This window comes from Faecalicatena contorta, from assembly GCF_001404335.1.
GTDB classification, from domain to species: domain Bacteria; phylum Bacillota; class Clostridia; order Lachnospirales; family Lachnospiraceae; genus Faecalicatena; species Faecalicatena contortus_B.
The window spans coordinates 1-53,595 of the sequence record NZ_CYZU01000038.1 but is presented as its reverse complement, the minus strand read 5'-3'; the positions used below and the strand labels follow the sequence as shown (position 1 = coordinate 53,595).

The following is a 53,595-nucleotide window of genomic DNA, read 5'->3' as shown; positions in this document are numbered from 1 at the left end:
CGCCCATCTTCGGCGCTGGCGCATCAGGGCGGCAGGATTTTTTCCTTTGTGGGGAACTGTGGCGGGAGAGGCGGATTGGGGATGGCTTCGCGGATTTTGGTGAGGCAATTAACTGATAGGAATGTTAGGCTTGTGTTTTGGTGGATGGTTTTTATGAGATGCCGACGGGGATTTTATCTTTAGGAATTCATTTGTTCTCTTGGTAATTAAAATTTACGGGAACGGGGTATACTGATGTATAAATTAGGATTTGGGGTGTGAATATATGGATGAATTGGAACGGGAACGGAAGAGTGAGGAAATTTTGGCTTATTATGGGGGGATGGATAATCGAGGGGGGCAGGAGTTAATTGTGGCTTTGTTGCGGGAGCTGCAGGATATTTATGGGTGTATTACGGCTGGGGTTATTGAGCGGGCGGCTGCGGTGACTGGGGTGAAGCCTTCTTTTATAAGGGCTTTGGTTCGGATGTATCCTACTTTGAAGGAGGCGGCTTTTCTGCATGATATTGTTGTCTGTATGGGGAAGGCCTGTGCGGATCAGGGGGGACGGGATATTCTTTCGTTTCTGCAGAAAGTTTTGAAGGTGCGGCGGAATGGGATTTCCAGGGATGGGAAGGTGCGGGTTCGCACACAGAGCTGTTTGAAACACTGCGGAACGGCTCCTAATCTGCTGATTGATGGAAAATTGTATACAGGGGTGGATGAGGAGATGCTGACGGGAGTATTGAAAAATCAATTTCATCTGGGATTATAGGGCTTTTGTAGAGATTTATCCGGTATAATAAAATGTTATTATGTTGTAATGGAGAGGTTTAAGGCTTATGAGTAAAAAAATTTTAGTTGCGGACGATGAACCGGGGATTGTGCAGCTGTTAAAAGATTATTTTGAAATTCAGGGGTATGAGGTCGCCAGTGCCTTCAATGGTGTGGAGGCGCTGGAGCAGTCCTCACGCAGGCCTGATTTGATTCTGCTGGATGTGAATATGCCTGGGCTTGACGGGTTTGAAGTCTGTAGGATGATCCGTGACCATGTATCCTGCCCCATCTTGTTTCTGACGGCTAAGGTGGAAGAACAGGATCGGATCAGAGGGCTTATGCTGGGCGGGGATGATTACATATTGAAGCCTTTCAGTATTGACGAGCTGGGAGCCAGGGTTGAGGCACATCTGCGCAGAGAAGAACGCAGGACAAAAGTACAGGCGGTTAAGATGCAGGGAGGCCTTGCCATACATTATACAGAACGTTGTGTATATTATGACGGGAAGGCATTGAATCTGACGAAGACAGAGTTTAATATTGTGGAACTGTTGTCCATGCACGTCGGCCAGGTATTCACAAGAGGACAGGTTTACGACAGAGTCCGCGGCTATGACGGGGAAGGGGACAGCAGTATTGTAACGGAACATATACGCCGAATCCGGTCGAAGCTGTCAGCAGTCACCGATATTCAGTATATTGAAACTGTATGGGGAGTTGGTTATAAATGGATTGGTTAGAAGAAAAGATAGAACACACGAGAATGAGAATAAGAAACACACGTTTCTGCACTGCTATAACTGCTTATATACTAGTGGCGGCCGCAGCCGCTATGTTTCTTTCTTATGTCACAATTATCTTCTGTTTTCAGTGGGAGAGCAGGATCTTGCAAAGCTATAACAGCGGTGAGGATATATGGATATACAGTGTGAAGCTGTCGGGCTGGCCATTCTGGACACAGACCTTTTCCAGTTTATCGTCCCGTGACAGCGTGCTAGTGAAGCTGCTGGATTTTGTTCGTACCTGGTGTCCGTTTCTATATACCCTTGTGGGCTCCATTCTGGCCTGCAGGATATTTTATAGAAGGAGGCTTTCGGCCCCCCTTCGGATTCTACAGGAGGGGACGGAGGCCGTCAGGAACAATAATCTGGATTTTGACCTGACGTATGACAGCCGGGACGAAATGGGTGAACTCTGCCGCTCCTTTGATGATATGAAGCAGGAACTCATACATAATAAGCAGATGATGTGGGAACTTGTGGAAAACCAGAAGCAGCTCAATGCGGCTTTCGCCCACGACCTGCGGACGCCCTTAACCGTTCTGAAGGGATATTCCGACTTTCTTGCCCGCTATATTCCGCAGGGCAAAGTAAATGAAGAAAAGATGCTGGACACGCTGCATCTGATGTCCTCACATCTGAACCGCCTGGAACAGTACAGCCGGACAATGAAAGGTATCCGCAGCATAGATGAGCTCCCGGTGCACAGAGAAAAAAGTGATTTATCCAGAATAGAAAATGAGATCTGCGAAGTCATTTTTTCTCTGAACCAGATTGGAGATATACAGATTACCTTATCAGTACCCGCTAAGAAAAGTGAGGATGAAATACTTTTCGCAGACACCGGCCTGATCCTGGAAGTATTGGAGAATCTGCTTTCAAATGCAATCCGCTATGCGGAAAACAGAATCTGGGTTCGGCTGGATTTTGAGTATAAAAAGGCGGTTCTTGTTCTTACCGTGCATGACGACGGCCCAGGTTTCACCCAGGGGGATCTTCAGAATGCATTGAATCCCTATTATAAAGAACACAGGGCTTCCGATGCCGCAGACGGGGAGGAAGATCCACATTTTGGCATTGGGCTCCATATCTGCAGCCATATCTGTGCGAAACATGAAGGAACGCTGAGCATTGCTAACAGTATCGATCAAGGCGCCGTTGTGACGGCTTCATTTTCCTGTAAGAATGAATGAAGAGATTCTTAAGTTTTTGTAGAGAAAGTGTAGACATTTTCGGGCTAATATATATGCATACCCAAAGGGCACCCCGTAATCCGTGCCCTGCGGGCGGGTCTGCAGCTTTGCTGCAGTACAATGTATACCCAAAGGGCACCCCGTAATCCGTGCCCCCCGGGAGCAGAGAATGACAATAAGAGAGGATGAGAAAAATGTCTGCAGAAATTAAAATTGAACATTTAAATCAATATTACGGACGAAAATGTGCCTTAAAAGATGTGAACCTTACAATTCACAAGGGGATGTTCGGCCTGCTTGGCAGAAACGGCGCAGGCAAGACCACACTGATGAAAGTACTTGCAACGCTCCTGCCTAAGACAGAGGGAAGCGTCTCTGTCTGCGGCATTCCGGTGGAGGATGCGGCAAGAGTGCGCAGGATCACAGGATATCTGCCCCAGGAATTTTCCATGTACCCGAATATGACCGTTTACGAGGCAATGGATTATCTGGGCGTACTGTCCGGGCTTGGAAGCCGGAAACGCAGAGAATTGATACCAAAGCTTCTGTCCCAGGTGAATCTCCTGGAGGATCAAAAGAAAAAGGTAAAGGCATTGTCCGGCGGAATGAAGCGCCGGCTGGGGATCGCACAGGCTATTCTCCACAATCCGAAGGTGCTGATCGTAGATGAGCCTACTGCAGGCCTGGATCCCGAGGAGAGAGTCCGGTTCCGCAATCTGCTGAGCGAAATTGCCCAGGAGAGAATCGTTATTCTGTCCACACACATTGTCGGAGATATCGAAGCTACGTGCGAACAGATTGCGGTATTAAATGAGGGTGAGATCCTGTATCAGGGGACGGTCTCTGATCTGATTGATATGGCGGACGGAAGAGTCTACACGGCCCAGATCAGCAAATCCGAGCTTCCTCGGCTGAAGGAACGCTATGTCGTCACCAGCATGCTGACGCTTGGGAATAACGTAATGGTCCGTTTTATTGCCGAAAAGAAACCATTTGCACATGCTGAGTGCTGTGAGGCGGGAGTGGAAGATGCCTACATGTATCTTATGCACGGAGAGCGGGGTGATCTCTGATGTTCCTGAGTTTACTAGCAAAAAAATGCCGGCAGACAATGAAAAGTATGATCTACTGGCTGATCGTGGTGATTCTTGTGGTCTTTTATTTTTCCCAGCTGGGAGGAATGACGATAGATGAAAAGCCTGAGCCGGGACAGGAAAATTACGGATGGACATATGGAGGAAATGAGACGGATATCATGGAATCTGTACTTGGACGGCTTGTTTCGGAATACCTGGCAGGAACATATACCACCTATCCAATCGGATTTTATAAGTCTGTCACTCCAAGCGAAGAGGAGCAGAAGCGGATTGGCGAGATTGTGGAGGAGACTACAGGGCTTTCGGGGGAAGGCGACATTGCGGATGCAATACAGGAGGCAGAAGGCGGCGCCCAGGTGATATACGGCAGCAGCCCAACACAGGTAAAAAAAGGCCTGACGTATGAACGGTTTAAAGCGTTCATGCAGGAAGTCGACGATATTCTGGGCGGAGGCTCTTACTATGCGCCGGACAGCCTGGAGACAAGCGTCTCCCAGCCTAAGTCATATGAGGAGGCTCTGGAAGACTATAATAGCCTGATAGAAAACGACCATCTCACGGGTGGTTATGCGAGACTGTTCTGTGACTATATGGGAATTCTGCTCGGTATTCTGCCGGTCTTTCTGGCAGTGACCCGCGGGCTGCGTGACAGACGCTCAAAGATGCAGGAACTGATTGCCAGCAGGAAGGCATCCTCTGCCTGTATCATCACAAGCCGGTATGCTGCCATGCTGATTATGATCATGGTTCCGGTTCTCCTGTTATCCTGTATCCCGCTGGTTCAGTGCTTACAGTCTGCATCCGGTACAGGGATTCAGACGGATGTTCTGGCATTTGTTAAATACAGCTTCGGCTGGCTTCTTCCAACGGTAATGGCTTCCGCAGGAGTCGGGCTGGTACTGACCGAACTGACGGATACTGCACTCGGGGTCCTGGTTCAGATAGCCTGGTGGTTCCTGACAATCTTCGGATCCATGAACAGTATGCACGGGGGTGCATATGGATGGAGCCTCGTACCAAGGCACAATACGGTCTATAATTATTCGGGCTTTCATGAAAACTTTGGTCAGCTAGCGGCAAACAGGGGGCTTTACGCGGCATTTTCGCTTCTCCTGTTAGCAATATCCATTTTTATTTACACACAAAAAAGAAAAGGGAGGCTGGATATCCGTGGTAAAATATTTGGAAATCTTAAAAGAAAACACAAGGCATAATATTCCCGTTCATGCCATGATTGCCATCCTTCTGCTCTGTTTTTCTCCGCTTGTACTGGGCGTGGAGAATCTGCCCTATGAGGATGCTGCAAAAGTACTGGAACGCTACGTGGCGCTGCTGGGCATCATTATGCTGACGCCGGTGTTTCTGCCGGAGCAGAATCCGGACCTCCGCGACCTGATCCGTTCAAAATATACGAAAATTACAGCGATATACGGCATCCGTGTGCTGGAAGCAGTCGTTCTGCTCGCAATCCTGCTGGGCGTTTACATGGCGGTGCTTTCATACAACAGCTGTCAGCTCCACATACTCCCATACTACGGAGGCACCCTGGCCGAAATGCTGTTTGTAGGGGGGCTGGGGATCTTTGGCTTCGCTCTGTTCGACAATCTGATTGCAGGTTATATGATTCCTGTCTTTTACTATATCGTCGCATTTGGAAGCGGTGCAAAATATTTGAAAGTATTTTACCCGTTTTCCATGTCCCAAGGCAGCTATGCGGAAAAATTCTGGCTGTTAGCGGGCGGTCTGATACTCATTGCAGCGGGGATATTGATAAGGGGACGAAAGTGATTCATTCAAGTACGCCTTGGCGTACTTGCGGCGAGACACGCGTCATGCTCCGCATGACATCATACATTTGCGCGTCGCTGCCATCCGCCGCCGGCTGCCGCGGGATAAAACATAACTGTTAACCGAATAGGACAAAAATGCCGCACATATACTACAAATAAAGGGCGTATGTGTGGCATTTCTATATGGGAAGAGAAATAGAAAATGAAAAAATAAAGGAAAAGCTGGCCTCTGCAGCCAGCATGCCAAAAGACGTAGTCCTCGGGGCGGCTGTTGTGACCATCATAGGGGCAGGAGAAGTCTGCATTGAGAATTACCGGGGCATTATAGAGTACACGGATGTCCTGATCCGTGTACAGACCAAGGGATATCAGATCAGGCTGCAGGGAAAGAATCTGCAGATCGAATATTATACGAATGATGAGATGAAAATAACAGGCAGGATTTTATCACTAGAATATTGTAAGTGAGGTAAGGAAACAGTGATTCAGTCAATCATTCGCTATATTCACGGGTATGTAAAAATCCGGGTGGAAGGCTATTCCCCGGAACGTTTCCTGAACCTGTGCCGCCATCACCAGATCTATATTTGGGGGCTGAATCCCTGCGGGAATGCATACGAGATGTATATGAGCCTGAAGGGATTCCGCAGACTCAGGCCGATTGTCAGGAAGACTCATACAAAAGTTTTACTTGTCCAGAGAAACGGTCTTCCTTTCTTTCTGCACAGATACAGAAAGCGAAAGCTTTTTTTTATCAGCTTTATTCTTTGTCTTGGCCTCTTATATTTCTATTCGAGTTTTATATGGGATATCCATTTTGAGGGCAATGAAAAATGGACAAACGAGACGTTGCTGGAATTTCTTGAGACGAAAGATGTGTCCCCGCATATGGCAAAAAAGAAAGTAGACTGCGCGCAGATTGTAAAAGATATCCGAAAAGAGTATGACGATATTGTCTGGGTATCCGCCTCCATAGATGGAAGCCGGCTGCGCATTCAGATTAAGGAGAATGAGGACACTTTCCGGGAAGAATCAGAAAGTGCCGATGGTGCGGGAGCAGAAGGCCAGGGGGATGCATCTCCGGATGCGGGAAAGGAAACGGAGACGCCCAGCGATCTGATAGCTACAAAGGATGGCGTCATTACCAGCATTATTACTAGATCCGGTATTCCACAGGTTCATGTGGGCGACACCGTGGCGAAAGGGGATGTACTTGTAACCGGCAGGATAGAGGTGCTTAATGACGCGGGGGAAGTGACCGGTTACCAGTATCAGAAGTCCGACGCCGATATATTTGCAGATACGCAGTTGAATTACGAGGACTCGATCAGCACAACGTATAAAAAGAAATATTATGAAAAGTCACAGCGGCGGCTGTATTATATCAAGGCAGGTTCCTGGTACATCTCCGCGGGAACCGTGAAAAATGATTACAAAGAGTGGGAGATGTATACCAATGAGCATCAACTCAAACTGGGCGAGAACTTTTATCTTCCGCTATCCTATGGCAACAAAATCGTAAGATCCTATACGTCCAAAGAGAAACCATACACAAAAGAAGAGCTTCAAAAACAGTTGAGCAGCAACTTTAAGCAGTTTTCCAAGGAATTGGAGGAAAATGACGTCCAGATCCGGGAAAACAGAGTCAAAATACATATAAGCAAAAATACGGCTACGGCAAAAGGAATTTTGTATCTCAATGAAAGAATCACACAGGAGGCGGATACGGAAATTATTGAGATTGAAAATGAGGGGCAGGAGGAGGCCGGCGGGCCGCAAGAATAATCATTGTACGTAACAGCTCAGTCCTGCCTGAACTGTTCGCATTGTTCCCTGTTATTTATTCTTGTGTTAAAAATACTGCTTCTCCTTCTATTTCTGTATCCATAGTCCAGTTATTAGAGATAATCAGCACGGCGATTCCCTTTGAAGAGAGAAGCCGCAGCATGTCCAGCGTAATCTGGTTTAAGGAAGTATCTATAATGGAAAAAGGGTTCATGCAGACCAGTAATTCGGGAACATATAAAAGCCAGCGGCAGTAGATGACTTTCTGTACAATTTCCATTGGCACCTGATCGATATTCATCTGGAGATATCCTGGAGGAATTATATCCTTAAGCGTGTATTCAACCCCCTTTTGATTGCCTGGATTGGTCCAGAAATTATGGATTTTGCTGTCAAGCGGTACACAGAGGTTATAGAGCACGGTCATGTTGTGGAAAAGTACGGTCCGGCGCGGATTAGATTCAATGATTCCGCAGCTTTTCAGATACTGATTCAGAGAGACTGACTGTAAAGGCTGTCCCCTGAAAAGTATACTGCCGCTGCCGGCTGATGCTCTCCGTCTCAAGATCGATAAAAGATAATCTGTTTCGCGGTTACTGGAACAGATGATTTTCAAGATCTGCCCCTTTTTCAGCGTAAACGACAGCGGGGCAGGCAATATATCCTGCACATTATCGAAGGCCAGAACGGATTCTTTGATATCCTTGTCCTGATGATGGCTTTTCTGATGACGAAGAACAGAATATGAGCCAAGTGACCTCTGAATCTCTTCCTGGCAGATCTGAGAGCGCGGCAGGATTCGGAGGGTCTGTCCGTTCTTTATCAGATGAAGCGTACACGTGAGCCGAAAGAGACGGATATCAAAAGTCTCTCCGATAAGGAACGTGATACCGTGCTTTTCTAATACCTTGAGAATAGATAAAAGCTGTTCGAATTCACCGGCATCTAAAAGAGAGGCGGCATTCGATAAAAAAATTAGTTTCTTTCCCTGCAGAAATGCTTTGACCAGCTCAACTGCAATTCGTTCAAAATTGGTCAGCGACTTCACTTTTTGATTAACATCTAAAGACAGGTGAAAGAATTCGAACAGGTTTTCTGCCATTTTCTTATACTTTTTAGCCGTAATCCATAAAAATGAAAGCTGTTCATAAAATAAATTTTCATATACGGAAAGGCTGTTCATCAGACGGCTGGACTCATAGATAATCGCCGTTTCCTTTTTATATGAACGGATATAATCCTGATATGTAACAGCAGTCTCTTCGAAATAAATGATTCCTTCTACTTCAGAAATTTTACCATCAATAAAATCTAAGAAAGCTGTTCTCTCATAAAAACTATTAAAAAGAATTCCAGTATGCTCCCCTTCAAAAACCTGCAGATAGAGGTTCGAAAGGACTGCACTTTGATTTTGGCGAATCGACAGATTGAAGATACGAAATAATTCCTTTTTCATAGAGTCAGGTTCCTTTTCTGTATTTTGGGCAGGATGATACGGACATCGGTTCCGATTCCCTGAGTACTGTAGACATGGAGGCCGTATTCATTGCCGAACAGAAGTTTTATCCTGCGTGCTACATTCTGAAGCGCAATGCTTTGGCGTTCCTGTTTCCCTGTGGGGGCTGGCGGTTTGGCAGGATTCTCGAGAGATGCATTGATCCGATGCAGAATATCGTGCGTCATGCCAATGCCTGTGTCTGAAATATTGATAAACAGGAACCGTTCTGTGGTTTCAATCGAAATCGTAATTTTCCCATTCCCGCTCTTTTTTTCAAGTCCGTGGAAGATTGAATTTTCAATGATTGGCTGGAGCGTCAGTTTAGGAATGAGCAGGGTAAGAACCTCGTTTTTGTCATCCGGCCAGATAACGTTCATATTAATTTTATCCCCAAACCGGTATTTCTGTATGATAAAGTAATTTTCTGTATGGTCCAATTCATTCTCCATCGTAGTCAGATTGCCGGTATCGGTAATTGTATAACGGAAAAAGGTAGCCAGTGCCTCAATGACCGATGAAACGGTCTTCAATCCCTCGTAAAGTGTATCCCCCCGCAGGGCTTCCAGTGTATTATACAAAAAATGCGGATTAATCTGGTTCTGCAGCGCAAGATATTCCGCCTGTTTTTGAGACTTTGCAAAATCTATTTTTTGATGTTTAAAATCATACATCATATGCAGCAGATCTTCGGACAGAAAGGGAGAAGCAGATGCCAGAAAGGCATCAAAATCCTGCATGGAATTATAATCCCTGCAAGCTTCTTTTAGGATTTTCTGCGGCCTGCGGAGAAAATACCAAATATAAACGAACAATGCTATATGGACTGCTGCCAGTAAAAAGAACAGTGCTGTATAAGAGATCTTCCCGGGGATCACTGTCAGACAGACGGCAATGTCGGATAACACAACCAGAATGACAGAGAATGTACAAAGTATATGATAATAAGTTTTTTTCATGTTCTCACCCGTATGTCAGGAAAAAAGTTTTCGGTAAGCTGCAGGAGTCATTCCGGTAGTCTTGCGGAAGCACCTTATAAAATACTTCAAGTCATGGAAGCCGGTACGTTCGGCTATCTCAATGATTTCCAGATCTGTCTCTGTGAGCAGGTCTTTGGCGTTCTGAATGCGGACATCTGTCAGGTATTCAATAAAGCTGATCCCGGTCTCCTTCTTAAAGATATTCGAAAAATAAGAGGCGTTAAGACCGACTACCTGCCCAATCTGTTCCAGTGTCAGGCTTTGCTCATAATTCTCGTTGATATATTGTTTCGCTGTAAGTACAGCTTTGGACTGCGCTTTCTTCTTATGGGATTTCCAGTCCTGAAGCAAAGCACATTGTTCTTCGGCGAGATAAGAAAAAACATCATAAACAGAAGTAAAGGAAAGAAAACAAGTATTCCATTTATCAGTCAGCTCGTCCGAAGATACATTGATTTTATGCTGATTCAGGCAGAATAAAAAGAGTGTAACAATTTCATTGTATACCCGTCGGATGAACGCGCCCGTAACAGAGTCCAGATGGACAAGCTGATGCGCAAGACCAGAAAGAAATTCCCGCAGCTTTTCGTACTGGAATGTCTCTGCATAACTAAGATACTGGCTTCTGAAAGAGGGGGTGATAAAGTCCGATACTTGATTTTTACATATCGGTATCCGGGAATAGGAATAAATGGCATCGCTCCCTGAGAGGACTTTTTCACACAGTGCAGATTCTATCTCTCCAAAGCAATCGGTGATTTCTGCAAAAGTGTTCTTAATACCGCTTTGAAGCAGTATCACATGAAGTTCAGGAAAGATTTCTTTTAATGACAGCAGGGCGCCCCGGATGCTTTTGGAAGTCTGGTAAATGTGTGAAAGCTGTTCTTCATTGTCATTGACAAGGCAATATATGTATTTGCCGGAAACGGTCATGGAACAGTCATGATATTGCCCTGTTTCAGAATCAATGATCCCGGCTGCTTTATTCACCAGAAAATCACTGACAATTGTCCGTCCATTCTCATCAGGGGTGTCAAGATAAATGCAAAGCAGAGTAAAAGCAGATTCCTTAAAATCGGTGTAATAAGTCCGGTTGATATCTTCAATCGAATGGAAGGCCTGTATGATCTGCGGGTTTAAAATCAGATCGTTGATGAAATTGGATTTGATGCGTTCCTGAGTCGAATTTAACTCTTTTCGGATTGCTTCATCCTGCTGCTTATGCGATTCCATTGACTGTTGCTTTTCTACGATTGAGACTAGTGTTGCCTTTAGGTCTTTTTCTTTGATTGGCTTTAAAATATAATCAGAAACACCGTATTGAATGGCACGCTGTGCGTAGTCAAACTGCCCATAACCGCTGATAATAATAAAATGAATTCCGGGATTGAATTCTTTTGCAGCCCGTATCAGGGTAAGTCCATCACATCCTGGCATTCGGATATCGGTAATGATAATGTCCGGAGAAGTTTCTTTTACCATATCCAGGGCCAGCAGTCCGTCATGGCATATACCTGCGATATGCAGACCGAGTGACTCCCAGTCAATCAGGCACTGGATCAGTCTGCAGACCTTCTCTTCATCATCTATAATCAAAACTTTTAACATATAATCCTCCCCCTTAAATATGATGTACCAGATTGGAATCAGTATAATGGATTGTACCGGAGATTTCAATAGATGTAGTGAAAAAATACAATGAATAAAAGAAAAAGATATCAAAACCATACAAAACACACAAAAAACTAAAGAAAATCCTCTTTTTACCAAAGATAATGAGTTGAAGCAGAATATAATAACAAATATAATAATTGCAGGAAGACCGATATATCGTGAAACCATAGATGTACATGAAATAGTAGGAGGGAATATATGGAAGAGAACCTTTCGTATCAAATCAGTACGAAGCCAGTGAGATCAAAGCGTATTGATGAATTATACAGGTATATTACTTCTTTTGAAAGCGGTATCTGCATAGAGAGAGGAAAATATCTGACGGAATTTTATGAAACAGAACCGGATCTGCCGAATGTACTAAAACGGGCGCGCGCGATTGAGCATGTATTAAAGAATATGAGTATCTACATGATGCCGGGGAGCCTGTTTGCAGGCAACCAATCCTCAAAACCGCGTTGGGCGCCCATTTTTCCAGAGTTTGAAGTGGAGTGGATGGAGGAGGAATTTATCAAAGGGAATCCATATTTCCCAGATACAAGACCGGCAGACAGATACGTTCTGCGCAAGGAGGACTTGGATGACATTCGCCATATATGTGATTGGTGGAAGGGCAAAACGCATGTGGACAGGCTTCGGAGCAGGCTGCCGAAAGAGGCGCTCCTGACCCACTATGAGATAAAAGCCGCGGATATAGGGGCATATTTTCAGGGCGGTGACGGTCACTTTGCTACAGCACACGAATGGCTGATTAACCACGGCCTGGAAGAAATTATGAATCTTGCAGAGCAGGGGCTTGATCATCTGGACTGGAAAAATGATCCCGAAGCGGTAAAGAAAAAGGATTTTTATGAAGCTGCTATTGTAACGGCCAAGTCGGTCATTCATTATGCGGCAAGATATGCAGAGCTTGCCGCCGGGATGGCAGTAAAAGAAGCTGACCCGGCCAGAAAAAAGGAATTGGAAGAAATCGCAGAAATGTGCACCCATGTTCCCGCAAAACCGGCCAGGACCTTCAAAGAGGCGCTTCAGTTTATCATCATCACCCATATCTGTCTGCATATAGAAGATAATGGTGTGGGAATTTCCTTTGGGCGGTTTGACCAATTTATGTATCCATTTTATAAAAAAGATATTGCCGAAGGACTTTTAGACCGGGAACATGCGGTTGAGATGGTAGAAAACTTTTTCCTGCAGATTTATACAAGCAACAAAGTAAGAAGCTGGCAGGATACAGATTATTTCCGGGGAGTACCGATGTTCCAGAATCTTACGATCGGCGGACAGGACCCGGTGAGAAAATGCGATGCAACGAATGAACTCAGTTACATCTGTTTAGATGCCATCTACCATACAAGAATACCGCAGCCTTCGCTGACCGTGCGTTTCCATAAAAACACACCATTTGAATTCAAAATGAAGACAGCGGAAGTGGTGAGGCTTGGAACAGGACTTCCGTCTATCTTTAATGATGAGACATATATCCCGGCACTCCTGAATCGGGGGTATGAGCTGAACGATGCTTATAATTACTGCATCATCGGATGTGTGGAACCGGGACCGGCAGGGCTCTTGGGAGGCAGAACCGGCGGAGCATGGCTGAACTGTACAAAAGCCCTGGAGATGTCACTGTATAATGGAACGGATCCGAGAACCGGTATCTGCCTCCACCCGAATAAAAACGGGAAAAACCTGGCGTCCTTTGAAAACTTCGAGGAAGTGAAGGAGGCATATAAGGATCAGCTTCGGTATTATATCAAGATGGAGGCGATTCTGGAAAATACGATTGACCAGCTCTGGGAAGAGCATATGAATGAGCCGATGACCTCTGTATTTGGCTGTCCTACGACGACGCTGGAGCGTGGGAAGACTTTTAAACAGGGCGGTGCAAAGTATGATTTCACAGGGCAGCAGACCATTGGGACTGCCAATATTGCCAACAGTCTTTACGCGGTTAAGAAACTGGTATTTGACGATAAGAAACTGACAGGGGCGCAGCTTAAGCATGCTTTGGAAACAAATTTCCAGGATATGGAGAGCAGGCCGACGGGCCCGCAGATACAAGCTCTGTGCAAAGGCGTTGAAAAATATGGGAATGACATTGATGAAGTAGATGAACTGGCGAGGGAGATGCTTGCGTTTACAGCAAATGAATTATGTTCCTATAAAAACACAAGATATGGCCGTGGTCCAATCGGAGGCACGCTTCACTGCTCTACGAGCACCGTGTCAAGCAACACTCCGTTCGGCAAGGTATGCGGCGCGACACCGGACGGACGGGAAGCTTACACTGCGGTGGCAGATGGTCAGTCCCCGATGAAAGGAACTGATACGAGTGGTCCAACTGCAGCAATCCGTTCTGTGTCAAAGATTAACAATATACTGCTTTCCTGCGGTTCATTGTATAATTTGAAATTTAACCCGTCTGACCTGTATTAACATTCCAAAAGGCCGGATAGAGGCCTTGCTGAATTTAAATGCAGGTTGGAAAATGCGAGGAGGTGCGTTATGGAAAGGGTAGTGAAAAATGACGGACTTAAAAGATTTGTAAGTCTGATAGATGAATATTTTGCTTCCGGCGGTGCACAGATGCAGTTTAATATCGTGAGCAGGGATACCTTGCTTGCTGCCCAGAAAAATCCGCAGGAATATGCAGACCTGCTTGTACGTGTGGCAGGATACAGCGCGTATTTTACACAGCTGTCAAGGGATGTCCAGCAGGATATTATCGAAAGAACGGAAGAAAAACTATAGGTAAGTTTGTTCAGAAGAATGGGAGGAAAAAGAGATGAAAAAAAGGATAATGAGTATATTTCTGTGTATATGCGTGATGGGGACTTTAGCAGCCTGTCAGCCGGCAAGCCAGAAAAAGAGTACAGAGACAAAAAGTGCACAAGCAAGTAATGCAACGGGAGAAAGCTTCTCACCGACAAATGAAATGCTGAACACGCTGCCGGAAGAGCCGATTGGAGAAGAAAATGAATTCGAAGGATTGCAGATTGCGCTTTCTCAAAGAAACATTGCAGGCTCGGAATGGTATGAACAGCTTGTAAGGGTGGCACAGTTGGAGGCGGAGCACTTAGGCGTGAAACTGACCGTATACGATGGGGAAGATGATATTACAAAACAGATGGGTGATATTGAAACTGCGGTAAATATGAAAATGGACGCAATTATTGTAAACCCGAAGGATTCATCAGGGCTTCTTCCCGCAATCGAGAAAGTACATAATGCAGGAATACCACTGACAGTCGTAAACAGTGCAATGAGTGAAGAGGCGGCGCCTTTCACATTTGTCTCTGCTGATGTAGAGAACAGCGGCTATCAGGGCGGCTTTGAACTAGCAAAGGCATTTGACGAAAAATATGGATGGAAGGATTCTGTAAAAGCACTTGTACTCTCCGCGGCAGCACAGGAAAAAGAGTCCGATTTGAGAAGATGGGGGCAGATCAACGGCTACAATGACTATATGCTCGAAAAGTACGGAAAATCAAATCTGGATATTGTTGCATACCAGTACTATAACTGGCAGCCAGAGCCCGCAATGACAGTGACGACTGATGTTCTGCAGGCAAATCCGGATCTGGACATTATCTTCAGTGCATGTGACGGCGGATGCCAGGGAGTTGTTTCTGCAATTGAATCAGCCGGCAAGACCGGGAAGATTATGATTACATCGATTGATGGAAGAAAATCTGTCCTGAAATGGATTAAAGACGGTGACAAAGGTGTTGCGGCAACAGTATCCAACGACCCGAGAATTATGGGAAAATGGGCGGTATACCTTGCTGCACAGCAGGCATCCGGTGTCACTACGCCGGCGACGTTTAACGTACCGAATACATGTTATACGAAGAGTAATGTGGACGATGTTTACGATCCGGACTCCACATATTAAAAGGAAAAGGCCGCCAAAGGGCGGTCTTTTACCTTATCAAAGGATTTGCCTTTAAGAAAAGGGAAAGAGGTGGTTAGGTATGGGATTTGCAGTTGAAATGAGACATATAACAAAGGCATTCTCCGGAGTGAAAGCAATAGATGATGTTTCCCTTCAAATCGAGGAAGGGGAAATCCATGCACTGATCGGCGAGAACGGTGCAGGGAAATCTACGCTGATGAATGTATTAAGCGGGAGCTTTTCACATCATACATATGAGGGAGAGGTGCTTGTGGGAGGGAATCAGGTGAAGCTTTTAAGCCCGGATGATGCGAACAAGGCGGGAATTGTCATGGTGCATCAGGAATTGGCACTGATTCCTGAGATCAGTGTTGCTGAGAACGTATTTCTGGGGCATATGCCGGGAAATCATACGGGGATTGACTGGAAAACAGTCTTTAAAAAAGCGGAAGAGGCATTAAAGCGGCTGTCACTGGACATTGATGTGAAATCAAAGGTAAAGTATTTAAGCGTTGGCCAGCAGCAGCTAGTTGAAATTGCCAAGGCAATTATGATGGGCGGAAGGGTACTGATTTTGGATGAACCGACGGCCCCGCTTACAGACCGTGAGACAGAGACCCTGTTCAGAATCCTGAAGGAACTGAAAAATGAGGGAATTACGATCATCTATATCAGCCACAGGCTGGAGGAGATTTTTAAACTTACGGATTCTGTATCGGTCATGAGAGACGGAAAAATGATCGTGACGAAAAAGACAAGCGAACTGACAACGGATCAGCTTGTGTCTTATATGATTGGCCGGGAATTAAAGAATATGTATCCTGATATAGAGACAGAAAAGGGTGATATTATTCTGGAGATTCTGGACTACAGCGTACCCCATCCGGAATATGACGGGAAAAATATCGTAAACCATGTCAGCATGGAATTCAGAAGAGGGGAAATTGTAGGAATCTCGGGGCTTCTGGGGGCCGGACGGACGGAGCTTATGATGGCGGTGACAGGCGGCTACAGAATTCCAGGAAAAGGGAAGATTAAACTGAATGGCAGGGAGATACTCTTTAAGTGTCCAAAAGAGGCGATCCGCTCTGGCATAGGATTCGTAACAGAGGACCGGAAAGGGAACGGTTTGATTGTAGACAAGTCCCTGTGTTTTAATTTAACTCTTGCAGCGCTGGACAAGGTCCGCACAAGACGTATGCTGAACCCAAAGAAAGAGAGTTCCCTTACAGAGAAGTTTATCAAGGATCTGGGGATCAAGTCGGCAGGCATGCATAATCCGGTAAAAAGCTTAAGCGGAGGCAATCAGCAAAAGGTCGTATTGGCAAAATGGCTGGCGACAGACCCCAAGATCTTAATATTGGACGAGCCGACCCGTGGGGTTGATGTGGGTGCAAAATATGAGATCTACACAATTATGAAGGAACTGGCAAAAGCCGGAGTGGCTATTATTATGATCTCTTCCGACCTGCCTGAAGTAATTGGTATGAGCGACCGCGTCTATATCATGAGCGAGGGGAACCTGACAGGGGAACTGAATAAAGAAATGCTGACAGAAGAAAACATTATGAAATATGCAACCAATACTGTAAATGAGCAGAGATAGGTGAGGAGGAATCAAAATATGGAAAAGATTGTTGCCGGAAAAACAGGTCATTTCAAAGCAGGGAAATTTATTAAGAATAATTTTGTTATTATTGCCTTTATTCTTATATTTATATTCAGTTGTTTTGCGACCCCTGTATTTTTAACAGTAGGGAATATTACATCAGTCCTGATCACGAACTCTATTTCTGCAATCTGTGCGCTGGGAATGCTCATGATTATCATCACAGGCGGGATTGACCTTTCAGTTGGCTCGTATGTCTGTATTTGTGTCTGTCTGACAGCAGGTTTTATTCAGAATGGGATGGGGCCCATGGCAATTGCGGCAGTAGGAGGATTAGGGATTTTATTCGGCTGTGTGACCGGAGTTCTGGTCGCTTATGCAAAGGTAGCTCCGTTTATCGTGACGCTTGCTATGACATCCATTCTGAAAGGCCTTGCCTACATGTATCAGGTAGGAGAGAATCGGAGAATTGACGGGACATTCTGGCCGGATTTTATCCAGGGGTCTGTCTTATTCATTCCTACACCGATTTTTATCATGGTATTGGTATTTTTAATTGTACTTTTTGTACTAAATAAAACGAAATATGGAAGAGGGCTCTACGCCATCGGCGGTAATCAGGAGACCGCCAGGCTGGCAGGTATCAATGTAAAAGGATATCTTGTGGCAGTATATGCGATCGGTGGATTTCTGTTTGGATTGGCCGGAATGATTCTTGCGGGACGCCTGAGCATGGGTACAGCAACCGTAGGTGATGGATATGAGCTGGATGCCATCGCATCCGTTGTGATTGGAGGAGCATCCTTATCAGGAGGCACCGGAGGTGCGGTAAAGACTCTGATCGGCGCATTTCTGATGGGAATTCTGATGAATGTCATGAACCTTTTGGGAATTGCATCCTATCCGCAGATGGTCTTCAAGGGAATTATCATTGTAGCGGCTGTCCTTGCTAATCGGAATGACTAGATGCAGGGGGACAGGATCATGACAGGCTCAGTTTACGGAAGTACAGCAAAAAGAGGCGGCCTTGTAGCCAATATTGAGAGGTATGCCCTTAACGACGGACTTGGAGTGCGGACCACGGTCTTTCTGAAAGGCTGCCCCCTGAGGTGCAGATGGTGCTGCAACCCAGAAACACAAAGTAATAAGAAAGAATTCATGTTTTTTGCGGACAATTGTATTGCATGCGGCGCCTGCATGGAAAGTTGTCCTTATGGAGCGTTAAAGACATCACCTGCCGGGGACAGGAATATCTGCAGTGACTGCGCGGACCGGGAATCTCCATTTCCCTGTGTAGAGCAGTGCTTCACGGGATGCAGGAAAATCAGCGGAGAAGAGATGACTGCTGGAGAAGTGACAGCGCTGGTGAAACGGGACATGAACTTCTATCTGAAAAGCGGCGGCGGCGTTACGATTTCCGGAGGGGAACCACTTGCCCAGCCGGAATTCCTGGAAGAACTGCTGAAGTCTCTTAAGGAAAGCTGGATCAACACAGCAATCGAGACCTGCGGGGCGGGGAAGGCAGAGACGATCGAAAGGATTGCCCCTTATGCAGACATGGTATTTTTCGATATAAAGTGCATGGATGACATGAAACATAAGCAATGGACCGGCTCCGGAAACAAGCTGATACTGGATAGATTTCTTCTGATGGCGGAGATGGCGCGGAAGTATTCCTTTGACCTGATCGCCAGAACTCCAATTATTCCCGGCTTTAATGACTCGGAGGAGGAAATACGTGCAATCGGAGAGTTCATAAAAAGCGCCGGAGCTTCTGCCGTGGCCGGGTATGAGCTGCTCCCGTACCATAAGCTTGGGAGAGGCAAGTATAAGGCGCTGGGAAGGAGGTATGGTTTAGAAAACCTGACACCTCCCTCCGGCCCGCTGATGGAAAGGCTGAATGCAGCAGCGGGGAGCACAGGTGTGGAGATGTGTAAGTTCTAAAAATGCAGGTGCTTATCCGGTATATTTATTATCCGATGTGGATTTTCGGTGAAACAGAAATGAAAACGTGGGTCCTAATACTTGAAAAAACAGGTTGATTCCACTATAATACTTCTTGTGCTATATCCAAATCACGAAAGCGAGGTATTATCGTTTGCAGAAGGAACAACTGTCGTTTGACACCATAAATCAACAGCAGGCCGTTTTTGGGCCGGAGGATAAATATATTAAGCTAATTGAAAACAGCTTTCATGTGAGCATTGTAGGCCGCGATTCCATGCTGGAAGTCGCAGGGGAATCAGAGATTGATGTCAACTGTGTGAAAGAAGTTTTAGAATGCATGAAACAGCTCCACACCGGCGGCGCTGCGCTGACGGAAGATACCGTACACCGTCTGATCGAGGAATCCAGGGATGGAGGACTCGATGAAACTTATAAAGCCATGCAGGATGTCGTTACCCTGACTTATAAGCATGGCCCCGTGAAGTGTAAGACTCTTGGACAGAAGAATTATGTAAAAGCGTTAAAGGAAAATATTGTCACTTTCTGTATCGGCCCTGCCGGAACCGGAAAAACATACCTGGCCGTTGCCCAGGCAGCGGAAGAATTAAAACGGGGGGAAATCGATAAGATCATTATGAGCAGGCCGGCGATAGAAGCGGGGGAAGAGCGTCTGGGATTTCTGCCCGGAGACCTGGCGCAGAAGGTAGACCCCTATCTGAGACCGTTGTACGATGCCCTGGACGATATATTCGGACGCGAAAAATCAGAGAAACATCAGGAGCGCGGTGAGATCGAGATTGCTCCCCTGGCATATATGAGAGGCCGTACCTTAAGCCGGGCACGCGTGATAATCGACGAAAGTCAGAATGCGTCATTTTCCACGCTGAAGATGGCGCTGACGCGCCTTGGCGAAGGCTCAAAGATGGTACTGACCGGTGATGTGACTCAGATCGACCTTCCGAGGAATACAGATTCCGGTCTGGAAAGATGCGCACGGATTCTGGGCGGTATCGATGATATCGCCGTTACGAAGTTATCAAACCGTGACGTAGTCCGCAATAAGATTGTGAAAGATATTGTAAAGGCATTTGAAAAGGAAGAAGAACGTACACAGGCAAGACGTGACAAGAAACGGATCGGATCCGGTCCGAAGACGAGATAGTTTGAAATGGAATGAAAAAGATACATCCGGGGAAAAGATATCCCGGCTGTATCTTTTTCATTTAGTACAGGTGCAAAAGCCTCAAAGTAGCCCCTCTACGCCTACGTTTTTGCGTCTGCACTCTCGAAAAAACATTCTCACCGAACCAGCAAGGTATTTGGATTGTCCTATACTAGGAAGCTTTGTAAAAAAAGCAACTTTACAAGGGAGTGAAATGAGGTGTATAATAGGCTGGAGTTTGTATGTAAAGAATTGGAAATAAAACAATTATAATTCGAACCGGCAAACAGTTAGTAAAGGAGTAACTCATGAGTTTATACATGGAAGAAGAAGGCGGACTGAAGCTGCCTTTCAATACAGAAGATACAGCAAATCTTGTGATTGAGGCGGCGCTGGAATACGAAGGCTGTCCGTATGAGGCTGAGATTAATCTGCTGCTGACCACAGACGAGGATATCCGGGACATGAATCAGATGTTCCGCCAGATAGACAAAGCGACGGACGTGCTGTCTTTTCCTATGCTGGAATATGAGACGCCCGGGGATTTTTCAGAGATGGAAGCGCATTCCCAGGACTGCTTTAACCCAGAATCCGGGGAACTGATGCTGGGGGATATCGTCATATCAAAAGATAAAGTCCTTGAACAGGCAGAGGCTTACGGACATTCTCCTCGCAGAGAATACGCTTTTCTGATTGCCCACAGCATGCTGCACTTATTTGGATATGACCATATGGAGGAGGAAGAACGTCTTCTTATGGAGCAGAAGCAGAGGGACATTCTTGAAAATATTCAGATATTGCGGTAGGGTGTGTTTTGCATTGGAGCAAGGATTATCAATCACACTCTTTGCTAAGTAAACGGAACAGTTGCACGGAGGGAACTTATGGCTGAGTCACATAAGCAAAAAAAGAGAAAAGATGATTTTCTAATGCAGGGTGCGATCCTGGCGATTGCCGGAGTCATCACGAAAATCATTGGTGTTGTATATAGAATTCCCCTGACAAATATTCTGGGGGATGAAGGGATGGGATTTTACGGGTATGCGTTCGAAGTCTATGCACTGGCGCTGCTTCTATCTTCCCTGAGCCTGCCGACCGTAGTCTCAAAGCTTGTCTCCGCGAGGATGGCTATGAGGCAGAGAAGGAACGCATTCCGCGTATTTGTATGCTCCCTGGTGTTTTCCCTTGTGATTGGGGCTGTATTCGCCCTCATCATTTTCTTTGGCGCGGATCTGATTTCCACTCACATCATGGAATCGCCGCTCAGCGCTTATGCCCTGAAGGTTCTGGCGCCCGGGCTTTTTATTGTATCCGTCTTAGGTGTTCTGAGGGGATATTTCCAGGGGCTTGGCACCATGGTACCCACGGCCGTGTCACAGGTAATTGAGCAGATTGTCAATGCGGTTATCAGCCTGGCTGGCGCAAGCATCCTCTTTGGTATCGGGATAAAAGCGGCGGAGAAGCAGAATAACGATCTGATGGGGCCTGCATACGGGGCCGCAGGAGGAACACTGGGAACAATTGCAGGAGCCCTGTCTGCCCTGTTCTTCCTGTTATTTGCCATTTTTGTATACCGCGGTGTCATACGCAGACAGCTCCGCACAGACAGAACCCGCCGTCAGGAGAGCTACGGCCGGATTCTGAAGATTCTTCTGATTACGCTCGTTCCTATTATATTCAGTACTGCGATTTACAACATTAACCAGTTACTGGATATGACAATATTTAATAAAATTATGGCTGCGCAGGGGTATTCGGAAGAAAAATACATGGCTCTGCTGGGAATTTATTCGGGAAAATATAATACACTGCTCAGTGTACCGCTCGCCATGGCCAACGGTCTGGCAGCATCTATTATCCCCAGTCTGACCGGAGCGGTTGCCAGAAATGACCGACCGCAGATTCATAATAAGATTAACCAGTCTGTCCGGTTCACCATGCTCATAGCAATCCCCTGTTTTGTGGGATTTGTGGTACTGGCATCACCGATTATGGTTCTGCTTTTCGGAGATTCCAGTCGTACACCGGCATTGCTCCTCGCGGTCGGATCCATTACACTTGTATTTTACTGTTTATCCACGGTTACAAATTCCGTGCTGCAGGGCCTGGACAAAATATCTGTGCCTGCTAAGAATGCGGGAATATCACTGGTTGTACATATCATTTCCCTGCTGATTATGCTGATTGTATTTAAATGGAATATTTACGCGCTTGTGGGCAGCAACATTGTATTTGCACTTTGCATGTGTATCCTGAATATCAGGGCCATTCACAAGGCGAACGGACACCGTCAGGAGATGGAAAAGACTTTTGTGAAGCCGCTTCTCGCAGCCGTCATCATGGGTGTTGTTACGTATGCCGTGCACCTGGTGCTTGATCTTCTGATCGGAGGCCGTATTCCGACGATCCTTTCGATTTTGGCTGCCGTTGCCGTATACGCCGTGAGTATCTTAAAATTGGGTGCTCTTTCACCGGAAGATATCCGTGATCTGCCCCAGGGACGGAAAATACTGAGGATATGCAGAAAACTGCATCTGCTTCCCCACGGCGGACGGTAGAAACAACAGCCGATAAACTGATAATTTTTTCGAAAAATTGTATAGAATAATAAAAAAAGCCAATACTGTATGAAAAAAGGAGTCGGTCCTTATGAAAATGAAATACTGTATTGGCTTTTTTGCAGGCGTTTTTCTGCTTGTTTCCATGCTGGGGATTGGCTACCAGCTCAGCTACCAGTATATGCTGGACAGGCAGGAAGCCAAGGCTGAAATTCCGGAACAGAAAACGGAAAGCATTACAACAAAAGGGAGTGCCACAAAGAATGAAGGCTATTATATTTGTGAGCTCCATGGATATATTGTAGTTTATCTCAATGACAAGACAACAATTTATGAAGTTACAAGTATTCCGCTTTCAAACCTGCCGGAAGATATGCAGGAGGAAGTCAAGGAAGGAAAACTGATCGAGACGGAACAGGCACTCTACGGATTTTTAGAAAATTATTCGAGCTGATAAGTAGACGAAATCTGTCAAATAGTGTAATATATACTTTGTTCTGCAGCTTTGCTAAAGAAAATGATCTGCAAATAGGAGAAACAAATGGACGAACAAAAGATTAAACGAATCAATGAATTATACAGAAAATCCAAAGCCGAAGGCCTTACCGAATCTGAAAAGAAGGAACAGAAAATCCTGCGCCAGGAATATGTGGATTCTTTCAGGCAGAATCTGCGCAGCCAGCTTGATCGAATTGATATTGAGGAAAAAGATGGGACTGTTGTGAATCTGGGTGAAAAGTTTGGAAACAAAAAAGGAAATTAGGGCAAGGCTAAAAAAAGACAGGGCCTCTCTTCCCGCAGAGATGAGACAGGCCTTCAGCGACAGGATTTTTAAGGCTGTTATCGGACATCCCCTGTATCAGAATGCAGAGGAGATCTATTGTTATGTCGCTTTCCGGGAAGAAGTGTCTACGTTGTCGCTGGTGGAATACTCCTGGAAAATGGGAAAAAAGGTTGCAGTTCCCAAGATCCATGTGGATAACTCCGGGCTTAGAATGGAGTTTTATTATATTGACAGTATGGATGAACTGTCAGAAGGGTATTATGGGATATCCGAGCCGCCGGCAGAGAAAATGGCCTCCGGCAGCCAGGTACTGGTTATTATGCCCGGCGTGGCTTTTGACAGGCGGGGCAGCCGCATTGGTTACGGAAAAGGCTTTTATGACTCTTATCTTGGAAAGCATCCCGAATACCGCCGCATAGCGCTTGCCTATGAGATGCAGTGCCTGGATCGGATTCCTTCTGAGGTACACGATATCCGGCCTGAATGTATCATAACAGAAAAGGAGATTTATACATGCTGACAGGACTTCCGGGCGATCCGGTCATTTTGCTGAGCGTCGTGAATACGAAGCTCAGGGATTATTATCAATCATTGGACGAACTTTGCGATGATTTGGCGATATCCGCAGAAGAATTGGCCGGGAAGCTGAAAATGATAGATTACGAATATGATGCCGCAAGGAACCAGTTTGTCTGACTGCTGTCCGGGGCATAAGTAAAGGGATATTACATATGAAAACAATTGATTTTTCAAAAATTGACTTATTAAAAGAACCGCCTGTCCGAGAGCCGGAAAGGCAGTATTATTTTATAGCAAAAGCAAGAGAATACGTCAGGGAGCAGGCCGAAAAAGCAGGCCATCCTCTGACTTTTTGCGTTGTCACCTTTGGCTGCCAGATGAATGCCAGGGACTCCGAGAAACTGGCTGGTATACTGGAACAGATCGGATACCGGGAGGAAACCGACGAGGAAAAAGCGGATTTTGTAATTTATAATACCTGTACCGTCAGGGAGAACGCCAATCAGAGGGTGTACGGAAGGCTCGGCCAGTTAAACCGTGTCAAAAAAAAGAATCCGCATATGCTGATCGGCCTTTGCGGTTGTATGATGCAGGAACCGGAAGTCGTAGAAAAGCTTAAGAAGAGTTATCGGTTTGTAGATTTGATTTTCGGCACCCACAATATCTATAAATTTGCTGAACTGATTGCTACCCGTCTGGAATCCGGGCGTATGGTCATCGATATATGGAAAGATACAGATAAGATCGTAGAGGATCTGCCTGCAGAAAGAAAGTATTCGTTTAAATCCGGTGTTAATATCATGTTCGGCTGCAATAATTTCTGCAGCTACTGCATTGTCCCCTATGTGAGGGGGCGGGAGAGAAGCCGTAATCCACGCGATATCATCCGTGAGATCGAGGAACTGGTGGCTGACGGAGTGGTTGAAGTGATGCTTCTGGGACAGAATGTAAACTCCTACGGAAAGAACCTGGACCAGCCCATGAGTTTTGCACAGCTGCTCCGGGAGATTGAAAAAATAGACGGACTGAAAAGGATTCGTTTTATGACATCCCATCCCAAGGATCTGTCCGACGAACTGATCGAAGTGATGGGCAGCTCCGAAAAGATCTGCCGTCATCTCCATCTGCCGGTACAGTCCGGAAGCAGCCGCATTCTGGAAAAGATGAACCGCCGCTATACAAAAGAGCATTATCTGGAGCTGGTTGAAAAAATAAGGTCTTCTGTGCCGGACATCTCTCTGACTACGGATATTATCGTTGGTTTTCCGGGGGAGACGGAAGAGGATTTTCAGGAGACTCTGGATGTGGTCAGGAAAGTACGATATGACAGCGCCTTTACCTTTATCTATTCCAAGAGAACCGGCACGCCTGCGGCGGTAATGGAAGACCAGGTTCCAGAGGGCGTGGTGAAGGACCGATTCGACCGCCTCTTAAAAGAGGTGCAGAGTATATCGGGCGAAGTGTGTAGTGTATACACGAATACAATCCAGGATGTACTTGTCGAGACGGTCAATGACCACGATGCGGCGCTGGTAACCGGCCGAATGGGCAATAACCTGCTGGTTCATTTTCCAGGCGGTGAGGACCTGATCGGAAAGATTGTAAGTGTGGAATTAAAAGAATGCAGAGGTTTTTATTATATTGGCGATATGATTAAGAAATAAATTGTTGCTATGCACGCCCGATGAGACGTGCATAGTAACAATAAATTCCACCTATAATTCAATAAAAAACGTCCAGACTATATATAACAGATACGAATGGATATATAGGAGGACGTTTTTTCGGTGAAAAAAGTGAGCGAATACCTGGTACTCTGGACACTGGGCGGAACAATTTATTATACATTTGAAGTCATATTCAGAGGCTTTTCACATTGGTCCATGTTTTTGCTGGGCGGGCTTTGCCTTGTCTTCTTTGGACAGCAGGGACTCTGGGTAAAATGGGAGGATCCGCTTTGGCTGCAGCTGGTCCGCTGCGTGCTGTTTGTGACGGCGGGAGAGTTTATCACCGGGATCATAGTGAATAAATGGCTGCATTGGAACGTCTGGGATTATTCGGATCAGCCTTTTCAACTGTTCGGACAGATATGTGCGCCCTTTACCATCTTATTTTCCGGGCTGAGCGTGTTCGGGATCTTTCTGGCGGCATACCTGCTTTACTGGCTCTATGGAGAGACAAAACCACATTTTCACGTACTGTAATATTTTGCGTAACAGCTCAGACAGGTCTGCGCATTTACTGCGCAGACCGTACGAAAACATGGTGGTTGCAGGCATACAGCCCTTCGCCGCAGGCGAATTTAAATGGACTGGATGCGTAACAGTTCAGGCCTGTCTGAACTGTTACTATTTTACAAACATGTGTCGGCTCTTTGAGAAAAATTCTCTTTCACAACTTTTTTAAAAATGGTATACTAGTATAAGACAATCTAAATACCTTACTGTTTCGCTGGCCTGATTTTCCGATAGCACAGACGCAAAAGCCTCAGCGTAGCACCACTACGCCTGCGTTTTTGCGTCTGCACTCTCGAAAAATCATTCTCACCGAACCAGCAAGGCATTTAAATTGTCTTATACTAGAATGGAAATTCAGAAGCGAAAGGAAGTAGAAACGTGGCAGAATTAACACCAATGATGCAGCAGTATATGGAGACAAAGAATCAGTATCCGGACTGCATTTTATTCTATAGATTAGGCGATTTTTACGAGATGTTTTTTGAGGATGCCATTACGGCATCCAGGGAACTGGAGATCACGCTGACAGGCAAAAGCTGCGGGCTGGAGGAGCGGGCACCCATGTGCGGTGTCCCTTATCATGCCGTAGACAATTACCTGAACAAACTGGTCGCAAAGGGCTACAAGGTAGCCATCTGTGAGCAGATGGAGGACCCCAAGCTGACAAAGGGACTTGTCAAACGGGATGTAGTGCGGATTGTCACCCCCGGAACCAATCTGGCCCCGCAGGCACTGGATGAGACAAAGAACAATTATCTGATGTGTATCGTTTACATAGCCGACCGTTATGGCCTGGCCATCTCCGATATTACGACCGGAGACTATTTTGTAACAGAACTTCCCGACAGCGTAAAGCTGATGGATGAGATTTACAAGTTTATGCCCTCCGAAATCATCTGCAATGAATCTTTTTACATGAGCGGCATGGATTTGGATGACCTGAGAAACCGGCTTGGAATCGCTATATATTCTCTGGACGCCTGGTATTTTGATGATGCAGTCTGCAGGAAGAAGCTGCTGGAGCATTTTCATGTATCCTCCTTTGCAGGGCTTGGGCTGGAGGATTATGACTGCGGGATCATCAGCGCCGGAGCCCTCCTTCAGTATCTGCTGGAAACCCAGAAAAACAATCTGTCCCATTTGACCCATATTACTCCCTATACCACGGGAAAATATATGATGCTGGACAGTTCTACCAGAAGGAATCTGGAACTATGCGAGACGCTGAGGGAAAAGCAAAAAAGAGGTTCCCTGCTCTGGGTGCTGGATAAGACCCGGACTGCCATGGGGGCCCGGACACTCAGGAAGTATGTGGAACAGCCTTTGATAGAAAAAGAGGAGGTTCTTCGGCGCCTGGATGCGGTAGAGGAATTAAAGAACAATGCAATCTCTCGCGAAGAGATCCGCGAATACCTGTCGCCGGTCTATGACCTGGAACGCCTGATTACCCGAATCACCTACGGTTCTGCCAATCCAAGAGACCTGACCGCGCTGTGCAGTTCGCTGGAGATGCTGCCGCCGATCAAATACATACTCGAAGAGATGCAGTCCCCGCTTCTGGGAGGAGTGCGCGATGATCTGGATACACTGGAAGATTTGTGTTCGCTGATCAAGGATGCGATCATAGATGATCCTCCGCTTGCGATGAAAGAGGGCGGTATTATACGGGACGGCTACAGCGAGGAGGTCGATACGCTCAGGCACGCCAAGTCAGACGGGAAAGACTGGCTGGCTAAGCTGGAAGAAGAAGAGCGTGAAAAAACCGGTATTAAGAATCTGAAGATTAAGTACAACAAGGTCTTCGGATATTATCTGGAAGTGACCAATTCCTATAAAGATCTTGTGCCGGATTATTATACAAGAAAGCAGACGCTTGCCAATGCGGAGCGTTATATTACACCGGAACTCAAAGAGCTGGAAGACACAATACTGGGGGCAGAGGACAAGCTGTATGCACTGGAATACGAGCTATACAGCGCTGTCCGCGACACCATAGCCGGGGAGGTCGAGCGCATCCAGAAAACAGCCAAGGCGGTGGCGGCGCTGGACGTATTTGCATCCCTTGCCCTGATTGCGGAACGCAATAATTATGTGCGCCCTAAAATTAACGAAAAGGGCGTAATCGACATCAAGGACGGACGGCACCCGGTCGTGGAAAAGATGATTCCCAATGATATGTTCATCTCAAACGATACCTATCTGGATGATAAAAAGCAGAGGATCTCCATCATCACCGGACCGAATATGGCCGGTAAGTCCACTTACATGCGGCAGGCCGCACTGATCGTTTTGATGGCGCAGCTGGGCTCCTTTGTTCCGGCATCCAGTGCCAATATCGGGCTGGTCGACAGGATCTTTACCCGGGTTGGGGCGTCGGATGATCTCGCTTCCGGACAGAGTACGTTTATGGTCGAGATGACAGAGGTTGCCAATATCCTGCGCAATGCAACCAGCAAAAGCCTGCTTATCCTGGACGAAATCGGAAGGGGAACCAGCACATTTGACGGACTCTCCATCGCATGGGCCGTTGTGGAGTATATCTCCGACACGCATCTGCTGGGAGCAAAAACACTGTTTGCGACACACTACCATGAGCTGACCGAGCTGGAAGGCAAGATAGAAAACGTAAACAATTACTGTATTGCGGTAAAAGAAAAGGGAGACGACATCGTTTTCCTGCGCAAGATCGTGAAAGGCGGGGCGGACAAGAGTTATGGGATCCAGGTAGCCAAACTTGCCGGAGTGCCGGACATTGTCATAGAAAGGGCAAAAGAGATTGTAGAAGAACTCAGTGATGAGGATATCACCACAAGAGTCAGCGAAATTGCCGTCAAAGAACACGAGAGCAAAAAGAAATCCAAGGTCAAAAAATACGATGAAGTTGACATCGCCCAGATGTCTCTGTTTGATACGGTAAAAGACGGAGATGTCCTGGAAGAATTGAAAAATATTGATGTTGGGAACCTGACCCCGATTGATGCATTAAACACGATATACAGATTGCAAAACAAACTGAAAAACCGCTGGTAAAAGCAAAGGGGTCTGACCCTCTTGCAAAGGGGACCACCCCCTTTGCAGAAGGGTCAGACCCCTGGAGCGTGTTTGATAATTCATTGTACACGTCTGACCGCCCCATTTCACGACCTATTTTAGCCAAATTTTATCAACGTAGAACCACTACGCCTCAAAAATTTGGTTAAAACATCTCGCAAAGTGGGACAATCAGCCGTATACATGGTTTATCAAACACACTCTATGGCGGAAAAGGAGAGAAGCTATGCCACATATTCAGGTATTGGATCAGATTACAATTGATAAAATTGCTGCCGGAGAGGTGATTGAGCGTCCGGCCTCTATTGTAAAGGAGCTGGTGGAAAACGCCATTGATGCCCGGGCTACTGCCGTTGTAGTGGAGATACAGGAGGGCGGTATTTCTTTTATCCGGATCATGGATAATGGGGACGGAATACTCCGTGAGGACGTGCCAAATGCTTTCCTCAGGCATTCTACAAGCAAGATTCGGGCGGTTGAAGACCTTTCGCACATCGAATCGCTGGGATTCCGCGGAGAGGCTCTTTCCAGTATTGCTGCAGTTACGCAGGTGGAATTGATTACGAAGAGGAGAGAAGATACTTTAGGAACCCGCTATCTAATTGAGGGCGGCAAAGAACAATTGATAGAGGATACAGGCGCTCCGGATGGGACGACCTTCCTGATACGCCAGCTTTTCTATAATGTTCCGGCCAGAAGAAAGTTCTTGAAGACCCCTATGACAGAGGCCGGTCATATACAAGACCTGTTGATGCGCCTGGCGCTTTCCCATCCGGAAGTGTCATTCCAGTTCATCAACAACGGGCAGGAAAAGTTAAGGACAGCGGGTAATGGCCGGTTGAAAGATGTGATCTACAGCATCTATGGACGCGAGGTGGCCGCCAATTTGATTGAGATGGATTACGGGAAAGGCGGGATCCATATTACCGGCTATCTCGGGAAGCCTACCATCAGCCGCGGCAACCGGAATTTCGAAAACTTTTTTGTAAATGGCAGGTATGTAAAGAGCGCCATGATCTCCAAGGCCATAGAGGATGCATACCGTGATTTTGTTATGCAGCATAAATTTCCTTTTGTTGTATTACACTTCCATATTAATGGCGAAGATATAGATGTAAACGTTCATCCTACAAAGATGGAACTTCGGTTCCAAAGACAGCAGGAAGTATACAACACGGTCTATGAAGCCGTGCACAGAACGCTGCTGGAACCGGAATTAATCCCTGTCGTGGATGTCCCGGAACCTCCAAAGGCGGCAGAAGAGGCTCCGTCAGGAAGTCCGTTCTTACTAAGACCCAAGGCTGGCGCCGTGTCGGATAAAGGCTCGCCAATGACCGCAGGAAAGCAGGAAAGCGCGGAGATGGCGCCCGAGGAGAAAAATGAAGACTACTTCCTCAAAAAGATGAGGGAAAGAGTCTTGTCTTACCATAACCGTGCGTCCTCCGCGGAAGTATCCGATATCCGCCAGATCCACCGACCGGATGAACAGACATCCCGAATCCGGGAAGCCGCGGAAAAACGCAGGGCAGACGAACAGACAACCCACGATGCAAAGCCCCTGCCGGCAGTAACCATCCGGGAAGCCGGGGATATCCCATCCTCTGCTTGGTCAGATGCAGCACCGACACATCTTTCAGAAGAGCGGGCAGTTTATGGAGAAAATCCGGAACCTTCTGAGAAGCCAAAAGCCACCGAGAAGCCGGAAGCCCCTGAAAAGCCGGAACAGCTGAATCTTTTCGACGAAAAGCTGCTGAAGCGCGAGGTAAAGGCGGAATATAAGCTCATTGGCCAGGTGTTCGATACGTACTGGCTAGTCCAGTTCCATGACAGCCTCTATATCATAGACCAGCATGCCGCCCATGAGAGAGTTCTTTATGAGCGGACACTCAAAGGCATGAAAAACCGGGAGTTTACCTCCCAGTATCTGAGTCCGCCTGTCATCCTCAGCCTTTCCATGCAGGAGACAGAGCTTCTGAATGAGCATATGGACCGGTTTAAAAGAATCGGGTTTGAAATCGAACCCTTTGGTGGCGATGAGTATGCAGTCCGCGCAATACCGGACAATCTGTTTGGTATTGCAAAGAAGGAGCTGCTCCTGGAGATGCTGGACGGACTGGCCGATGGGATTACGACTTCCATGACGCCGGAACTGATTGACGAGAAGGTGGCGTCCATGTCCTGCAAGGCCGCAGTAAAAGGAAATAACCGCCTGTCCGCCATGGAGGTGGATACACTGATCCAGGAGCTGCTGGAGCTGGACAATCCATATCACTGTCCTCACGGACGGCCGACCATTATCGCCATGACGAAACGGGAACTGGAAAAGAAATTTAAGAGGATCATATAAATGAAAAAGCCATTGATTATATTGACGGGGCCGACCGCCGCAGGCAAAACGAAAGCTTCCATCGGCCTTGCAAAAGCAGTAGGTGGAGAGATTATTTCCGCCGACTCCATGCAGGTATACCGGTACATGGACATCGGCTCCGCGAAAATCCGGCCCGCCGAAATGGAGGGAATTCCCCACCATCTTGTAGACGTCCTGGATCCGGAAGAGGACTTTCATGTGGTGCGTTTCCAGCAGATGGCAAAGGAGGCCATGAAAGGAATCTATAAAAGAGGACACATTCCCATAGTCGTGGGCGGCACGGGTTTTTACATCCAGGCCCTGCTCTATGATATCGACTTTACGGAGAATGAGGGGGATACCGCCTGCAGGGAGCATCTGGAGCAGCTTGCCAGGGAAAAGGGAGCTGCATACCTCCACGCAATGCTGCGGGAAAAAGACCCCAAATCAGCCGAAGATATCCACGAGAACAACGTAAAACGCGTGATCCGCGCCCTGGAATTTTATCAGCAGACCGGGATTCGTATCTCGGATCACAATGCAGAAGAACGAAAAAAAGAATCTCCGTACAATTACGCCTATTTTGTGCTTCATGATGACCGGTCACGCCTGTATGAACGGATTGACCGCCGGGTTGACCGGATGCTGGAAGAAGGCCTCGTGGAAGAGGTAAAATCATTAAAGGACCGCGGTCTTGGACGTGATAAAATCTCCATGCAGGGGCTGGGATACAAGGAAATCATGGCGTATCTGGATCAGGAGATGACGCTGGATGAAGCGGTTTATACGATCAAAAGAGACACCCGCCACTTTGCAAAGCGGCAGATTACCTGGTTCAAAAGAGAACATGATGTCATCTGGCTGAATAAACAGGAATTTGCTTATAATGAGAAACGCCTTCTTGCACGGATGCTGGATGAGCTGGAAAAACGCAGTATAATAGAGAAAGAAGATAGATGAGGATCGCAGTATGAGCTTAGAAATGAATCAGATATATGAAGAATTAGGTATCCAAAAAGAAGTATACGAATTCGGGCGCAAGGCGGAAGAGGAGCTTGCCCCCCGGTTCCGTGAGTTTGAAAAGACTGCGGAATTCAATCAGCTGAAGGTACTGCATGCGATGCAGGAAAACCGTGTTAACGAAGGCTGTTTTCAGTTTGCAAGCGGATACGGTTACAACGACCAGGGCAGGGATACCCTGGAAGCGGTGTACGCCAGCGCCTTCCATACGGAAGCCGCTCTGGTACGTCCGCAGATTACCTGCGGGACCCACGCCCTTGCCCTTGCCCTTGCGGCAAACCTGCGTCCCGGGGACGAGCTGCTTTCTCCCGTGGGCAAACCTTATGACACCCTGGAAGAAGTAATCGGAATCCGTGAATCAAAAGGTTCCCTGGCAGAATACGGCATCACCTACCGCCAGGTGGAACTGCTGGAAAACGGATATTTTGACTATCCGGCAATCAAAGCGGCGCTGAACGAAAAGACAAAGCTGGTTACCATACAGCGCTCCAAAGGCTATCAGACACGTCCCAGCTATTCCGTTCATAAAATCGGAGAACTGATCGCCTTTATCAAAGGGATCAAACCGGATGTTATCTGTATGGTAGACAACTGTTACGGAGAATTTGTCGAAACCATCGAACCGAGCGATGTGGGCGCGGATATGATCGTAGGTTCCCTGATCAAAAATCCGGGCGGCGGTCTGGCTCCCATAGGCGGGTACATTGCCGGAAAGGAGGCGCTGATCGAAAACTGCGCGTACCGCCTGACATCCCCTGGACTTGGCAGGGAGGTCGGCGCATCTCTTGGCGTCATGCAGTCCTTTTACCAGGGATTCTTTCTGGCCCCTACCGTAGTGTGCAGTGCAGTAAAAGGTGCCGTATTCGCCGCATATCTGTATGAAAAGCTGGGATTTGGCGTGATACCTGACAGCAGGGAAAGCAGGCATGATATCATCCAGGCAGTGGAACTGGGAACTCCCGAAGGCGTAATTGCATTCTGCAAGGGCATCCAGGCCGCAGCTCCTGTCGACAGTTACGTAACACCGGAACCCTGGGCCATGCCGGGATATGACAGCGATGTAATCATGGCGGCCGGCGCGTTTGTCCAGGGCTCCTCTATCGAATTGAGTGCGGACGGTCCGATCAAACCGCCCTACGCGGTTTATTTCCAGGGCGGGCTGACATGGCCACATGCCAAACTTGGTATCCTGAAATCATTGCAGAGCATGGTGGACGCAGGAATTATCTCAGCCGAATCCCTGCTGCAATATTAGAGCGTGTCTGAAAATTCATTGCTGCAGGCAGCATTCAACCACAAGGCACAAAGAAGAAAAGGAGGCACATCCATGAATAAAGTTGCAGTAATCGGGGGCGGGGCATCCGGCCTGATGGCAGCCATTACCGCCGCGCGAAACGGCGCCGGGGTCTGTATTCTTGAACATAAGGACCGGGTGGGCAGAAAAATTCTGGCGACAGGAAACGGCAGGTGCAATTTTACGAACCTGCACCAGGAACCGATCTGCTACCACTCTGAAAATGTTCTCTTTCCCTGGAAGATCATTGAAAAATTCAATGCGCAGCAGACAATCGCATTTTTTCTGGAACTGGGCATCTATTCTAAAAACAGGAACGGATATCTCTACCCGCAGTCTGACCAGGCATCCGCGGTCCTGGAAGTGCTGCGCATGGAGGCGCGCCGCCTGGGGATAGAGATCCATACGGAGACAGAATGCAGAGAAATCATTCCGAATAAAAAAGGATTTCTGCTGCAGACAGATCACGGCAGTTTCCGTGTACAGAAGGTCATCCTGGCCGCCGGTTCCAAGGCTGCTCCATCCACGGGTTCCGATGGTTCCGGCTATGGCCTGGCAAAACAGCTGGGACACCGTCTGGTTCCGGTTCTTCCCTCCCTTGTGCAGTTGAAATGCAGAGAGAACTTCTATAAAAGCATCGCCGGTGTTCGTGTCGGAGGAAGCGTGTCTGTCTATACGGACGGTGAATGCCAGGCAAAGGATACTGGGGAGATCCAGCTTACCGGTTATGGCATATCGGGAATCCCGGTTTTTCAGGTCAGCCGCTGCGCCGCTATCGGTCTCTATGAAAAAAAGTCGGTAACCGCAGTATTGAATTTTATGCCTGATTTTACAGAAGAACAATTTCTGGCCTTTTTGAAAAAACGGATTGCCGCCCGTCCGCAAAAAACAGCAGAAGAATTCTTTGTCGGCCTGTTCCATAAAAAGCTCTCCGCACTGTGGCTGAAACTGGCACATCTTGACCCGTCCGCGGCGGTTGGAGACTGGACCGTGGAAGAGGTCCTTGCCCTTGCACGCCTGATACAGCATTTTTCTACGGAAATAACGGAGACCAACTCCTTTGAGCAGGCCCAGGTCTGCCGAGGAGGCGTCAATACGGAGGAAGTCACAGACAATCTGGAATCCCGTTTTGTCCCCGGCCTGTATTTTGCAGGGGAAATTCTGGATGTGGACGGTCTGTGCGGAGGCTACAATCTGCAGTGGGCATGGTCCAGCGGCTATGTAGCCGGAAAGGAGGCTGCCGGTGCTTAGAGTCAGCCAGATCAATCTACACCCGGGGCATACTCCGGAGGAATTAGAGAAAAAGCTTTTAAAAACCCTATCCGTTAAAAAGTCCGATCTGCTTGGATGGCGCATAGCAAAGCAGTCCATCGACGCCCGGAAAAAACCGGATGTGTTCTTTTCCTATACGGTGGATGCCGAGGTCAGGCATGAGAACCAGGTTCTGAAAAGAGCCGGAAAGCAGGTGCGGCAGATCCGTGTCAGCGCCTATCAGCCGCCCGCCCCGGGCAGCATTCCGCTAAGCCGCAGGCCGGTCATCGCAGGCAGCGGCCCGGCCGGAATGTTCTGCGCCTATCTGCTGGCTAAAAGCGGATACCGGCCGCTGCTTCTGGAACGGGGGGGCTGCGTGGAGGAGCGGATCAAAGATGTGGAAGATTTCTGGAACGGCGGCCGCCTGAATTTGTCCTCCAACGTCCAGTTCGGGGAAGGAGGAGCAGGCACTTTTTCAGACGGCAAGCTGAATACACTGGTCAAAGATTCCAAAGGAAGAAACCGCTTTGTCCTGGAGACATTTGCTGCACATGGTGCTCCTGAGCGTATCCTTTTTGAACAGAAGCCCCATATAGGCACCGACGTTCTGATCGATGTGGTCAAGAATATGCGTCAGAGCATACTGGAACTGGGCGGAGAAGTCCGGTTCCACAGCCAGGTGACCGATATCCTGCTGGATTTGGCCGCCCCCTCCGAAGAGCCCCGCATCAAACAGGTCGTTGTAAACAACAGGGAGGCGCTGGACACGGAGCTTCTGGTTCTTGCCGTGGGCCACAGTGCGCGGGATACTTTCCGGATGCTGTATGACAGACAAATCCCTATTCAGGCAAAGTCCTTTGCCGTAGGGGTGAGAATTGAACATCCCCAGTCGATGATCAGCCAGTGCCAGTATGGAAAGACAGACTGCCCGGAACTACCCGCCGCATCCTATAAACTGACGGCACAGCTTTCCAACGGAAGAGGAGCCTATACCTTCTGCATGTGTCCGGGGGGATACGTCGTCAATGCCTCCTCCGAGGAGGGCCGCCTGGCAGTCAATGGGATGAGCTACCACGCGAGAGACGGAGCCAATGCGAACAGCGCGGTCATTGTCACTGTAACACCAGAAGATTACGGGACGGATCACCCGCTTGCAGGCGTGGAATTCCAGCGAATGCTGGAGGAACGCGCATGGAAGGAAGGAAACGGGAAAGTTCCGGTTCAGCGCTTCGGTGACTTCTGCAGCGGCCGCCTCACAACAGAGCCCGGAACAATCCTGCCTCAGATCAAAGGTCCCTGGACCTTCTCCAACGTCAGGAATATTTTCCCGAACGTTCTGGCAGATTCCCTGGAAGAAGGCATCTATGCCATGGATCATAAAATCCATGGATTTGCAAGAGAAGATGCTATGCTTTCCGGTGTGGAAAGCCGAACCTCTTCTCCTGTCAGAATTATCAGAAACGAGGACTTCGAAAGCCCTGCTGCCTCCGGACTATATCCATGCGGAGAGGGCGCCGGGTATGCAGGGGGAATCACCTCTGCAGCGATGGATGGGATCAAGACAGCCGAAGCACTTATTCAGAAATATACACCAAAGTATACTTGAGTAAGTTTAAGCTCTTATCCGACTTCACAAAAAATTAAGAATAGCAGACCTATACATGATTTTTAATTTATGCTAAAATAAATCATTGTATTGAGCCATCCGCAGTCTGAAATAATTATATGAACCAAAACAATACAATGAAAGAGATGTTGGAAGAAGCGCGCCCTTATGAGAAATGCGCCAAATATGGAGCGAGTAATTTGACGGACATTGAATTACTGGCTGTTTTACTGCGTACAGGGACACGGGGAGAGAATTCCCTGCAGCTTGCGGAGAAGCTTCTGCATCCCGATTTTGCCCAGGAGGGCATCCTGAGCATTCATCAGTGGACAAAGGAACAGCTTCTTTTAGTCCGTGGAGTCGGCAAGGTTAAGGCAGTACAGATCCTATGCCTGTCCGAGCTTTCCAAAAGGCTCTCCAAGGCAGCTGCGGAGATTGGGCTGAACTTTACAAGCCCGGCCTCAGTCGCCCGTTATTATATGGAAGACATGCGTCACAAAAGGCAGGAGACCATGAAGCTTCTGCTTCTGAACACAAAAACCCGCTTAATCGGGGAGACTGATATATCAAAGGGGACGGTCAATTCGGCCGTAATCTCGCCCCGCGAGCTGTTTGTAGAAGCGCTGCAGAAAAATGCGGTTTCTATCGTACTGCTGCACAACCATCCCAGCGGAGACCCGACACCGAGCAAGGATGACATCCTTGTTACAAGAAGGATAAAGGATGCCGGTATATTGATTGGGATCGAGCTGCTGGATCATCTGGTGATCGGCAATAATTGTTATATCAGTATGCGGGAAAAGGGACTTATATAAGGATAGGGGAAGGTTATACAATGGCCAGAAATGTATATGGACTCGATTTGGGAACATATGAGATAAAAGTATATGATAAGAAAAAAGAGGAGATCTGGAAAGCCAAGAATGTTATCGCCATGCAGGACAAAAAGTATATTTTTTCCGTAGGCGACGAAGCATATAAGATGTATGAAAAAGCGCCGGATAATATCAAGGTGGTATTCCCCATGCACAACGGGGTGATTGCACATTTTGATGACATGCAGTATCTGCTCCAGAATCTGTTAAAAATGGACCGGCAGTTTTCCCGCGGCGCCGAATACGTAATCGCGGTTCCTACGGACGTGACTGAGGTAGAGAAGAGGGCTTTCTACGACCTCGTATTCCATTCAACTGCAAAAGCCAAATCCGTCCGGATTGTAGAGCGGGGGATTGCCGATGCTCTGGGCATGGATATAGACATCTGGAATGAAAAGGGCATCTTTATCGTCAATATCGGAGGGGAGACAACGGAATTATCTGTGATTGCCTCCGGCGGTATGGTTTTGAACCGTTTGATCCAGATCGGCGGCATCCATTTTGACAATGCCATCACTCATCTCGTCCGGCATAACCGTGACTTTCTGATCGGCCGCCTGACAGCCGAAACGTTGAGACGGGAATTCGGGGTATTTGACCAGGCGGCAGATGCTTCGCTGACTGTTGCCGGAAGAAATCTTATTACGGGTGTTCCGGAGCAGAAAAGCATTCCTATCGGACTCGTCAGGGCGGCCATGAAAGAGCCGCTGTCTGACTGCGTCCGCGCCATCAAATCCATGATAGACAGAACACCCCCGGATGTACGAAGGGGGATTGACCAGAACGGAATCTGCCTGACCGGCGGCCTGGCCAATCTGAAAGGGCTGTCTACATATCTGGAGGAAAGCACCGGCCTTGGAGTGCGGACGGTACAAAATCCTGAGCTCTGTGCAGTAAGCGGGCTCAAGAAGATTGTACTGAACAAAGATTACAGTAAGTTAACATATTCCATGTTAGATGAAGATTATAGGTGGCTGAGATAATATGAAAAAGAAAAATCAAACCTCGTCGACAAATAAATACTGGCTGGCAGGGCTTTCTCTGTTCTGCATCCTGTTGATGGTGCTTTCCGTATTTTCCGACAAAGCGGAGGGGCCGTTCAAAGGGATTGCCAGCGTAACAGTCATTCCCATGCAGAAAGGCATCAATCAGATCGGCACCTGGCTGGGCGACATATGCGACAATTTCGACACGCTGCAGCAGGTGAGGAAGGAAAACGAAAAACTGCAGGCAAAGGTAGATGAACTGATCACCGAGAATAACAACCTGCAGGAGGAAAAGTATGAACTGGAACGGCTGCAGGCGCTGTATAAACTGGATCAGAACTATACCGAATATGAGAAAACAGGCGCCCATGTCATCGCAAAAGATTCCGGCAACTGGTTCAGTACCTTTACGATTGACAAAGGAAGCAATGACGGGATTAAGGTAGATATGAACGTACTGGCTGGAAGCGGCCTGGTCGGAATTGTCATCAAAACAGGCCCCACATGGTCCACGGTCCGTTCCATCATCGATGACTCCAGCAACGTAAGCGGCATGTCACTTTCCACATTCGACAAGTGTATGGTAAGAGGGGATCTTTCTCTGATCAATGACGGGAAAATCCGTTTTGAACAGATGGAAAACAATGAAAATAAAGTGCAGGTGGGAGACCAGATCGTCACCTCTCATATCAGTCCTAAATATCTTCAGGGAATCCTGATTGGTTATATCAGTGAGATCACCGTAGATTCCAATAACCTGACCCGCTCCGGATATATTACACCCGTCGTGGACTTTAAGAACCTCCAGGAGGTGCTCGTAATTACAACAACAAAGGCGGATCTCACAGGCAAGGACGCAGAAGAATAATGAAAAGCAAATGGAAGTATGCAATATCCGGCAGGAAAGGGGAATACGGCAGATGAAAAAGATGAAGGCAAAAAGAGCAGGCGTAACGGCGGTTATACTGATTGTATGCTATCTGCTGCAGTGCACGCTGTTCCCGCACCTGGCTCTCGCTTCAATCAAACCAAACCTTATGATTATTCTAACAGCTTCTTTTGGTTTCATGAGAGGTTCAAAGGACGGGATGCTGGTCGGCTTCTTTTCCGGCCTGCTTATGGATATCCAGTTTGGCGGAATCATCGGATTTTATGCCCTGATCTATCTGCTGCTGGGATTTGTCAACGGCCTGTTTCAGCAGGTATATTACGACGAAGACGTCAAACTGCCGCTATTACTGATTGCAGCAAGCGAGTTCCTATACGGACTTGTCATTTACCTGTTGATGTTCATGCTGCGCAGTGAATTTAATTTTATATACTATTTCAGTCATAATATCATTCCGGAGCTCATATATACTATTGTGATTGCTCTCGGATTATACCCATTGATTTTATATTTTAACCATAAACTGGAAGCAGATGAAAAAAGGAGTGCAAGTAAATTTGTTTGAGCGTATAAAAGATGCAATTTATCGGATCGTAAAGTCACGGCTGTTTGTTTTAATCCTTGCATTCTGTATCTTATTTGCGGTACTGATCAACCGCGTATTTTATCTTCAGATTGTAAAAGGACAGTATTATCTGGACAACTATAAGCTGCAGATCCGAAAGACCCGGGAGGTGCCGGGCACACGAGGCAATATCTATGACAGAAACGGCAACCCCCTGGCCTATAACGAGCTGGCGTATTCCGTGACAATAGAAGATAATATCACCGCCGACACCCGGAAAGAAAAGAACCGGATCCTGAATGAGATCCTGGATAAGATCATAAACATCGTGGAGTCCAATGGGGATTCCGTAATCAGCGACTTTGGAGTGGTTCTGGATTCTGCGGGAAATTATGAGTTTACACAGACAAACGAGACGCTTAAGCTGCGTTTTATCGCGGACGTCTATGGGCTCAAAACAATTGACGAGCTGAAGGACAAGCAGCGCAATGCATCCGCAGAGGATATCATCAATTATCTGTGTACGGATGAAACTTATGGTTACGGCCTGGATGTCAAATCACTGGACAAGACGTATATCCTGAAAATGGTGAATCTCCGATACGCAATCGGCCTGAACAGCTTTCAGAAATATATTCCGACTACACTGGCCACCGATGTAAGTGATGAGACCGTGGCCTCTATTATGGAGAATCTGGACCAGTTGGAAGGGGTGGATATCGCGGAAGATTCCATGCGCCGTTACACGAACAGCAAGTATTTTGCTTCCATCATCGGCTATACCGGCAAGATATCACAGGAAGAATATAACTCCCTGGATAAGGATCAGAAAAAGAAATATTCCCAGACCGACATTATCGGCAAATCCGGGCTTGAACAGACCATGGATGAGGTGCTCCAGGGCACAAAGGGACAGACGCAGTATTACGTGGACAGTGTCGGCAAGGTAACTGAGACGGTCAGCAGTAAAGACCCGGAAGCCGGCAATGACGTCTATCTGACGATTGACAAAGACCTGCAGGAGCAGACGTATCAGCTGATCGAAGAAAAACTGGCCGGAATTGTGCTGTCCAAGCTCAGTGACCAGATGAATTATGACCCGAGTCAGACGAGCGATTCGTCACATATCATCATTCCTGTGGATGATGCCTACAATGCATTTATCGCAAATGAGATTATCGATGAGACACATTTTGGGGCAGAAGATGCCAAAACAGTAGAAAAACAGGTATATGGAATCTTTTCGGACAGAAAAACTGCGGCGATCCAGGAGATCATCGGAGAGCTGAATAACAGCGGCGCCGCTGCCTATAAGGATCTTTCGGCTGAAATGAAAGCTTATATGGATTATGTCTCTATTGACGTCCTGCAGGAGGCCGCAGGGGTTTTGATGCAGGATTCCATTGATACCGGTGATGAGATATATAAACAGTGGACAACGGATGAGACGATCAGCCTGAACCAGTATCTGAATTATGCAATTTCCAAGAACTGGATTGATACATCAAAGCTGTCTGATTATGTCTCAGCAGAGAAATATTCCGATTCCGCAGAAATTTATCAGGGAATTTTAACATTTTTACAAGATTATTTGGTTTCAGATGTTAATTTCGACAAACTTCTCTACAAATATCTTATAAAATCAGGTAGTATCACTGGCGGTCAGGTCTGCGCCATGGTATATGAGCAGGGTGTCCTGCCCATGGATGAGGGAACATATAACGGTCTGATTGACGGCAGCGTAAATTCTTACGCATGGCTGCGCCAAAAGATCCAGAGTCTGGAGATTACGCCCGGGCAGCTTGCACTGGAACCTTGTACAGGCTCTGCCGTTGTCAGCGACCCGAATACTGGAGAAGTGCTGGCGTGTGTATCCTATCCGGGATACGATAATAACCGTCTGGCCAACACCATGGACTCCAAGTATTATAATCAGCTTGTAACCGGGCTTTCCCGTCCGTTTTACAATAATGCAACACAGGAACGCACTGCACCGGGTTCCACCTACAAGATGCTTTCTTCTGTAGCAGCGCTTACGGAAGGCGTCATAGATGGCGGTTCGTATATTAACTGCTCCGGCGAATTTGACAAGGTCACGCCAAGCCCGAGGTGCTGGGTCTATCCCGGGGCCCATGGTATGCTTGATGTTGTCGGAGCCCTTAAGGTTTCCTGCAATGACTTTTACTATGAAGTCGGATATGACCTGGGACTTGATAAAGATGGTAATTACGACAGCGATAAAGGCGTCAAAGCGCTCGCAAAGTATGCGGAAGAATTCGGGCTAGGTGAAAAATCGGGCATCGAAATACCGGAATCAGAACCGCAGATATCGGATGAATACTCCGTGCTGTCCGCAATCGGACAGGGCACTAACAACTATACGGTCAGCCAGCTGAACAGATATGTGTCAACTGTAGCAAATAAGGGGACTGTATATAAGCTGACCCTGTTGGATAAGACAACGGATGTCAACGGTAAGATCATCAAGCAGTATGAACCTGTCGTCACGAACGAGATTAAAGATGTAAGCAGTACCACATGGGATCTGGTTCATCAGGGAATGATCGCCATGATCGGTTATACATCCAGTTTTTCGGGATTGGAGATTTCCATGGCGGGTAAGACAGGTACTGCGCAGCAGAGCGAGATCCATCCGGATCATGGTTTGTTTGTTGGATTTGCACCTGCGGAATCTCCGGAGATTGCAATTTCAGTGCGTATCGCAAACGGTTACAGCTCATCCTACGCTGCCGAGATCGGCAGGGATATTGTCAGGGCGAACTTTAAGCTTGCCGACAAAGAAGAATTGATCACTGGTTCTGCCGCACAGCTTGGTTCAGCTATTGCAGGCGACTAAGTACTACATTGCGCAGGTTCCGGTGCTTATAGTACCAGAAAAGGATGTGAAGAAGATACATGGACAAGCTGGTAACAATTAAGAGCAACAGATATGGGATTGAGGTTCATCTGAATCCGGAAGTGCCATTTGACGTTTTACTGGAAAGCGTGGCCTCTAAATTCAAAGACTCGGCGAAGTTCTTTGAGGGGGCCAAGATGGCGGTTACATTTCTGGACAGGAAGCTCTCAGACCAGGAAGAACAGGCGGTCCTTCATACGATCGCCGAGATAACGGGGATTGACATTGTCTGCATTATAGACAGGGACGAGACCAATGAATTGACATACAAAAGCATTGTAGAGAATACGCTCACCAATATGCAGAAACGGGAAGGGCAGTTCTACAGAGGTACTTTAAGCAAAAGACAGGTGCTGGAATCCGATTCGAGCATCATCATTCTTGGTGATGTTGAGCTGGGTGCTAAAGTAATTGCCAAAGGAAACGTTGTCATTGTTGGTTCTCTGTCTGGTTCAGTCCATGCAGGAGCTGCGGGCAGCAGAGATGCGTTCATCGTAGCTCTGGCCATGCAGCCGAAACAACTTCGAATTGGCGATATTGAAGCAAAGCGTCAGGTCATCTATCAGGAAAGCCTCAGCATCCGGGGGCCCAAGATAGCGGTGGTTGACGGACGCAGGATTTACGTGGATCCACTTGTGGACGAATAGAAGTTGTAGGAGGAAGAAAACATGGGAGAAGTAATTGTCATCACATCAGGAAAAGGCGGGGTCGGAAAGACGACAACGACAGCAAATATTGGAATTGGTTTATCGCAGCTTGGTAAAAAAGTCATCGTGATCGACACGGATCTGGGCCTGAGAAACCTGGATGTCGTTATGGGACTGGAGAACCGGATTGTATATAATCTGGTGGATGTCATCGAAGGCAGCTGCAGGCTGAAACAGGCTTTAATTAGGGATAAACGTTTTCCGGAGCTGTACCTTCTGCCGTCTGCCCAGACCAAGGACAAGACAGCCGTATCTCCTGAGCAGATGCGCAAATTAATCGCTGACATAAAAGACGAATTTGATTACATACTTCTGGACTGCCCGGCAGGGATTGAGCAGGGATTTGAGAATGCTGTGGCAGGGGCCGGCAGGGCGATTGTGGTCACAACTCCGGAAGTATCTGCCATACGGGACGCGGACCGGATCATCGGCCTGCTGGAAGCACATGGCATCAAGAAAAACGACCTGATTATCAACCGTCTCCGTGTGGATATGGTAAAGCGCGGAGATATGATGTCCGTGGATGATGTAACCGAGATACTGGCCATCAATCTGCTGGGTGTGATTCCGGACGACGAACATGTTGTCATCGCAACCAATCAGGGCGAGCCAATCGTAGGAGCCGACTGTATGTCCGGACATGCCTATCATAATGTATGCAGGCGCATCCTGGGGGAAGAACTTCCAATTGAAGATTTCAACAAACCGGAAGGTATTTTTGCAAGATTTTCCAGCCTATTTAAAAAGAATTAGGAGGGAATATTATGAGTGTACCATCTGTTCACGTTGCAAAAGAAAGATTGAAAACCCTGCTTATGGCAGACAGAATGCAGTGTACACCCGAAACAGCGGAAAAATTTTCTTCAGATATGTATCATACAGTTTCCAAGTATCTGGAAGTAAAACCGGAAGATTTTCACATGAAGATAACCCATTCAGATATACATATTAAGATTACAGGAGAGAACTATTGAAATTTAATTTTCTGAATATTAAGCAAAGGTATAACTTAAAAGATTATAAATTCAGCCTTGTCGCACTTGTGACCACAATCTCTATTATCGGGATCTTTGTGGTGGGAAGTGCACAGGCATCTGTGCAGGGAAAACAGATTGCCGGTGTTGTGATGGGTACGATTGCCATGATCGTTATTTCGCTGATAGATTACGAATGGGTCCTGAATATGTACTGGCTTTTATACGGCGTGAATATCGTTCTGCTTCTGGCGGTGCTGTTTTTCGGTGAGAATATCAATGGAGCTACCAGATGGCTGAATCTCGGATTTGTCCAGTTTCAGCCGTCTGACCTGACTAAGATCATAACGATTCTGTTCTTTGCGAAGTTTCTGATGGAGCGGGAACAGGCGATTAATAATAAAAAGACGATTATCCAGGCGGCCGCGCTCATCCTGCCTTCCCTGATCCTCATATACAAGCAGCCAAACCTTTCAAACACGATCTGTCTGGCAACCGTATTTTGTATTATGTTATATATGGGAGGCTTAAGCTACAAGTTTATCGGTACTGTCCTGGCAATTACCATACCGACTGCTGCGCTGTTTCTGACCATTGTCGTACAGCCTAACCAGCCCTTTTTGAAAGATTACCAACAGGCGAGGATCCTGGCCTGGCTGGAGCCCGAAAAATACGCTACAGATGAAGCTTATCAGCAGATTAACTCTGTGATGGCCATCGGTTCAGGACAGTTGTCGGGTAAGGGCTATAACAGCAATACCACGACCTCTGTAAAGAACGGAAATTTCATTTCCGAACCCCAAACGGATTTTATTTTCGCAATTATTGGAGAAGAATTAGGATTTGTGGGTTGTTGTGTGGTCATAATTTTGTTATTATTAATTGTAATAACGTGTATTTTGATAGGAGTAAAAGCAAAAGACACAGGAGGGCGGCTTATCTGCGGAGGCGTCGCCACACTGATAGGAGTGCAGAGTTTTATCAATATCAGTGTGGCTACTCAGATATTCCCGAATACAGGAATTTCCCTGCCTTTTGTGAGTTACGGAATGACTTCTGTCGTATGTTTTTATATGGGGATCGGCTTTGTGCTGAATGTCGGTCTGCAGCCCAATAAATATCAGTAGAGGAGATTACAGGACATGAACATAGGATTAGTAGCACACGATGCAAAAAAGAAATTAATGCAGAACTTCTGCATAGCATACAGGGGGATTTTGAGCAAGCATCATCTGTTTGCTACAGAGACAACAGGGGCTCTTGTGGAAAGCGTCACAAACCTGAATATCCATAAATATCTTGCGGGCCATTTAGGCGGGAAGCAGCAGATTGGAGCCCAGATCGAACACAATGAAATGGATCTGCTTATCTTTTTCCGGGATCCGCTGACACCGCGCTCCCATGAGCCGGATGTGAACGATATTGTAAGACTATGTGATATGTACAATATACCTATTGCAACGAATATAGCAACCGCGGAGGCTTTGATTTTGGCATTAGACAGAGGAGACCTGGACTGGCGTGAGATGTATAAGTAAAAAAGCTGTTCTTGCTCTGTGCCTGTTTCTGTCCGTGCTCATCACAGGATGCAGCAAGGAAGTACTAAAAACAGAAGTATACGAACAGGAACAGTATAACCGTTCACTATACAGAGGAACCCTGTCAGCGGCCGGTCTGTGTGTAACAGACACCGATGTTGCCCTGGAGGGTTACAGTGCGGACCCGAGCCTGCATGCTGCGGGTCTTTTTGATATAAAAGATAAGAAGGTACTTTATGCCAGTAAGATTCATGAAAGACTTTTTCCGGCCAGTACAACAAAGATTATGACAGCCTATGTGACGCTGAAATACGGGAATCTGGAGGATACGGTAACCGTTGGCCCCAATGCAACTCAGTTTGCCGAGGACGAGCAGACATGCGGCCTTCAGACCGGAGATACGGTTTCACTTTACGATCTGCTCTGCGGGCTTTTACTCTATTCCGGCAATGACTGTGCGGTGGCGATCGCGGAACATGTGGCCGGCAGTGTGGAAGCATTTGCAGATATGATGAATGCGGAGGCCGCTTCCCTGAGAGCAACCAATACTCATTTCGTCAATCCCCATGGCCTGCAGGACGATAATCATTACACTACGGCATACGATTTATACCTGATCTTCAATGCCTGTATAAAGGATCAGCGTTTCATGGATATCATATCGAAGGAATCCTATACTGGAACACTTACCTCATCGGACGGAAGCGTACGCAGTGAGGTGTGGGAGGCTACCAATTTTTATTCCCAGGATCTGATTCCCGATCCGGAAGGCGTCCAGGTTATCGGAGGTAAAACAGGGACTACCGACGAAGCCGGCTCCTGTGTCATCTTATACAGCAAGGATTCGCAATCCGATCCCTATATATCCATTATAATGGGGGCGGGGACAAAAGATCTCTTGTACGGCCAGATGAGCGCGATGCTGTCTGCAGGCGAAAGACCGGCTGCAGCCGCAGAGGCAGTCGATTAGGCATAGATAACTATCTCAGACTAAAAGCAAAGAACCCGATGGACGGACGCACCTAAAACGGCATGCCCTTCCACCGGGTTCCCTGTTGTTTCGCTCCTTTGAAGCGACCTTTTTCATCTACTCTGACATGTTTTTGATTCTGCCGAACAAGCTGATGAGGTAAAGACCACACAGGCCGACAATCGTATAAATTATTCTGGAAAGCCAGCTTAAATTTCCAAAGAGAAAGGCTACTAAATCAAATCGAAAAATGCCAACCAGAAGCCAGTTGACCGCCCCGATAATCACAAGTGTCAGAGCAGTGTTATCAAACCACTTCATATTATTTCCTCCTTTTCAATATCAATGCTCTTATTATTGCCACAAAAACTGGAAATATACATTTAAAAATGTTATACTGGTAAAGTTATCATAATAATAGTATCATTTTGAAATTTGATTTACGGTACAGGAGGAAGATTAGTTTGGCATCACGGAAGGACAATTCCATCAGTATTAATAAGTATAAAAGAAAACGCGAGATGAATATCGGCATCTTTATTTTTGCAATTGTATTTATCTATCTTATCGTAACGATTGTCATGTATGCTGCTGCAAAGAAGATCTCTGTTTATGAGGTAAGAGAAGGCAGTATTCTGACGGACAATTCCTACACAGGGCTCATCCTCCGTGAGGAAACAGTGGTTCATGCAGAGAATTCAGGGTATATCAATTATTTTCAGAACGAGAACAGCAAGATCAAGGCCGGAGCGAATGTCTATGCGGTTACCTCGCAAAAGTTATCCTATCCGGAGGAGACGAGCACGGAGACTTCTCTGAGCACAGAAGAGCAGAATACACTGATCGTAAAAACGCAGAGCTTTAACGAGAATTTTAATCCGCAGAAGTTCTCCTCTGTTTATTCCCTGAAAAACGAAATCGACAACACCCTGCAGAATGCTTCTAATCAAACCAAGACAGCGCAGATGGATGCTGTACTGTCCCATAACGGTGCGGGCGCAGATGTATATCAGACACCGCGGGACGGAATTATGGTTCTTGATTTTGACGGCTGTGAGTCCTTAACCGCAGATTCATTCAAAAAAGCGGACTTTGACAGGAGCAGCTATAAAAAGGTGAGCCTGGAAGATAATATGCAGGTCAAGAAGGGGGAGCCAGCTTACAAACTTGTCACAAGTGAAAAGTGGTCTGTGATCATAGAATTGGACAAGGATATGGCGGGCAAACTGGCTGATACGACCTACATAAAAACCAGAATAGATAAGGACAGCGAATCGATCTGGGCAGACTTTTCCATCCTGAAAAAAGACGGAGAGTACTATGGACGGCTGGATTACGATAACTCCATGATCCGTTATGCCGGAGACAGATTTTTAAATATAGAGCTCATCCTTGAGGATGAGAGCGGACTGAAGATTCCGAAAAGCAGTGTTGTGGAGAAAGAGTTCTTTGTGGTGCCCGCAGAGTATATCACTACGGGCGGCAACAGCTCCGCTTCGGGAGTCATGGTTCAAAAGCGAGGCGGCAATGCAGTGTTCCAGGCCGCTGACATTTACAAATCTACGGAGGATGGCAGTGTATATCTCAGCACTTGCATGTTGAAGAAGGGCACCGTCCTTGTAAAGCCCGAATCCGCGGAGACATTAGTCTTGTCAGAGACACAGCCCCAAAAGGGTGTATTTAATATTAACAAAGGCTATGCTGTTTTCCGGCAGGTTACGATCCTCGCAGAAAGCGATGAATATTATATTGTCAAGGAAGGGGATTCCTACGGACTTTATAATTACGACCATATCGTCCAGGATGGAGATTCCGTGGATGAGGACGAGGTCGTCTATTAACTATATTATATAAGCAAGGAGTGTTATTTATGTTGAAAGAGCAGTTGCAAGAAGTAGAAGAGAAGATACAGGCAGCCTGTGACCGCGCAGGGAGGCAGCGCAGTGAAGTGACTTTGATCGCGGTCAGCAAGACCAAACCCATTGCAGTACTTCAGGAGGCATATGATATAGGCGTCAGAGTATTCGGAGAAAATAAAGTCCAAGAGCTTACGGAAAAGTATGAAGCCCTTCCGGATGACATTCACTGGCATATGATCGGCCATCTTCAGACCAATAAGGTAAAATACATCGTAGATAAGGCAGAACTGATCCATTCTGTGGATTCTGTAAAGCTCGCTCAGGTTATTGAGAAAGAGGCAGAAAAGAAAAACTGCATCGCCAGTATCCTGATCGAAGTCAATGTAGCAGGCGAAGAAAGCAAGTTTGGGCTTAAAGTTGATGAAGTAATTCCATTTATAGAAAAAATTGCCTCATTTAAGCATATTCGTGTATGCGGACTCATGACAATCGCTCCATTTGTTGAAAATCCAGAGGATAATCGCCCGATTTTCGAGAATTTACATAAATTATCTGTTGACATTAAGAACAAAAACATTGATAATGTTAATGTGAGCATACTTTCAATGGGGATGACCAATGATTACGAGGTCGCAATAGAAGAGGGCGCGACCATGGTTCGTGTAGGAACCGGAATCTTTGGTGCCAGAGATTATGCCGTTAAGGCATGAGGATCTGGAACAGAAAGTATATTTTCAAAAAAAATTTATGCATTAAGAGGGCATAAGATAGGAGTGTAAACATGGGTGTGTTTGACAAATTTTTGGACATCATGAAATTGAATGATGATGAATACGATGACGACGATTTCTATGATGACGAATTTGAAGATGATGACTTTGACGAAAAACCACGCCGTTCTCTTTTTAATAAGAAAAGCAAAGAGGAATACGACGATTTTGATATCCAGGAGGATAAAAGATATGCTCCTGCAAACAGCAGCAACAGCAAAGTAACCCCGATGCGTCAGCCGGCTTCCAGACGCAATGCCAACATGGAGGTCTGCGTGGTAAAGCCTACATCAGTAGACGATTCCCGCGAGATTACCGAGACACTGCTGGCAGGGCGTACTGTAATCCTGAACCTGGAGGGCATGGATCTGGAGATTGCGCAGAGGATCATCGATTTCATCTCCGGAGCGACTTTCGCAATCAGCGGAAACCTGCAGAAGATTTCCAACTATATATTCCTTGTAACACCGACGAATGTTGATATTTCAGGTGATCTTCAGGATCTGCTCGGCGGCTCTATGGAGACAGCTAATGTAAGAGGAAGATATTAATTCTGGCATGGAAAAAGAAGAACAGCTTTTGGAAAAACGGCTGATTGAGCTGTCAAGGACGGCGTATCACCGTGACATCATTACATATTCGGATTTTTTGAATTTGAATGAACTGAATATTTTGCATTCTTTGCCGAAGGACAGGCTGTATACTCGCTATGTAACTTTCGGCGGATATGACACAGCAGAGCGTCAGATGGCAGCATTCCTACCTGATGCTCTTTATTTGCGTGGCAGCAATGACACAGTAGACATGGAAGCCCTGGGATTTCCTATTTCTGTTCTTTGTATTGAGCCGCTGCATGAGAAATATGCGGAAGAACTAACGCATAGAGATTATCTGGGCGCCGTGCTGAATCTGGGAATAGAGCGCTCCAGACTGGGCGATATTTTGATTGAAGGTAATAAGGCCATTCTGTTTGTGGAAACCGGCCTGAGCGTTTATCTGCAGGAGCAGCTGACCCGGGTCCGCCGCACAAGCGTTATGCTCCGGGAAGAAAGCGTGCAGGACTTCCAATTTACGCCCCGCTTTGAGGAAATCAAAGGTACTGTGGCCTCCGTCCGGCTGGACAGCCTATTGTCCCTGGCCTTCTCCTCCTCACGGACACGCCTGAGCGGCCTGATTGAGGGCGGTAAAGTATTTGTCAATGGAAAGCTTATGACGACAAACGGGTTCCATGTGAAGGAGGACGATATTATTTCCGTGAGGGGCATGGGAAAATTCCAGTATAAAGGCATCTTGTCCCGCACAAAAAAGAATAGAATTTTCGTAATCATCCATAAATATATATAGCGCCGGATTGCTGTGCGCCATACATGACTTTAATTAAGAAAAGGAAAAACCATGAAAGATAAGAATACAAAATCTATACAAAGCTATCTGCTGGCCGTCCTCGGCTGTATTGTCCTGACCGTGCTGGATCAGCTTACAAAATGGCTTGCCGTCATACATTTAAAAGATCAGGAGCCATTCGTGCTATGGAAAGGCGTGTTTAAGCTGGAATATCTGGAAAACCGGGGCGCAGCATTCGGAATTATGCAGGACAGGCAGATTCTTTTTGCTGTAGGAGCAGTCGTGATCGTATGCCTGATCGGCTTTATTTACGGAAGGATGCCGCATACGTCCCGCTATTACCTGCTGCGCATCTGCGCGGTAATGATCTGCGCCGGGGCTATCGGTAACATGATTGACAGGCTGCGGCTGAATTATGTGGTGGATTTTTTCTACTTCGAACTGATTAATTTTCCCATCTTTAATGTAGCGGACTGCTATGTAGTGGTTGCGTGTATCCTCTTTGCTTTTGCCATTCTTTTTTACTATAAAGAGGACGAGCTGAGCTGCTTTTCGCTGAAGAAAGGATAAAATGCCTATGGAGGAATTATATTTTACTGCCGGATCAGCCGGTGTCCGGATTGACAAATTTCTTGCCGAAGCCATTCCGGATCTCTCCAGATCCCATATTCAGAAGCTGATCACGGCAGAGCTGGTGACCGTCGGTGATAAGGCTGTCAAGGCCAATTATAAAACTGCAGTAAATGATGAGATAAAAGTACAGATCCCAGAACCGGAAATACCCGATATTCAGCCGGAAAATATTCCTCTGGACATTCTATATGAAGACAGCGAGATTCTGATTGTGAATAAGCCCAAGGGAATGGTTGTACATCCCGCCCCGGGTCATTACAGCGGCACGCTGGTCAATGCGGTCATGTATCACTGCAGAGATAATCTTTCAGGCATTAACGGTATTGCAAGGCCGGGAATTGTCCACCGGATTGATATGGACACGACAGGATCCCTGCTTATCTGTAAGAATGACGCTGCACACCAGTCACTGGCCGAACAGTTGAAGGAACACCACATTACCCGGAAATACCATGCCATTGTGTACGGCAATCTGAAGGAGGATGACGGAACTGTAAATGCACCGATCGGCAGGCACCCCACAGACAGGAAAAAGATGAGCACAAGGGCCCCTCACAGCCGCAGTGCGGTGACACACTATAAGGTGCTGGATCGTTTCGGAGATTACACCTACATCGAATGTGAACTAGAAACCGGACGTACACATCAGATCCGGGTGCATATGGCCAGTATCGGGCATCCAATCGTGGGAGATGCCGTCTACGGCCCTGCCAAATGCCCGTTTAAACTGCAGGGGCAGACACTGCATGCAAAGGTTCTCGGCATCATACATCCGGTGACGGAAGAGTATATGGAATTTGATGCGCCGCTTCCGGAATATTTTCTCCAATTATTGAATAAGTTAAGACACCGGTAATGGAACAGTTCAGACCGTCCGAATTATTACTCGGTAATTATGAAAATTGCACAATAAATTCAATTCATGTTGTAAAAAACAGCGTCATCTTGTATAATAATTGTATAAAAGTTATTCCACGAAAGGACAACATATGCTGGTTTGACGTAAAAGGAGAGTGACTGATATGAAAACTAACACAATCATTACAATTGGCAGACAGTACGGCAGCGGAGGGCGAGAGATTGGCTACAAGGTAGCGGAACATCTTGGAATTAAGCTTTACGACAAAGAGATGCTGGCAAGGGCCGCCAAAGAAAGCGGGATCTGCGAAGAGATCTTTGAATCCCATGACGAGAAACCAACGAACAGCTTTCTGTACTCATTGGTGATGGATACCTATTCCATGGGATATTCCGGCAGCACCTATTCCGATATGCCGATCAACCATAAAGTGTTCCTGGCTCAGTTTGACGCAATCAAAAAGATTGCGAACGAGGGGCCGTGTATCCTGGTCGGCCGATGCGCAGACTATGCATTAGAATCCTACGAGAATGTAGTCAGTGTATTTATCCATGCAGATCTGGATGCCCGTGTCCGCAGAATCGCACGGATTCACGATATGACAGATGCCAAGGCAAAAGACATAATAATTAAGACAGACAAAAAACGTGCCAGCTACTACAATTATTATACGAATAAAAAGTGGTCAGATGCCGAAAGCTACGAATTATGCCTGAACAGCGGGGAACTCGGCGTGGAAGGGACAGCACAGGCAATTGAACAGTACGTAGCCTTAAAAGAAGGCATGACATCTGCAAAGAAAAAGCTATAGAGAAGTATTCACATATCAGATAAGAGCCGGAAACGCCGGACAGCAGTTTAGATAACGCTGTCCGGC

The 53,595-nt window shown here is 46.9% G+C and carries 49 protein-coding genes and 1 pseudogene; 46 read left to right on the top strand and 4 right to left on the bottom strand.

What is annotated here, in order from left to right; all coding sequences use genetic code 11:
• The first annotated feature begins 265 nt into the window (after positions 1-265).
• The 8 genes from ARB69_RS17350 (at position 266) to ARB69_RS17315 (ending at position 7,400) form a co-directional block, all read left to right on the top strand.
• Positions 266-754, top strand: a complete 489-nt coding sequence (locus ARB69_RS17350; protein WP_055154463.1) for an NAD(P)H-dependent oxidoreductase subunit E — start codon at positions 266-268, stop codon at positions 752-754.
• Positions 755-821: 67 nt separating this feature from the next.
• Entirely contained in the window at positions 822-1,496 is a 675-nt protein-coding gene (locus ARB69_RS17345; RefSeq protein ID WP_055154461.1) for a response regulator transcription factor, read from the top strand.
• Positions 1,484-2,728 carry a HAMP domain-containing sensor histidine kinase gene (locus tag ARB69_RS17340; RefSeq protein WP_055154459.1) on the top strand — a complete coding sequence of 415 codons (1,245 nt, stop codon included), beginning with the start codon at positions 1,484-1,486 and terminating at the stop codon, positions 2,726-2,728. The genes ARB69_RS17345 and ARB69_RS17340 overlap by 13 nt, the downstream gene beginning before the upstream one ends.
• Positions 2,729-2,922: 194 nt before the next feature.
• Positions 2,923-3,801 carry an ABC transporter ATP-binding protein gene (locus ARB69_RS17335; protein ID WP_050642257.1) on the top strand — a complete coding sequence of 293 codons (879 nt, stop codon included), beginning with the start codon at positions 2,923-2,925 and terminating at the stop codon, positions 3,799-3,801.
• A 38-nt stretch (positions 3,802-3,839) separates the two neighbouring features.
• Complete coding sequence (locus ARB69_RS17330; RefSeq protein ID WP_330377722.1) at positions 3,840-5,039, top strand: hypothetical protein; 1,200 nt, start codon at positions 3,840-3,842, stop codon at positions 5,037-5,039.
• Complete coding sequence (locus ARB69_RS17325; protein WP_055154455.1) at positions 4,996-5,613, top strand: hypothetical protein; 618 nt, start codon at positions 4,996-4,998, stop codon at positions 5,611-5,613. Before ARB69_RS17330 ends, ARB69_RS17325 begins: the two co-directional genes overlap by 44 nt.
• Before the next feature lie 185 nt (positions 5,614-5,798).
• Positions 5,799-6,083, top strand: coding sequence for a YabP/YqfC family sporulation protein (locus tag ARB69_RS17320; RefSeq protein WP_044927356.1), 285 nt, complete (start codon positions 5,799-5,801; stop codon positions 6,081-6,083).
• A 12-nt stretch (positions 6,084-6,095) separates the two neighbouring features.
• Entirely contained in the window at positions 6,096-7,400 is a 1,305-nt protein-coding gene (locus tag ARB69_RS17315; RefSeq protein ID WP_174518415.1) for a sporulation protein YqfD, read from the top strand.
• Between the two features lie 55 nt (positions 7,401-7,455).
• On the opposite strand, the gene ARB69_RS17310 is transcribed toward ARB69_RS17315, so the two are convergent.
• The 3 genes from ARB69_RS17310 to ARB69_RS17300 are packed head-to-tail and all read right to left on the bottom strand — an operon-like array spanning position 7,456 to position 11,483.
• Positions 7,456-8,856: an ATP-binding cassette domain-containing protein gene (locus tag ARB69_RS17310; RefSeq protein ID WP_050642260.1), complete on the bottom strand. Its 1,401-nt coding sequence runs from the start codon at positions 8,854-8,856 to the stop codon at positions 7,456-7,458.
• On the bottom strand, positions 8,853-9,854 hold the full coding sequence (locus ARB69_RS17305; RefSeq protein WP_050642261.1) for a sensor histidine kinase: 1,002 nt from the start codon (positions 9,852-9,854) through the stop codon (positions 8,853-8,855). The genes ARB69_RS17310 and ARB69_RS17305 overlap by 4 nt, the downstream gene beginning before the upstream one ends.
• A gap of 15 nt (positions 9,855-9,869) precedes the next feature.
• Positions 9,870-11,483, bottom strand: coding sequence for a response regulator transcription factor (locus ARB69_RS17300; protein WP_055154453.1), 1,614 nt, complete (start codon positions 11,481-11,483; stop codon positions 9,870-9,872).
• 264 nt (positions 11,484-11,747) lie between these two features.
• Here ARB69_RS17300 and ARB69_RS17295 point away from each other — a divergent pair.
• The 31 genes and pseudogenes from ARB69_RS17295 to ARB69_RS17140 all read left to right on the top strand — a co-directional run bounded on the left by ARB69_RS17295 (position 11,748) and on the right by ARB69_RS17140 (position 47,253).
• Positions 11,748-14,303 (top strand): annotated as a pseudogene (locus tag ARB69_RS17295) (glycyl radical protein).
• A 34-nt stretch (positions 14,304-14,337) separates the two neighbouring features.
• Positions 14,338-15,447 carry a substrate-binding domain-containing protein gene (locus ARB69_RS17285; protein WP_050642265.1) on the top strand — a complete coding sequence of 370 codons (1,110 nt, stop codon included), beginning with the start codon at positions 14,338-14,340 and terminating at the stop codon, positions 15,445-15,447.
• A gap of 79 nt (positions 15,448-15,526) precedes the next feature.
• Positions 15,527-17,053 carry a sugar ABC transporter ATP-binding protein gene (locus ARB69_RS17280; RefSeq protein ID WP_055154449.1) on the top strand — a complete coding sequence of 509 codons (1,527 nt, stop codon included), beginning with the start codon at positions 15,527-15,529 and terminating at the stop codon, positions 17,051-17,053.
• Positions 17,054-17,071: 18 nt separating this feature from the next.
• Positions 17,072-18,022: an ABC transporter permease gene (locus ARB69_RS17275; RefSeq protein WP_050642267.1), complete on the top strand. Its 951-nt coding sequence runs from the start codon at positions 17,072-17,074 to the stop codon at positions 18,020-18,022.
• An 18-nt stretch (positions 18,023-18,040) separates the two neighbouring features.
• Entirely contained in the window at positions 18,041-19,000 is a 960-nt protein-coding gene (locus tag ARB69_RS17270) for a glycyl-radical enzyme activating protein (protein WP_055154447.1), read from the top strand.
• A 154-nt stretch (positions 19,001-19,154) separates the two neighbouring features.
• Positions 19,155-20,165: a PhoH family protein gene (locus tag ARB69_RS17265; RefSeq protein ID WP_050642269.1), complete on the top strand. Its 1,011-nt coding sequence runs from the start codon at positions 19,155-19,157 to the stop codon at positions 20,163-20,165.
• Between the two features lie 308 nt (positions 20,166-20,473).
• Entirely contained in the window at positions 20,474-20,971 is a 498-nt protein-coding gene (ybeY, locus tag ARB69_RS17260; protein WP_050642270.1) for an rRNA maturation RNase YbeY, read from the top strand.
• 78 nt (positions 20,972-21,049) lie between these two features.
• On the top strand, positions 21,050-22,723 hold the full coding sequence (locus tag ARB69_RS17255) for a putative polysaccharide biosynthesis protein (protein WP_050642271.1): 1,674 nt from the start codon (positions 21,050-21,052) through the stop codon (positions 22,721-22,723).
• A 91-nt stretch (positions 22,724-22,814) separates the two neighbouring features.
• On the top strand, positions 22,815-23,177 hold the full coding sequence (locus ARB69_RS17250; protein WP_050642272.1) for a hypothetical protein: 363 nt from the start codon (positions 22,815-22,817) through the stop codon (positions 23,175-23,177).
• A gap of 87 nt (positions 23,178-23,264) precedes the next feature.
• The gene (locus ARB69_RS17245; protein WP_009004195.1) at positions 23,265-23,486 is read left to right on the top strand and encodes a DUF896 domain-containing protein; all 222 of its coding nucleotides are present in this window, start codon (positions 23,265-23,267) and stop codon (positions 23,484-23,486) included.
• On the top strand, positions 23,455-24,027 hold the full coding sequence (locus tag ARB69_RS17240; RefSeq protein WP_082203092.1) for a 5-formyltetrahydrofolate cyclo-ligase: 573 nt from the start codon (positions 23,455-23,457) through the stop codon (positions 24,025-24,027). Before ARB69_RS17245 ends, ARB69_RS17240 begins: the two co-directional genes overlap by 32 nt.
• Positions 24,021-24,203: a DUF4250 domain-containing protein gene (locus ARB69_RS17235; protein WP_050642274.1), complete on the top strand. Its 183-nt coding sequence runs from the start codon at positions 24,021-24,023 to the stop codon at positions 24,201-24,203. Before ARB69_RS17240 ends, ARB69_RS17235 begins: the two co-directional genes overlap by 7 nt.
• Before the next feature lie 35 nt (positions 24,204-24,238).
• The gene (miaB, locus tag ARB69_RS17230) at positions 24,239-25,690 is read left to right on the top strand and encodes a tRNA (N6-isopentenyl adenosine(37)-C2)-methylthiotransferase MiaB (RefSeq protein ID WP_050642275.1); all 1,452 of its coding nucleotides are present in this window, start codon (positions 24,239-24,241) and stop codon (positions 25,688-25,690) included.
• 123 nt (positions 25,691-25,813) lie between these two features.
• Positions 25,814-26,230, top strand: a complete 417-nt coding sequence (locus ARB69_RS17225) for a putative ABC transporter permease (RefSeq protein WP_050642276.1) — start codon at positions 25,814-25,816, stop codon at positions 26,228-26,230.
• A gap of 411 nt (positions 26,231-26,641) precedes the next feature.
• Complete coding sequence (gene mutS, locus ARB69_RS17220) at positions 26,642-29,293, top strand: DNA mismatch repair protein MutS (protein WP_330377721.1); 2,652 nt, start codon at positions 26,642-26,644, stop codon at positions 29,291-29,293.
• 247 nt (positions 29,294-29,540) lie between these two features.
• Positions 29,541-31,661: a DNA mismatch repair endonuclease MutL gene (gene mutL, locus ARB69_RS17215; RefSeq protein ID WP_055154446.1), complete on the top strand. Its 2,121-nt coding sequence runs from the start codon at positions 29,541-29,543 to the stop codon at positions 31,659-31,661.
• Positions 31,662-32,621 (top strand): tRNA (adenosine(37)-N6)-dimethylallyltransferase MiaA, encoded by a 960-nt coding sequence (miaA, locus tag ARB69_RS17210; protein ID WP_055154445.1) that lies wholly within the window; start codon positions 31,662-31,664, stop codon positions 32,619-32,621.
• 10 nt (positions 32,622-32,631) lie between these two features.
• Positions 32,632-33,936 carry an aminotransferase class I/II-fold pyridoxal phosphate-dependent enzyme gene (locus ARB69_RS17205; protein ID WP_055154444.1) on the top strand — a complete coding sequence of 435 codons (1,305 nt, stop codon included), beginning with the start codon at positions 32,632-32,634 and terminating at the stop codon, positions 33,934-33,936.
• A gap of 72 nt (positions 33,937-34,008) precedes the next feature.
• Entirely contained in the window at positions 34,009-35,226 is a 1,218-nt protein-coding gene (locus ARB69_RS17200) for an NAD(P)/FAD-dependent oxidoreductase (RefSeq protein ID WP_050642280.1), read from the top strand.
• Positions 35,219-36,832, top strand: a complete 1,614-nt coding sequence (locus ARB69_RS17195) for an NAD(P)/FAD-dependent oxidoreductase (RefSeq protein WP_050642281.1) — start codon at positions 35,219-35,221, stop codon at positions 36,830-36,832. The genes ARB69_RS17200 and ARB69_RS17195 overlap by 8 nt, the downstream gene beginning before the upstream one ends.
• A 119-nt stretch (positions 36,833-36,951) precedes the next feature.
• Positions 36,952-37,647, top strand: coding sequence for a RadC family protein (gene radC / locus ARB69_RS17190; protein ID WP_050642282.1), 696 nt, complete (start codon positions 36,952-36,954; stop codon positions 37,645-37,647).
• 20 nt (positions 37,648-37,667) lie between these two features.
• Positions 37,668-38,690 (top strand): rod shape-determining protein, encoded by a 1,023-nt coding sequence (locus tag ARB69_RS17185; RefSeq protein ID WP_055154443.1) that lies wholly within the window; start codon positions 37,668-37,670, stop codon positions 38,688-38,690.
• A 1-nt stretch (position 38,691) separates the two neighbouring features.
• Positions 38,692-39,561, top strand: coding sequence for a rod shape-determining protein MreC (mreC, locus tag ARB69_RS17180; protein WP_055154442.1), 870 nt, complete (start codon positions 38,692-38,694; stop codon positions 39,559-39,561).
• A 52-nt stretch (positions 39,562-39,613) separates the two neighbouring features.
• Entirely contained in the window at positions 39,614-40,147 is a 534-nt protein-coding gene (gene mreD, locus ARB69_RS17175) for a rod shape-determining protein MreD (protein WP_050642782.1), read from the top strand.
• A complete protein-coding gene (locus ARB69_RS17170) occupies positions 40,116-43,004 on the top strand; it encodes a penicillin-binding transpeptidase domain-containing protein (protein WP_334291949.1) in 2,889 nt (962 codons plus the stop codon). Before mreD ends, ARB69_RS17170 begins: the two co-directional genes overlap by 32 nt.
• Before the next feature lie 59 nt (positions 43,005-43,063).
• Complete coding sequence (minC, locus tag ARB69_RS17165) at positions 43,064-43,711, top strand: septum site-determining protein MinC (RefSeq protein ID WP_050642286.1); 648 nt, start codon at positions 43,064-43,066, stop codon at positions 43,709-43,711.
• A 21-nt stretch (positions 43,712-43,732) separates the two neighbouring features.
• Positions 43,733-44,524 (top strand): septum site-determining protein MinD, encoded by a 792-nt coding sequence (gene minD, locus ARB69_RS17160; RefSeq protein ID WP_050642287.1) that lies wholly within the window; start codon positions 43,733-43,735, stop codon positions 44,522-44,524.
• A gap of 11 nt (positions 44,525-44,535) precedes the next feature.
• On the top strand, positions 44,536-44,745 hold the full coding sequence (locus ARB69_RS17155) for a cell division topological specificity factor MinE (protein WP_025657450.1): 210 nt from the start codon (positions 44,536-44,538) through the stop codon (positions 44,743-44,745).
• An 11-nt stretch (positions 44,746-44,756) separates the two neighbouring features.
• Positions 44,757-45,872, top strand: a complete 1,116-nt coding sequence (locus tag ARB69_RS17150) for an FtsW/RodA/SpoVE family cell cycle protein (protein WP_025657451.1) — start codon at positions 44,757-44,759, stop codon at positions 45,870-45,872.
• 15 nt (positions 45,873-45,887) lie between these two features.
• Complete coding sequence (locus tag ARB69_RS17145) at positions 45,888-46,283, top strand: methylglyoxal synthase (protein ID WP_050642288.1); 396 nt, start codon at positions 45,888-45,890, stop codon at positions 46,281-46,283.
• Positions 46,267-47,253: a D-alanyl-D-alanine carboxypeptidase family protein gene (locus ARB69_RS17140; protein WP_055154440.1), complete on the top strand. Its 987-nt coding sequence runs from the start codon at positions 46,267-46,269 to the stop codon at positions 47,251-47,253. Before ARB69_RS17145 ends, ARB69_RS17140 begins: the two co-directional genes overlap by 17 nt.
• A 117-nt stretch (positions 47,254-47,370) precedes the next feature.
• On the opposite strand, the gene ARB69_RS17135 is transcribed toward ARB69_RS17140, so the two are convergent.
• Positions 47,371-47,574, bottom strand: a complete 204-nt coding sequence (locus tag ARB69_RS17135) for a DUF378 domain-containing protein (RefSeq protein WP_009004217.1) — start codon at positions 47,572-47,574, stop codon at positions 47,371-47,373.
• A 143-nt stretch (positions 47,575-47,717) separates the two neighbouring features.
• On the opposite strand from ARB69_RS17135, the gene ARB69_RS17130 reads away from it, so the two are divergent.
• The 7 genes from ARB69_RS17130 (at position 47,718) to ARB69_RS17100 (ending at position 53,529) form a co-directional block, all read left to right on the top strand.
• A complete protein-coding gene (locus ARB69_RS17130) occupies positions 47,718-49,094 on the top strand; it encodes an HlyD family efflux transporter periplasmic adaptor subunit (RefSeq protein ID WP_167702509.1) in 1,377 nt (458 codons plus the stop codon).
• 29 nt (positions 49,095-49,123) lie between these two features.
• Complete coding sequence (locus tag ARB69_RS17125) at positions 49,124-49,822, top strand: YggS family pyridoxal phosphate-dependent enzyme (protein ID WP_025657455.1); 699 nt, start codon at positions 49,124-49,126, stop codon at positions 49,820-49,822.
• Between the two features lie 71 nt (positions 49,823-49,893).
• Positions 49,894-50,433, top strand: a complete 540-nt coding sequence (locus ARB69_RS17120; RefSeq protein ID WP_050642290.1) for a cell division protein SepF — start codon at positions 49,894-49,896, stop codon at positions 50,431-50,433.
• A gap of 7 nt (positions 50,434-50,440) precedes the next feature.
• A complete protein-coding gene (locus ARB69_RS17115) occupies positions 50,441-51,226 on the top strand; it encodes a YlmH/Sll1252 family protein (protein ID WP_050642291.1) in 786 nt (261 codons plus the stop codon).
• Between the two features lie 51 nt (positions 51,227-51,277).
• A complete protein-coding gene (lspA, locus tag ARB69_RS17110) occupies positions 51,278-51,796 on the top strand; it encodes a signal peptidase II (protein ID WP_050642292.1) in 519 nt (172 codons plus the stop codon).
• Between the two features lie 7 nt (positions 51,797-51,803).
• On the top strand, positions 51,804-52,715 hold the full coding sequence (locus ARB69_RS17105; protein WP_050642784.1) for an RluA family pseudouridine synthase: 912 nt from the start codon (positions 51,804-51,806) through the stop codon (positions 52,713-52,715).
• Positions 52,716-52,881: 166 nt separating this feature from the next.
• Positions 52,882-53,529 (top strand): AAA family ATPase, encoded by a 648-nt coding sequence (locus tag ARB69_RS17100; RefSeq protein ID WP_055154439.1) that lies wholly within the window; start codon positions 52,882-52,884, stop codon positions 53,527-53,529.
• Positions 53,530-53,595 lie beyond the last annotated feature (66 nt).

Bases quoted from the DNA above. Each gene is read 5' to 3' on its own strand.
- ARB69_RS17250 (WP_050642272.1), top strand. From the start codon at position 22,815: ATGAAAATGAAATACTGTATTGGCTTTTTTGCAGGCGTTTTTCTGCTT.
- ARB69_RS17285 (WP_050642265.1), top strand. From the start codon at position 14,338: ATGAAAAAAAGGATAATGAGTATATTTCTGTGTATATGCGTGATGGGG.
- ARB69_RS17100 (WP_055154439.1), top strand. From the start codon at position 52,882: ATGAAAACTAACACAATCATTACAATTGGCAGACAGTACGGCAGCGGA.
- ARB69_RS17305 (WP_050642261.1), bottom strand. From the start codon at position 9,854: ATGAAAAAAACTTATTATCATATACTTTGTACATTCTCTGTCATTCTG.
- ARB69_RS17200 (WP_050642280.1), top strand. From the start codon at position 34,009: ATGAATAAAGTTGCAGTAATCGGGGGCGGGGCATCCGGCCTGATGGCA.
- ARB69_RS17135 (WP_009004217.1), bottom strand. From the start codon at position 47,574: ATGAAGTGGTTTGATAACACTGCTCTGACACTTGTGATTATCGGGGCG.
- minD (WP_050642287.1), top strand. From the start codon at position 43,733: ATGGGAGAAGTAATTGTCATCACATCAGGAAAAGGCGGGGTCGGAAAG.
- ARB69_RS17125 (WP_025657455.1), top strand. From the start codon at position 49,124: ATGTTGAAAGAGCAGTTGCAAGAAGTAGAAGAGAAGATACAGGCAGCC.
- ARB69_RS17105 (WP_050642784.1), top strand. From the start codon at position 51,804: ATGGAGGAATTATATTTTACTGCCGGATCAGCCGGTGTCCGGATTGAC.
- ARB69_RS17300 (WP_055154453.1), bottom strand. From the start codon at position 11,483: ATGTTAAAAGTTTTGATTATAGATGATGAAGAGAAGGTCTGCAGACTG.
- ybeY (WP_050642270.1), top strand. From the start codon at position 20,474: ATGAGTTTATACATGGAAGAAGAAGGCGGACTGAAGCTGCCTTTCAAT.
- ARB69_RS17205 (WP_055154444.1), top strand. From the start codon at position 32,632: ATGAGCTTAGAAATGAATCAGATATATGAAGAATTAGGTATCCAAAAA.
- ARB69_RS17170 (WP_334291949.1), top strand. From the start codon at position 40,116: ATGAAAAAAGGAGTGCAAGTAAATTTGTTTGAGCGTATAAAAGATGCA.
- ARB69_RS17185 (WP_055154443.1), top strand. From the start codon at position 37,668: ATGGCCAGAAATGTATATGGACTCGATTTGGGAACATATGAGATAAAA.
- ARB69_RS17335 (WP_050642257.1), top strand. From the start codon at position 2,923: ATGTCTGCAGAAATTAAAATTGAACATTTAAATCAATATTACGGACGA.
- ARB69_RS17120 (WP_050642290.1), top strand. From the start codon at position 49,894: ATGGGTGTGTTTGACAAATTTTTGGACATCATGAAATTGAATGATGAT.
- minC (WP_050642286.1), top strand. From the start codon at position 43,064: ATGGACAAGCTGGTAACAATTAAGAGCAACAGATATGGGATTGAGGTT.
- ARB69_RS17155 (WP_025657450.1), top strand. From the start codon at position 44,536: ATGAGTGTACCATCTGTTCACGTTGCAAAAGAAAGATTGAAAACCCTG.
- ARB69_RS17340 (WP_055154459.1), top strand. From the start codon at position 1,484: ATGGATTGGTTAGAAGAAAAGATAGAACACACGAGAATGAGAATAAGA.
- ARB69_RS17245 (WP_009004195.1), top strand. From the start codon at position 23,265: ATGGACGAACAAAAGATTAAACGAATCAATGAATTATACAGAAAATCC.
- mreC (WP_055154442.1), top strand. From the start codon at position 38,692: ATGAAAAAGAAAAATCAAACCTCGTCGACAAATAAATACTGGCTGGCA.
- mreD (WP_050642782.1), top strand. From the start codon at position 39,614: ATGAAAAAGATGAAGGCAAAAAGAGCAGGCGTAACGGCGGTTATACTG.
- miaB (WP_050642275.1), top strand. From the start codon at position 24,239: ATGAAAACAATTGATTTTTCAAAAATTGACTTATTAAAAGAACCGCCT.
- ARB69_RS17255 (WP_050642271.1), top strand. From the start codon at position 21,050: ATGGCTGAGTCACATAAGCAAAAAAAGAGAAAAGATGATTTTCTAATG.
- radC (WP_050642282.1), top strand. From the start codon at position 36,952: ATGAACCAAAACAATACAATGAAAGAGATGTTGGAAGAAGCGCGCCCT.
- ARB69_RS17115 (WP_050642291.1), top strand. From the start codon at position 50,441: ATGGAAAAAGAAGAACAGCTTTTGGAAAAACGGCTGATTGAGCTGTCA.
- mutL (WP_055154446.1), top strand. From the start codon at position 29,541: ATGCCACATATTCAGGTATTGGATCAGATTACAATTGATAAAATTGCT.
- ARB69_RS17275 (WP_050642267.1), top strand. From the start codon at position 17,072: ATGGAAAAGATTGTTGCCGGAAAAACAGGTCATTTCAAAGCAGGGAAA.
- ARB69_RS17145 (WP_050642288.1), top strand. From the start codon at position 45,888: ATGAACATAGGATTAGTAGCACACGATGCAAAAAAGAAATTAATGCAG.
- lspA (WP_050642292.1), top strand. From the start codon at position 51,278: ATGAAAGATAAGAATACAAAATCTATACAAAGCTATCTGCTGGCCGTC.
- ARB69_RS17280 (WP_055154449.1), top strand. From the start codon at position 15,527: ATGGGATTTGCAGTTGAAATGAGACATATAACAAAGGCATTCTCCGGA.
- ARB69_RS17270 (WP_055154447.1), top strand. From the start codon at position 18,041: ATGACAGGCTCAGTTTACGGAAGTACAGCAAAAAGAGGCGGCCTTGTA.
- ARB69_RS17345 (WP_055154461.1), top strand. From the start codon at position 822: ATGAGTAAAAAAATTTTAGTTGCGGACGATGAACCGGGGATTGTGCAG.
- ARB69_RS17310 (WP_050642260.1), bottom strand. From the start codon at position 8,856: ATGAAAAAGGAATTATTTCGTATCTTCAATCTGTCGATTCGCCAAAAT.
- ARB69_RS17350 (WP_055154463.1), top strand. From the start codon at position 266: ATGGATGAATTGGAACGGGAACGGAAGAGTGAGGAAATTTTGGCTTAT.
- ARB69_RS17235 (WP_050642274.1), top strand. From the start codon at position 24,021: ATGCTGACAGGACTTCCGGGCGATCCGGTCATTTTGCTGAGCGTCGTG.
- miaA (WP_055154445.1), top strand. From the start codon at position 31,662: ATGAAAAAGCCATTGATTATATTGACGGGGCCGACCGCCGCAGGCAAA.
- ARB69_RS17320 (WP_044927356.1), top strand. From the start codon at position 5,799: ATGGGAAGAGAAATAGAAAATGAAAAAATAAAGGAAAAGCTGGCCTCT.
- ARB69_RS17330 (WP_330377722.1), top strand. From the start codon at position 3,840: ATGAAAAGTATGATCTACTGGCTGATCGTGGTGATTCTTGTGGTCTTT.